The 56,211-nt window shown below is 63.7% G+C and carries 52 protein-coding genes and 1 pseudogene (1 of these 53 only partly in view); 25 read left to right on the top strand and 28 right to left on the bottom strand.

Going from position 1 to position 56,211, the window contains the following annotated elements:
* Positions 1-168, top strand: partial view of an Lrp/AsnC family transcriptional regulator gene (locus MKZ91_RS26745; protein WP_065375464.1) — the 3' portion only. Its footprint begins 312 nt before the window's first position; the window shows 168 of its 480 coding nt (coding positions 313-480); its start codon lies beyond the left edge, outside the window; the stop codon is at positions 166-168.
* Between the two features lie 98 nt (positions 169-266).
* Here the strand turns inward: MKZ91_RS26745 and MKZ91_RS26740 are convergent, their stop codons facing one another.
* On the bottom strand, positions 267-737 hold the full coding sequence (locus tag MKZ91_RS26740; protein ID WP_336174070.1) for a MarR family winged helix-turn-helix transcriptional regulator: 471 nt from the start codon (positions 735-737) through the stop codon (positions 267-269).
* Positions 738-914: 177 nt separating this feature from the next.
* Here MKZ91_RS26740 and hmgA point away from each other — a divergent pair, with 177 nt between their 5' ends.
* From hmgA to purU, 5 genes are all read left to right on the top strand, one after another.
* Positions 915-2,282, top strand: coding sequence for a homogentisate 1,2-dioxygenase (gene hmgA / locus MKZ91_RS26735; protein WP_336174069.1), 1,368 nt, complete (start codon positions 915-917; stop codon positions 2,280-2,282).
* Positions 2,279-3,148: an MBL fold metallo-hydrolase gene (locus MKZ91_RS26730; RefSeq protein ID WP_336174068.1), complete on the top strand. Its 870-nt coding sequence runs from the start codon at positions 2,279-2,281 to the stop codon at positions 3,146-3,148. The genes hmgA and MKZ91_RS26730 overlap by 4 nt, the downstream gene beginning before the upstream one ends.
* 58 nt (positions 3,149-3,206) lie before the next feature.
* A complete protein-coding gene (locus MKZ91_RS26725; protein WP_336174067.1) occupies positions 3,207-4,223 on the top strand; it encodes a fumarylacetoacetate hydrolase family protein in 1,017 nt (338 codons plus the stop codon).
* A 30-nt stretch (positions 4,224-4,253) separates the two neighbouring features.
* Positions 4,254-4,892, top strand: coding sequence for a maleylacetoacetate isomerase (gene maiA / locus MKZ91_RS26720; RefSeq protein WP_336174066.1), 639 nt, complete (start codon positions 4,254-4,256; stop codon positions 4,890-4,892).
* A 213-nt stretch (positions 4,893-5,105) separates the two neighbouring features.
* A complete protein-coding gene (gene purU / locus MKZ91_RS26715; RefSeq protein WP_336174065.1) occupies positions 5,106-5,990 on the top strand; it encodes a formyltetrahydrofolate deformylase in 885 nt (294 codons plus the stop codon).
* Between the two features lie 128 nt (positions 5,991-6,118).
* Here purU and MKZ91_RS26710 read toward each other — a convergent pair whose 3' ends face one another.
* The 6 genes from MKZ91_RS26710 to MKZ91_RS26685 all read right to left on the bottom strand — a co-directional run bounded on the left by MKZ91_RS26710 (position 6,119) and on the right by MKZ91_RS26685 (position 14,102).
* Positions 6,119-7,300: an acetyl-CoA C-acyltransferase gene (locus tag MKZ91_RS26710; RefSeq protein WP_336174064.1), complete on the bottom strand. Its 1,182-nt coding sequence runs from the start codon at positions 7,298-7,300 to the stop codon at positions 6,119-6,121.
* A gap of 124 nt (positions 7,301-7,424) precedes the next feature.
* Positions 7,425-8,819 (bottom strand): dihydrolipoyl dehydrogenase, encoded by a 1,395-nt coding sequence (lpdA, locus tag MKZ91_RS26705; RefSeq protein ID WP_336174063.1) that lies wholly within the window; start codon positions 8,817-8,819, stop codon positions 7,425-7,427.
* Between the two features lie 7 nt (positions 8,820-8,826).
* Positions 8,827-10,110 carry a dihydrolipoamide acetyltransferase family protein gene (locus MKZ91_RS26700; RefSeq protein ID WP_336174062.1) on the bottom strand — a complete coding sequence of 428 codons (1,284 nt, stop codon included), beginning with the start codon at positions 10,108-10,110 and terminating at the stop codon, positions 8,827-8,829.
* A gap of 1 nt (position 10,111) precedes the next feature.
* Positions 10,112-11,125, bottom strand: a complete 1,014-nt coding sequence (locus MKZ91_RS26695; RefSeq protein WP_336174061.1) for an alpha-ketoacid dehydrogenase subunit beta — start codon at positions 11,123-11,125, stop codon at positions 10,112-10,114.
* A 1-nt stretch (position 11,126) separates the two neighbouring features.
* Positions 11,127-12,359 (bottom strand): 3-methyl-2-oxobutanoate dehydrogenase (2-methylpropanoyl-transferring) subunit alpha, encoded by a 1,233-nt coding sequence (locus tag MKZ91_RS26690; protein ID WP_336174060.1) that lies wholly within the window; start codon positions 12,357-12,359, stop codon positions 11,127-11,129.
* A 411-nt stretch (positions 12,360-12,770) separates the two neighbouring features.
* Positions 12,771-14,102, bottom strand: coding sequence for an NAD(P)/FAD-dependent oxidoreductase (locus MKZ91_RS26685; RefSeq protein ID WP_336174059.1), 1,332 nt, complete (start codon positions 14,100-14,102; stop codon positions 12,771-12,773).
* 178 nt (positions 14,103-14,280) lie between these two features.
* Between MKZ91_RS26685 and MKZ91_RS26680 the strand changes: the two genes are divergently transcribed.
* Positions 14,281-14,679: a winged helix-turn-helix domain-containing protein gene (locus MKZ91_RS26680; RefSeq protein WP_336174058.1), complete on the top strand. Its 399-nt coding sequence runs from the start codon at positions 14,281-14,283 to the stop codon at positions 14,677-14,679.
* On the opposite strand, the gene modC is transcribed toward MKZ91_RS26680, so the two are convergent.
* The 3 genes from modC to modA all read right to left on the bottom strand — a co-directional run bounded on the left by modC (position 14,676) and on the right by modA (position 17,406).
* The gene (modC, locus tag MKZ91_RS26675; protein ID WP_336174057.1) at positions 14,676-15,749 is read right to left on the bottom strand and encodes a molybdenum ABC transporter ATP-binding protein; all 1,074 of its coding nucleotides are present in this window, start codon (positions 15,747-15,749) and stop codon (positions 14,676-14,678) included. The two genes, MKZ91_RS26680 and modC, sit on opposite strands and share 4 nt — an antisense overlap.
* Complete coding sequence (gene modB / locus MKZ91_RS26670; RefSeq protein ID WP_336174056.1) at positions 15,746-16,447, bottom strand: molybdate ABC transporter permease subunit; 702 nt, start codon at positions 16,445-16,447, stop codon at positions 15,746-15,748. Before modB ends, modC begins: the two co-directional genes overlap by 4 nt.
* A gap of 167 nt (positions 16,448-16,614) precedes the next feature.
* The gene (gene modA / locus MKZ91_RS26665) at positions 16,615-17,406 is read right to left on the bottom strand and encodes a molybdate ABC transporter substrate-binding protein (protein WP_336174055.1); all 792 of its coding nucleotides are present in this window, start codon (positions 17,404-17,406) and stop codon (positions 16,615-16,617) included.
* Between the two features lie 235 nt (positions 17,407-17,641).
* Between modA and ung the strand changes: the two genes are divergently transcribed.
* The 6 genes from ung to MKZ91_RS26635 all read left to right on the top strand — a co-directional run bounded on the left by ung (position 17,642) and on the right by MKZ91_RS26635 (position 22,829).
* The gene (ung, locus tag MKZ91_RS26660; RefSeq protein WP_336174054.1) at positions 17,642-18,346 is read left to right on the top strand and encodes a uracil-DNA glycosylase; all 705 of its coding nucleotides are present in this window, start codon (positions 17,642-17,644) and stop codon (positions 18,344-18,346) included.
* A gap of 102 nt (positions 18,347-18,448) precedes the next feature.
* Positions 18,449-19,219, top strand: coding sequence for a precorrin-6A synthase (deacetylating) (gene cobF / locus MKZ91_RS26655; protein WP_336174053.1), 771 nt, complete (start codon positions 18,449-18,451; stop codon positions 19,217-19,219).
* A gap of 109 nt (positions 19,220-19,328) precedes the next feature.
* Positions 19,329-20,699, top strand: coding sequence for a precorrin-3B synthase (gene cobG, locus MKZ91_RS26650; protein ID WP_336174099.1), 1,371 nt, complete (start codon positions 19,329-19,331; stop codon positions 20,697-20,699).
* Between the two features lie 2 nt (positions 20,700-20,701).
* Positions 20,702-21,334: a precorrin-8X methylmutase gene (locus MKZ91_RS26645; protein ID WP_336174052.1), complete on the top strand. Its 633-nt coding sequence runs from the start codon at positions 20,702-20,704 to the stop codon at positions 21,332-21,334.
* Positions 21,331-22,068: a precorrin-2 C(20)-methyltransferase gene (locus MKZ91_RS26640; RefSeq protein WP_336174051.1), complete on the top strand. Its 738-nt coding sequence runs from the start codon at positions 21,331-21,333 to the stop codon at positions 22,066-22,068. Before MKZ91_RS26645 ends, MKZ91_RS26640 begins: the two co-directional genes overlap by 4 nt.
* Positions 22,065-22,829, top strand: a complete 765-nt coding sequence (locus MKZ91_RS26635; RefSeq protein WP_336174050.1) for a precorrin-3B C(17)-methyltransferase — start codon at positions 22,065-22,067, stop codon at positions 22,827-22,829. The genes MKZ91_RS26640 and MKZ91_RS26635 overlap by 4 nt, the downstream gene beginning before the upstream one ends.
* Here MKZ91_RS26635 and MKZ91_RS26630 read toward each other — a convergent pair.
* Positions 22,808-23,593: a cobalt-precorrin-6A reductase gene (locus MKZ91_RS26630; RefSeq protein WP_336174049.1), complete on the bottom strand. Its 786-nt coding sequence runs from the start codon at positions 23,591-23,593 to the stop codon at positions 22,808-22,810. The genes MKZ91_RS26635 and MKZ91_RS26630 overlap by 22 nt on opposite strands.
* Here MKZ91_RS26630 and cbiE point away from each other — a divergent pair.
* Complete coding sequence (gene cbiE / locus MKZ91_RS26625; RefSeq protein WP_336174048.1) at positions 23,562-24,803, top strand: precorrin-6y C5,15-methyltransferase (decarboxylating) subunit CbiE; 1,242 nt, start codon at positions 23,562-23,564, stop codon at positions 24,801-24,803. The two genes, MKZ91_RS26630 and cbiE, sit on opposite strands and share 32 nt — an antisense overlap.
* A gap of 67 nt (positions 24,804-24,870) precedes the next feature.
* Positions 24,871-25,632 carry a precorrin-4 C(11)-methyltransferase gene (gene cobM / locus MKZ91_RS26620; RefSeq protein ID WP_336174047.1) on the top strand — a complete coding sequence of 254 codons (762 nt, stop codon included), beginning with the start codon at positions 24,871-24,873 and terminating at the stop codon, positions 25,630-25,632.
* Positions 25,633-25,675: 43 nt separating this feature from the next.
* Here cobM and mnhG read toward each other — a convergent pair whose 3' ends face one another.
* The 11 genes from mnhG to MKZ91_RS26565 all read right to left on the bottom strand — a co-directional run bounded on the left by mnhG (position 25,676) and on the right by MKZ91_RS26565 (position 38,770).
* Positions 25,676-26,047, bottom strand: coding sequence for a monovalent cation/H(+) antiporter subunit G (gene mnhG, locus MKZ91_RS26615; protein ID WP_336174046.1), 372 nt, complete (start codon positions 26,045-26,047; stop codon positions 25,676-25,678).
* The gene (locus MKZ91_RS26610) at positions 26,044-26,325 is read right to left on the bottom strand and encodes a K+/H+ antiporter subunit F (protein WP_336174045.1); all 282 of its coding nucleotides are present in this window, start codon (positions 26,323-26,325) and stop codon (positions 26,044-26,046) included. Before MKZ91_RS26610 ends, mnhG begins: the two co-directional genes overlap by 4 nt.
* Positions 26,322-26,807, bottom strand: a complete 486-nt coding sequence (locus MKZ91_RS26605; protein WP_336174044.1) for a Na+/H+ antiporter subunit E — start codon at positions 26,805-26,807, stop codon at positions 26,322-26,324. The genes MKZ91_RS26610 and MKZ91_RS26605 overlap by 4 nt, the downstream gene beginning before the upstream one ends.
* Positions 26,808-26,813: 6 nt before the next feature.
* Complete coding sequence (locus MKZ91_RS26600; RefSeq protein WP_336174043.1) at positions 26,814-28,418, bottom strand: monovalent cation/H+ antiporter subunit D; 1,605 nt, start codon at positions 28,416-28,418, stop codon at positions 26,814-26,816.
* Complete coding sequence (locus MKZ91_RS26595) at positions 28,411-28,758, bottom strand: Na+/H+ antiporter subunit C (RefSeq protein WP_336174042.1); 348 nt, start codon at positions 28,756-28,758, stop codon at positions 28,411-28,413. The genes MKZ91_RS26600 and MKZ91_RS26595 overlap by 8 nt, the downstream gene beginning before the upstream one ends.
* A complete protein-coding gene (locus MKZ91_RS26590) occupies positions 28,758-31,664 on the bottom strand; it encodes a monovalent cation/H+ antiporter subunit A (RefSeq protein ID WP_442892356.1) in 2,907 nt (968 codons plus the stop codon). The genes MKZ91_RS26595 and MKZ91_RS26590 overlap by 1 nt, the downstream gene beginning before the upstream one ends.
* Positions 31,665-31,993: 329 nt before the next feature.
* Entirely contained in the window at positions 31,994-34,633 is a 2,640-nt protein-coding gene (locus tag MKZ91_RS26585; RefSeq protein ID WP_336174041.1) for a bifunctional diguanylate cyclase/phosphodiesterase, read from the bottom strand.
* 153 nt (positions 34,634-34,786) lie between these two features.
* Positions 34,787-34,972, bottom strand: coding sequence for a DUF3008 family protein (locus tag MKZ91_RS26580; protein ID WP_336174039.1), 186 nt, complete (start codon positions 34,970-34,972; stop codon positions 34,787-34,789).
* Positions 34,973-35,089: 117 nt separating this feature from the next.
* Positions 35,090-36,709, bottom strand: a complete 1,620-nt coding sequence (locus MKZ91_RS26575) for a cisplatin damage response ATP-dependent DNA ligase (RefSeq protein ID WP_336174038.1) — start codon at positions 36,707-36,709, stop codon at positions 35,090-35,092.
* Positions 36,710-36,712: 3 nt separating this feature from the next.
* Positions 36,713-37,723: a ligase-associated DNA damage response exonuclease gene (locus tag MKZ91_RS26570; protein WP_336174037.1), complete on the bottom strand. Its 1,011-nt coding sequence runs from the start codon at positions 37,721-37,723 to the stop codon at positions 36,713-36,715.
* 93 nt (positions 37,724-37,816) lie between these two features.
* Positions 37,817-38,770, bottom strand: coding sequence for a nucleoside hydrolase (locus tag MKZ91_RS26565; RefSeq protein WP_336174035.1), 954 nt, complete (start codon positions 38,768-38,770; stop codon positions 37,817-37,819).
* A gap of 215 nt (positions 38,771-38,985) precedes the next feature.
* Here MKZ91_RS26565 and MKZ91_RS26560 point away from each other — a divergent pair, with 215 nt between their 5' ends.
* Positions 38,986-39,645: a hypothetical protein gene (locus MKZ91_RS26560; RefSeq protein WP_336174034.1), complete on the top strand. Its 660-nt coding sequence runs from the start codon at positions 38,986-38,988 to the stop codon at positions 39,643-39,645.
* Between the two features lie 98 nt (positions 39,646-39,743).
* Here the strand turns inward: MKZ91_RS26560 and lysS are convergent, their stop codons facing one another.
* Both lysS and gltX read right to left on the bottom strand, forming a co-directional pair.
* Positions 39,744-41,240, bottom strand: a complete 1,497-nt coding sequence (gene lysS, locus MKZ91_RS26555; protein WP_336174033.1) for a lysine--tRNA ligase — start codon at positions 41,238-41,240, stop codon at positions 39,744-39,746.
* 10 nt (positions 41,241-41,250) lie between these two features.
* On the bottom strand, positions 41,251-42,708 hold the full coding sequence (gene gltX / locus MKZ91_RS26550; protein WP_336174032.1) for a glutamate--tRNA ligase: 1,458 nt from the start codon (positions 42,706-42,708) through the stop codon (positions 41,251-41,253).
* A 257-nt stretch (positions 42,709-42,965) separates the two neighbouring features.
* Between gltX and MKZ91_RS26545 the strand changes: the two genes are divergently transcribed.
* Positions 42,966-43,313 (top strand): ArsR/SmtB family transcription factor, encoded by a 348-nt coding sequence (locus tag MKZ91_RS26545; protein ID WP_336174031.1) that lies wholly within the window; start codon positions 42,966-42,968, stop codon positions 43,311-43,313.
* A 230-nt stretch (positions 43,314-43,543) separates the two neighbouring features.
* Positions 43,544-43,924 (top strand): VOC family protein, encoded by a 381-nt coding sequence (locus MKZ91_RS26540; protein ID WP_336174030.1) that lies wholly within the window; start codon positions 43,544-43,546, stop codon positions 43,922-43,924.
* A gap of 254 nt (positions 43,925-44,178) precedes the next feature.
* Here MKZ91_RS26540 and MKZ91_RS26535 read toward each other — a convergent pair whose 3' ends face one another.
* The 3 genes from MKZ91_RS26535 to MKZ91_RS26525 all read right to left on the bottom strand — a co-directional run bounded on the left by MKZ91_RS26535 (position 44,179) and on the right by MKZ91_RS26525 (position 46,640).
* Positions 44,179-44,928 carry a TerC family protein gene (locus MKZ91_RS26535; protein WP_336174029.1) on the bottom strand — a complete coding sequence of 250 codons (750 nt, stop codon included), beginning with the start codon at positions 44,926-44,928 and terminating at the stop codon, positions 44,179-44,181.
* 113 nt (positions 44,929-45,041) lie between these two features.
* Positions 45,042-45,881 carry an AraC family transcriptional regulator gene (locus MKZ91_RS26530; RefSeq protein WP_336174028.1) on the bottom strand — a complete coding sequence of 280 codons (840 nt, stop codon included), beginning with the start codon at positions 45,879-45,881 and terminating at the stop codon, positions 45,042-45,044.
* A 102-nt stretch (positions 45,882-45,983) separates the two neighbouring features.
* On the bottom strand, positions 45,984-46,640 hold the full coding sequence (locus tag MKZ91_RS26525; RefSeq protein WP_336174097.1) for a TetR/AcrR family transcriptional regulator: 657 nt from the start codon (positions 46,638-46,640) through the stop codon (positions 45,984-45,986).
* A 210-nt stretch (positions 46,641-46,850) separates the two neighbouring features.
* Between MKZ91_RS26525 and MKZ91_RS26520 the strand changes: the two genes are divergently transcribed.
* From MKZ91_RS26520 to xylB, 5 genes are all read left to right on the top strand, one after another.
* Entirely contained in the window at positions 46,851-48,071 is a 1,221-nt protein-coding gene (locus tag MKZ91_RS26520) for an HlyD family secretion protein (RefSeq protein ID WP_336174027.1), read from the top strand.
* Between the two features lie 57 nt (positions 48,072-48,128).
* Entirely contained in the window at positions 48,129-49,718 is a 1,590-nt protein-coding gene (locus MKZ91_RS26515) for a DHA2 family efflux MFS transporter permease subunit (RefSeq protein WP_336174026.1), read from the top strand.
* An 85-nt stretch (positions 49,719-49,803) separates the two neighbouring features.
* Positions 49,804-50,916: a metallophosphoesterase gene (locus MKZ91_RS26510; RefSeq protein ID WP_442892355.1), complete on the top strand. Its 1,113-nt coding sequence runs from the start codon at positions 49,804-49,806 to the stop codon at positions 50,914-50,916.
* A gap of 167 nt (positions 50,917-51,083) precedes the next feature.
* The gene (locus MKZ91_RS26505) at positions 51,084-52,121 is read left to right on the top strand and encodes a LacI family DNA-binding transcriptional regulator (RefSeq protein ID WP_336174024.1); all 1,038 of its coding nucleotides are present in this window, start codon (positions 51,084-51,086) and stop codon (positions 52,119-52,121) included.
* A 51-nt stretch (positions 52,122-52,172) separates the two neighbouring features.
* Positions 52,173-53,627, top strand: coding sequence for a xylulokinase (gene xylB / locus MKZ91_RS26500; RefSeq protein ID WP_336174023.1), 1,455 nt, complete (start codon positions 52,173-52,175; stop codon positions 53,625-53,627).
* A gap of 32 nt (positions 53,628-53,659) precedes the next feature.
* Here xylB and MKZ91_RS26495 read toward each other — a convergent pair whose 3' ends face one another.
* Positions 53,660-54,022, bottom strand: coding sequence for a nuclear transport factor 2 family protein (locus tag MKZ91_RS26495; protein WP_336174096.1), 363 nt, complete (start codon positions 54,020-54,022; stop codon positions 53,660-53,662).
* Positions 54,023-54,177: 155 nt separating this feature from the next.
* Here MKZ91_RS26495 and xylA point away from each other — a divergent pair, with 155 nt between their 5' ends.
* Both xylA and MKZ91_RS26485 read left to right on the top strand, forming a co-directional pair.
* Positions 54,178-55,488, top strand: coding sequence for a xylose isomerase (gene xylA, locus MKZ91_RS26490; protein ID WP_336174022.1), 1,311 nt, complete (start codon positions 54,178-54,180; stop codon positions 55,486-55,488).
* A gap of 284 nt (positions 55,489-55,772) precedes the next feature.
* Positions 55,773-56,211, top strand: a pseudogene (locus tag MKZ91_RS26485) (sugar phosphate isomerase/epimerase); the annotation flags it as partial.

The following is a 56,211-nucleotide window of genomic DNA, read 5'->3' as shown; positions in this document are numbered from 1 at the left end:
ATGGACTATCACCTCCGGGTGGTGACGCCCGACCTCGCTGGCCTCTCACGTTTCGTCAACGACGTGCTGTTGCCGCATGACAGCGTGCAGCATGTGAAGACGTCGATCGTGCTTGAGACACTGAAGAGCTTTGAAGGCGTGCCGATACCCGAGCGGATGAAGGGCTAATCATTTCCCTGTTTCATAGAAACCGTGAAATGATCGAATTCTTTGAAACAACGCAATTCCGGACGGAAAACCGTTTCACACTTTTCCTGGAATTGTCGTCACATCTCGCGCGCGGCGCGCCTCTCGATCTTGCCGATGGCGCGTTCCACCGCATGCAACCCGACTGCCAGCGCTTGCATGCCGGTCGGGCCGATCAGCGCGTCCAGTTCCGCCTGGTAGCTGGCCGCAAGCGCCGTCAGTTCGCCATAGGCTCCAGCGCCCGCCTTCGTCAGCTGCAGATGTTCGAGACGGCGATCGCCCTCGTCTTCGCTGCGGGTCAGCCAGCGGCGCGCTTCGAGCGCTGCAACCGCGCGGCTCACCTTGGTCTTGTGCATGGCGGAGTGGGCGCCGACTTCGGTCGCTGTCATCGGTCGGTTGGTGCTGCCGAGCGCTGCAAGCGTGCGCCATTCCGGGCGGGTGAGCTGATAACGCGCCTTGTATTGCGCGGCAAAACGCAGGGCGACGAACTCGGCGGCGCGGTTCAGCCGGTAAGGCAGGAAGGCATTGAGCTCGAAGCCGTCGGCGGCCATCGGTGTTTCCTTGATAGTTACAAAATCGATAGTTACGATTGCAACTAATATGCCGAAGGCGAGGCTCGCGTCCACTTGGGATCAAGCCGCCGCCGCGCTATTTGGGATTGCGCCGGACCTTTTTAGAGGTCGCTTCGAGAACCCGAGGTGGGTGCGCCATGAGGAGGAGGATCGACGATGCTGGACAAGGCAGGAAAACAGGCCGACGCACAGTCTAGGGCCAACGAAGCGCTCAACTACATGCCGGGCTTCGGCAATGATTTCGAGACGGAGAGCTTGGCCGGCGCCCTGCCGCAAGGCCAGAACAGCCCGCAGAAATGCGCCTACGGGCTCTATGCCGAGCAGCTCTCGGGTTCGCCCTTTACCGCGCCGCGCGGCACCAACGAGCGCTCCTGGCTCTACCGCATCCGCCCGAGCGTCCGTCACACCGGCCGTTTCAATAAGATCGACTATCCGCACTGGAAGACGGCGCCGCATGTGGCCGAACATTCGCTGGCGCTCGGCCAGTTGCGCTGGAATCCGCTGCCGGCGCCGACGGAGGAACTGAACTTTCTTCAGGGTATCCGCACGATGACGACCGCGGGCGACGCGCCGACGCATTCGGGCATGGCGGCGCATGCCTATGTCTTCAACGCCGACATGGTCGACGACTACTTCTTCAATGCCGACGGCGAGCTTTTGATCGTGCCGGAGATGGGCGCCATCCAGGTGTTCACCGAGCTCGGCAAGATGGACGTGGAGCCCTCGGAGATCTGCATCGTGCCGCGCGGCACCATGTTCAAGGTGACGCGGCTTGGCGACGAGAAGGTCTGGCGCGGCTATATCTGCGAGAATTACGGCGCCAAGTTCACGCTGCCCGACCGCGGCCCGATCGGCGCCAACTGCCTTGCCAATCCGCGCGATTTCAAGACGCCGGTCGCTGCCTTCGAGGAGAAGGAGACGCCGTGCCGCGTGCATGTGAAGTGGTGCGGTGGTTTCCATGTGACCGAGATCGGCCATTCGCCGCTCGACGTGGTCGCCTGGCACGGCAACTACGCGCCCTACAAGTACGACCTCAAGACCTACTCGCCGGTCGGCGCGATCCTGTTCGATCACCCGGATCCGTCGATCTTCACGGTGCTGACGGCGCCTTCGGGCGAGGAGGGCACGGCAAACATCGATTTCGTCATCTTCCCGCCGCGCTGGATGGTGGCGGAACACACCTTCCGGCCGCCGTGGTACCACCGCAACATCATGAGCGAGTTTATGGGGCTGATCTACGGCCGCTATGACGCCAAGGAAGAGGGCTTCGTGCCCGGCGGCATGAGCCTGCACAACATGATGCTCGCGCATGGGCCCGATGCGTCGGGCTATGACAAGGCGACAAACAGTGAGTTGAAACCGGTGAAGCTCGACCATACGATGGCCTTCATGTTCGAGACCCGCTTCCCGCAGCAACTGACCCGCTACGCCGCCGAACTGGAGACGTTGCAGGACAACTACATCGACTGCTGGAGCGATCTCAAGAAGCGGTTCAACGGGACGCCGGAAGGCGATTGGTCTTGAGTTCACGCGTCGTTTTGCTCGGCAGCAAGGGCGGTCCGGCGATCCGGCCGGGCGGCCCGTGGCCGACATCGTCCCTGCTTCAGATTGGCGGCCGTTCGATCGTCGTCGATTGTGGCCTCGGCGTCACCCGCGGGGTGACCGATGCCGGAGTGCCGCTGAAAGCGTTGGACCTCATCGTCATCACCCACCTGCATTCGGACCATGTACTGGAACTCGGGCCGTTGATCCACACGGCCTGGACCGCCGGGCTTGCACACCCCGTTCGTGTCTTCGGCCCCACCGGCACCCGCGCCTATTGGCAGGGTTTTCTTCTGGCGATGGCCTTCGACATCGATATCCGCATCGTCGACGAAGGCCGGCCGGACCTGCGCGCGCTTGTCGAGGTCGTCGAGTTTTCCGAAGGGATGGTTTTCGCGGAGAATGGCCTGACATTGTCGGCGCTGCGGGTCGATCATCCGCCAGTCACCGACTGTTTCGCGCTACGTTTCGACCATGCCGAGGGGGCGGTGGTCTTTTCTGCAGATACCGCCTACTTCCCGCCGCTTGCCGATTTCGCAAAAGGGGCGGACATTCTCGTGCACGAGGCGATGCTCGCCGAAGGGATCGACCGGCTGGTGGCGCGCACGGGCAATGGCGCGCGATTGAAGGAGCATCTGCTGGCGAGCCACAGTTTCGCGGAACAGGCGGGAGCGGTCGCAACGGCGGCCGGCGTCGGGCGACTGGTGCTGCATCACCTCATCCCCGCCGACGACCCGGAGATCTCGGAAGCCGACTGGATTGCGGCGACCCGCAAAAGCTGGGCCGGAGCCTTGACGATCGCTGCCGACGGCCTTGTTGTGAAGATAACGGACGATTCGTCCGCTTGAGGGCGGCTTTCCGTTCGAGACAGCGTGAAACAATGAGAAGATTGAGAGGGAGGACTGCATGAAACTGGCGACACTCAAGGACAGTACGCGTGACGGAAAGCTCGTGGTCGTCTCCCGCGATCTCACCCGCTGCTCCGAGGTCGGGCACATCGCCCGCACGCTTCAAGCAGCGCTCGACGATTGGGCGCATGCGGGCCCGCGGCTTGCACGCGTGGCCGAGGGGATCGAGACCGGCTCGCAGCCGACGATCCGCTTTCATGAACACGACGCCCTGTCGCCGTTGCCGCGCGCTTACCAATGGGCCGACGGTTCGGCCTACGTCAATCACGTCGAACTGGTGCGCAAGGCCCGAAACGCCGACATGCCCGCGAGCTTCTGGACCGATCCGCTGATGTACCAGGGCGGCTCGGACAGCTTCATCGCACCACGTGATCCGATCCCGCTGGCCGACGAAAGTTTCGGCGTCGACATGGAGGGCGAGGTTGCCGTCATCGTCGACGACGTGCCGATGGGCGCGACGATCGAAGAAGCACGCGCTGCGATCCAGTTGGTCATGTTGGTCAACGACGTGTCGCTGCGTGGTTTGATCCCGGCCGAGCTCGCCAAGGGCTTCGGCTTCTTCCAGTCGAAGCCGTCGTCGGCCTTTTCGCCGGTTGCCGTCTCGCCGGATGAACTGGGCGATGCCTGGGACGGCGGCAAGCTGCACCTGCCGCTTCATGTCGATCTCAACGGCAAGCCCTTCGGCCGCGCCAATGCCGGCATCGACATGACCTTCGACTTTGCCCAACTGGTGGCGCATGCGGCCAAGACCCGGCCGCTTTCCGCCGGCACGATCATTGGCTCGGGTACGGTGTCGAACAAGCTCGACGGCGGCCCGGGCAAGCCGGTCGCGGACGGGGGCGCCGGTTACTCCTGTATCGCCGAACTGAGAATGATCGAGACGATCGTCGGCGGTGCGCCGAAGACACATTTCCTCAGGGTCGGCGATGTCGTGCGCATCGAGATGAAAGACAAGACCGGTCATTCGATCTTCGGCGCAATCGAACAGACGGTCGAAGCCTACGACAGGGCCTGAATAAGCCGAAAGACAGATGCAGGTAGAAGCATGAGCGAGACGGTGCTTTACGATTACTGGCGTTCATCGGCGAGCTATCGGGTGCGCATAGCGCTCAATAGCCTCGGCGAAACCTATCGGTCGGTGCCGGTTGACCTGCTCGCCAAGGCGCATAAGGGGCCGGAGCATCTCAACCGCAATCCGCAGGGGCTCGTGCCTGTCCTCGACATTGATGGCGAGCGTTTCACGCAATCGCTCGCCATCATCGAGTATCTCGCCGAGACGAGAGCGGACACCGGTTTCCTGCCTGATGACGCCGTCGGGCGGCAGCGGGTGCGTGCGCTGTCCTATGCCATCGCCATGGACATCCATCCGGTCTGTAATCTCCGCGTGATCTCTCATGTCATGGCCAATGCCGAGGATGGCGAAGCGGCGCGGCGCAACTGGATGCGCAAGTTCATCGGCGAGGGGCTGGCCGCTTTCGAACGGCTGCTCGACCATCCTGCAACCGGCCGCTTCTGCCATGGCGACAGCCCGACCATGGCGGATTTCTGCCTGGTGCCGCAGGTCTACAACGCTCGCCGTTGGGACGTCGATATCGCCGCTTGCCCGCGGCTGGTGGCAATTGACGAGCGTTGCGCCGAGATCGATGCATTCGCCCGTGCCCATCCGGATCGTACGCCGCGCTAGGCTGTTCCCGCGACGGCTTCAACTGTCGCTCGTTTGTTGCGGAGCTGATCTGAACGACCCGCCGCTTTGCGTAACCGATGCCGGGCATGTCTGGCCGGTTCCGTCCATCGGATGTCGCGAATGGATCGACAGCGGCGCCACGGCCGCGCTAGTTTTTGCGTGACTGGCCGTATAAGGGGGGCCGGAAAAACCTCTGGAGCGAGAGACATACCGATGAAAAGCTATGTGCTGAACGTCAGCTGCAAGACCACCCGTGGCATCGTTGCCGCCATCACCGGCTATCTCGCCGAAAAGGGCTGTTACATTTCAGACAGTTCGCAGTTCGACGATCTCGAAACCGGTCTGTTCTTCATGCGGCTCACCTTCATCAGCCAGGAAGGTGCCACGCTCGACGAGCTGAAGGCGGGCTTCGAAGCGGTGGTCAAGCGCTTCGACATGAATGCGGAAATCCGCGACAGCGAAGAGCGCATGAAGGTGCTCTTGATGGTGTCGCGTTTCGGCCATTGCCTCAACGACCTTCTCTACCGCTGGAAGATCGGCGCGCTGCCGATCGATATCGTCGGCGTCGTTTCCAACCACTTCGATTACCAGAAGGTGGTGGTCAATCACGACATCCCCTTCCACTGCATCAAGGTGACGAAGGAAAACAAGCCGAAGGCCGAGGCGCAACTCCTGGAACTCGTCGATCAGACGGGCGCCGAGCTGATCGTTCTTGCCCGCTACATGCAGGTCCTTTCCGATGCGCTCTGCAAGAAGATGTCGGGCCGCATCATCAACATCCACCACTCCTTCCTGCCGTCGTTCAAGGGCGCCAACCCTTACAAGCAGGCCTATGAGCGCGGCGTGAAGCTGATCGGTGCGACGGCGCACTATGTCACCGCCGACCTCGACGAAGGCCCGATCATCGAGCAGGACATCGCCCGCATCACCCACGCCCAGAGCGCGGAAGATTACGTGTCGATCGGCCGCGACGTCGAAAGCCAGGTGCTGGCGCGCGCTGTGCACGCCCATATCCACAACCGCTGCTTCATTAACGGCAACCGCGTCGTGGTCTTCCCGCCGAGCCCGGGTTCCTACGCTTCCGAGCGCATGGGTTGATGAGCCGGGAAGGGGCCATTTGCCTTCTGAATTGAAAAGCGCCGCCGGTTCGTCCGGCGGCGCTTTTTCCTGGTTGGAGCGCGATGCGCGCGGAAAACCGCGCACACATTTCCTCATCCCGATCTGAACTACTGCAACAGCTCCAGCCCGACGGCCGTCGCCTCGCCGCCGCCGATGCAGAGTGAGGCAATGCCGCGCTTGACGTTCTTGGCGCGCATGGCATGCAGGAGCGTCACGATAATGCGGGCGCCGGATGCGCCGATCGGGTGGCCGAGCGCACAGGCGCCGCCGTTGATGTTGACGATATCGTCCGACAGGCCGAGGTCGCGGATCGCCGCCATCGCCACCACGGCGAAGGCCTCGTTGATCTCGTAGAGGCCGACGCTGCTCTTCTCCCAGGCGAGTTTGGCCATCAGCTTGTCGATCGCGCCGATCGGCGCTGTCGTAAACCAGGCCGGTTCCTGCGCATGACCGGCATGGCCGGCGACAATCGCAAGCGGCGTCAGACCGCGCTTTTGCGCCTCACTCGCCCGCATCAAAATCAGTGCTGCAGCCCCGTCCGAAATCGAAGACGAATTGGCCGCCGTCACGCTGCCACCGTCGCGGAAGGCGGCTTTGAGCTTCGGGATCTTTGCCGGATCCGATTTGGTCGGCTGCTCGTCGCGATCGAGATTGGCGGTCTGCCGCTTGCCGGCGCCGCTGACGACCACGATTTCCTCGGCAAAGGACCCATCCGCGGCCGCGCGGTTGGCGCGCTCCAGCGAGCGCAACGCGAAGGCGTCCTGATCGGCGCGCGAGAACTGGTAGTGTTCGGCCGTATCCTCGGCATAGGTGCCCATCAGCCGGCCGGAATAGGCGTCCTCGAGGCCGTCGAGAAACATGTGGTCCTTGACCTCGCCATGCCCCAGGCGGAAGCCGCCGCGCGCCTTCGGCAGCAAATAGGGAGCGTTGGTCATCGACTCCATGCCGCCGACGGCAAGCACCGATGCGCTGCCCGAAAGCAGCGCATCGTGGCCGAGCATCAGCGCCTTCATGCCGGAGCCGCAGACCTTGGAGACCGTTGTCGACGGCGTCTCCTTGCCGAGGCCGGCGCCAAGGGCTGCCTGGCGCGCCGGGTTCTGGCCGACGCCGGCCGGCAGCACATTGCCCATCAGCACCTCGTCCACAGCATCGAGGCCCGCGCGTTCGAGCGCTGCCTTGAGCGCGATGGCGCCGATTTCCGGCGCGGTTAGATCCTTTAGGCTGCCCTGAAAGGCGCCCATCGGGGTGCGGGCCGCCGAAACGATGACGATCGGATCAGTTCTGCGCATGTCTTTCTCCCATTCGGCAAAAGGCAATGTTTGGTGCGGGCGGGCGTCCCACGTTCCCTTCTCCCCGCATGCGGGGAGAAGGTGGCCGGCAGGCCGGATGAGGGGCTACCCCCAAACTTCGACGTCAGATATGCAGCGCGTGCCCCAGCGCCTTCAACGCGGACTCCTGGAAGGCTTCCGATTGCGTCGGGTGCGCATGGATCGTGCCGGCGATGTCTTCCAGCCGCGCGCCCATCTCGATCGCCAGGCTGAAGCTTGCCGAGAGTTCCGAAACGCCGTGGCCGACGGCCTGGATGCCGAGCACCAGGTGGTTGTCGGCGCGGGCGACAATGCGCACGAAACCGTCTTCCGCAAGCGTCGTCATCGCACGGCCATTCGCCTGGAACGGGAACTGGCCGATCTTGATCTCGATGCCGCTGGCGCGGGCCTCGTCGGGCGACAAGCCCGCGGTGACGATTTCCGGGTCGGTGAAACAGACGGCGGGAATGCAGCGCTTGTCCCAGCTACGCTTATGGCCGGCGACGATCTCCGCCACCATCTCGCCTTGCGCCATCGCGCGGTGCGCCAGCATCGGCTCGCCGGTGACGTCGCCGATCGCGTAGATGCCGCGCATCGAGGTGCGGCACTGGTCGTCGATGCGGATGAAGCGGCCGGTGCGGTCGAGGTCGATTTCTTCCAGCCCGAAGCCTTCGGTCACCGGCTTGCGGCCGACGGTCACCAGCACCTTTTCGGCAGCGACGTCGATGGCGCGGCCATTGTGCTCTGCTTGAAGGCTTGCGGTTTCGGCGGAATAGCTCTTGGCGACCGTCTGGGTGAAGACCTCGATGCCGAGCTCACCGAGGCGCTTGGCTATCGGCTTCGTCAGATCGGCGTCATAGAGCGGCAGGATGCGGGGCTGAGCTTCGAGCACGGTGACATGACTGCCGAGCTTGGCGAAGGCGGTGCCGAGTTCGAGGCCGATGTAACCGCCGCCGATCACGGCGAGGCTCTTCGGTATGCTCTTCAATGACAGGGCTTCGGTCGAGGAAATGATCGGCCCACCGAAGGGCAGGTCCGGGAGCTCGACGGGCGTCGAGCCGGTAGCAATGACGATCGCTTCGGCGCGGATGCGCTGCAGCCCGGTTTCGGTCTCGACATCGACGGTCTTGCCGTCGACGAAGCGGGCAGTGCCAATCACCGCCTTGACGCCGGCCTTCTTCAGAAGGCCGGTGACGCCGCCGTTCAGCCGGCCGACGATGCCGTCCTTCCAGGCGATGGTGCGGGCAAGGTCGATGGTCGGGTTGGCGAGCGACAGGCCGAGCGGGCTGCGGCCGGAAGCGGCCGCGCGCAGCTTATGAAACTCTTCGGCCGCATGGATCAGCGCCTTTGAGGGAATGCAGCCGACATTGAGGCAGGTGCCGCCGGCCTTGGCCTTTTCGACGATGACCGTGTCGATGCCGAGCTGGCCGGCGCGGATCGCGCAGATGTAGCCGCCGGGGCCGGCGCCGATGACGAGCAGCTTGCAGGAAATTTCCTTCATGATCGCCTCAGGCCTCCACGAAAATAAGCGCCGGCGTTTCGAGCAGGGTCTTCAGCCGCTGCACGAACACGGCCGCATCCCAGCCGTCGATGACGCGGTGATCGAAGCTCGAGGACAGGTTCATGATCTTGCGCGGCACAAACTGCGTGCCGTCCCAGACCGGGCGGATGGCGAGCTTGTTGACGCCGACGATCGCCACTTCCGGATGGTTGATGACCGGGGTGGAGACGATGCCGCCGAGCGCGCCGAGCGACGAGATGGTGATGGTCGATCCGGTCAGCTCATCGCGGGTGGCGGTGCCCGTGCGGGCGGCTTCCGCAAGGCGGTTGAGCTCGTTGGCGCAATCCCAGATGCCGCGGGCTTCCGCGTGGCGCACCACCGGGACGGTGAGGCCTGCCGGCGTCTGCGTGGCGATGCCGATATGGACGGCATGATGGCGGTGGATGATGCCGGGGCCATCGTCGAAGATCGCGTTGACGGCCGGCTGCTCGGCGATGGTTCGCACCAGCGCCCTCATCAGATAGGGCAGGATCGTCAGCTTCGGCTGGTCCGGCTTGCGATCGCGGTTCATGGTGGCGCGCAGCTCTTCCACGGCGGTCATATCGACCTCCTCCACATAGGTGATGTGGGGAATGCGTGAGGTCGAAAGCGACATCTTCTCGGCGATGCGGCGGCGAAGGCCGGTCACCTTGATCTCGTCGACGGCGGTCTTGCGTTGCAGGCCGGCGGGCGCCAACACGGGTTGAGCGCCGCGGGCGATGAACTGGTCGAGGTCGTCATGGGTGATGCGGCCGGCCGGACCGGTGCCGGTTACCTGGCGCAGGTCGACGCCGCTTTCCTTGGCACGCAGACGCACGGCGGGTGACGCCAGCGCCTTTTCCAGCCGTTCGCCCGGCTGGTGCACGCCGTTGACGGCCGGTGCCTTGACCTCGACCTTGGCCGGTTGCGCGGGCTTGGCGACGGGAGCAGACGCCTCGGCCTTTACGACGGGCTTTTCTTCCGCCTTGGCCGCCGGCTTGTCGTCAGCGGGGGCCGCGGCTTCTCCTTCGCCTGATATCTCGATGCGCACCAGCGGCGCCTTCACCGCAACCGTGTCGCCCACTTCAGCGCCGAGCCAGAGCACGGTGCCGGTCACGGGCGAGGGGATTTCGACGGTCGCCTTGTCGGTCATCACGGCGGCAAGCACCATGTCCTCGCGCACGGGATCGCCGGGCTTCACATGCCATTCGACGAGTTCGGCCTCGGCCACACCTTCGCCGACATCGGGCATCTTGATTACGAATTCGCCCATCTCAGGCCTCCATCACTTCGACGAGCGCGCGTCCGACGCGCGCGGGGCCGGGGAAATAGTCCCATTCCTGGGCGTGCGGGTAGGGCGTGTCCCAGCCGGCGACGCGCACGACGGGTGCCTCGAGATGGTAGAAGCAGTGTTCCTGCACGAGGGCTGCCACTTCGCCGCCGAAGCCCGAAGTAAGGGTGGCTTCGTGCACGACGACGCAGCGGCCGGTCTTTTCGACCGACGTGACGATCGTGTCGAGATCGAGCGGCAAGAGGCTCCGCAGGTCGATCACCTCGGCGTCGATGCCGGTTTCCTCGGCCGCGGCAAGTGCGACATGCACCATGGTGCCATAGGCGACGACCGTGACGGCGGAGCCCTGGCGACGCACTTCCGCCTTGCCGATCGGGACGGTGTAGTGGCCCTCCGGCACCTCGCCGAGATCGTGCTTCGACCAGGGGATGACCGGCCGGTCGTGATGGCCGTCGAAGGGGCCGTTGTAGAGCCGCTTCGGCTCCAGGAACATCACCGGATCCGGATCCTCGATCGAGGCGATCAGCAGGCCCTTGGCGTCATAGGGATTGGAGGGCACCACGACCTTGAGGCCGCAGACATGGGTGAACAGCGCTTCCGGGCTCTGGCTGTGGGTCTGGCCGCCGAAGATGCCGCCGCCGGTTGGCATGCGCAGCACGATCGGGCAGGTGAAGTCGCCGTTGGAGCGGTAGCGGATGCGAGCCGCTTCCTGGGTGATCTGGTCGTAGGCCGGATACATGTAGTCGGCAAACTGGATCTCGACGCAGGGCTTCAGCCCGTAGGCCGCCATGCCGATTGCGGTGCCGACGATGCCGCTTTCGCTGATCGGCGCGTCGAAACAGCGGGTCTTGCCGTATTTCGCCTGGAGGCCTTGCGTGCAGCGGAAGACGCCGCCGAAATAGCCGACGTCCTCGCCGAAGACGACGACATTGTCGTCGCGCTCCATGGAGACATCCATGGCGCTGCGCACGGCTTCGATCATTGTCATTCTGGCCATATCAGTATCCTGCCTTCTGCCGCTGGCGGCGAATGTGCGGCGGCATCTCGGCATAGACGCCCTCGAAGATATCGCGCACCGACGGCTTGCCGCCGGCATGCAGCGTGCCGTGGCCCTCGGCCTGTTTCTGCGCCTGAATGACCTCATCCATGATCTCGGCTTCGGCCTGAGCATGGCGCTCTTCCGACCAGGCACCGCGAAGGATCAGGTGCTTCTTCAGCCGAAGGACCGGGTCGCCGAGCGGCCAGGCCTCCGATTCCGTCTTCGGGCGATAGGCGCTCGGGTCGTCGGAGGTCGAATGAGCACCGACACGGTAGGTGACGTATTCGATCAGCGTCGGCCCGAGATTGCGCCGCGCGCGCTCGGCCGCCCATTTGGCGACGGCGTAGACGGCGAGATAATCGTTGCCGTCGACGCGCAGCGCCGGGATGCCGAAGCCGAGGCCGCGGGCGGCAAAGGTGCCGGAGCCGCCGCGGGCAATGCCCTGGAAGGTCGAGATCGCCCACTGGTTGTTGACGATGTTGAGGATGACCGGCGCCTTGTAGGTGGAGGCAAAGACCAGCGCCGAGTGGAAGTCCGATTCCGCCGTCGAACCGTCGCCGATCCAGGCGGCTGCGATCTTGGTGTCGCGCTTGATGGCGGATGCCATCGCCCAGCCGACCGCCTGCACATATTGGGTGGCGAGGTTGCCGGAGATGGTGAAGAAGCCATGCTCCTTGGAGGAATACATGATCGGTAGCTGCCGACCGCGCAACGGATCGCTCTCGTTCGAGAAGATCTGGTTCATCATCTCGACCATCGGGTAGCCGTCGGCGATCAGAAGGCCGGCCTGGCGGTAGGTCGGGAAGTTCATGTCGCCCTTCACCAGCGCCTTGCGGAAGGCGCAGCTGACGGCCTCTTCACCCAGATGCTGCATGTAGAAGGAGGTCTTGCCCTGGCGCTGTGCCATGACCATGCGCGCATCGAAGGCGCGCAGCGTCATCATGTGCTTGAGACCAGCCAGAAGCTCGTCGTCCGATAGCAGGCCTGCCCAAGGGCCGACGGCCTCGCCGTCGCGGTTAAGCACGCGGATGATCGAATAGGCGAGGTCACGGATCTCCTCCGACGCAACATCGACCTCCGGTCGCGGCACGGAGCCGGCCTTCGGGATCTTGACGGTGGAGAAGTCCGGCTGGCCACCGGGCCGAACCGCGGGTTCGGGGACATGCAAGCTAAGTCGATCGAGATCGCTCATGCGGTTTCCGGCCTCCTCCGGAGTGCGCAGCGCACCAATTCAAGAGCGGTCCAACCGCTCTTCCTTTCTGTTCTCGCGCATTTCCGGACGCAAAACCGCTCAGCACTTTTGCTGGAAATGCTCTACGCGGGAAAACGGTATGCTTGACGTAAGGCGGAACGTGCGGATCGATCTCGTTAGGCTCCTCCGCCCGAGGTCTGCACAGACTCCTCCTCACCCCGTTCTCCCGACGGGAATGCTCACAGACTGCCACGAGTTCCGGGGCTTATGAAGGTGTTTTGGTGCCTCGAAGCTGGCCCAGGCAAAGAAAGATAGAATCCTGCCGTGACTGCGCCCACGCGTTGTGTCGCGCATGGTCCTGCTGGTCGATGCTTGTAATTTTCTTTCGCGTGCGTTCCGCAGCGATAGTGATCAGACGGGTGGCGCGATGGTAATCGGCGTGCCGTCGAGGAAGCGGGAGAGCCGAAAAGGCGTGGGATCGACGATCGGCTTTGAACCGGTGACGAGGTCGGCGACGAGATGGCCGGCGCCCGGTCCGATGCCGAAACCGTGGCCGGAAAATCCTGTTGCGATCACGAGACCCGGAACGTTTTCCGTCGTTGAAATCACCGGCACGGCGTCGGGCGTCACATCGATCAGACCGGCCCAGATCTGCTGAACCTTGGTCTCGCGTAGAAACGGCAAGGCCCTTGCCGCAGCGTCGAGCGCATGAAGAGCGCGGCGGGAATCCGGGTTGGGGTCGAGCACGCGGTGGCGCTCGAAGGCGCCGGGTCGGTCGAGTGGGACGGTGCCGATCTCGAACAGTTCGTTCCAGCTCTGGGCGCTGATCCCCACCTGCACCGCCTCGCCTTCCGCCTTTCGCGCCGGCTGGAAATCGCGGAAGAAGGCGAAGCTGTCGGGCACGATGGCATGAAGGTTGGCGGCGCCGTCGGCGATCGTGTACCCGCCGTCGAGGCGCTTGCGGTAGGCGTAGGTCGCGGTCGCGCCGGCGCCTTCCGGACCTCCGGACACCGGACCGGTTCGCAGGACCGTGTTGCGGACTTTCAGTTGCGGCAGGCGGATGCCGAGGCCCTTGAGGAACAGCCGGGACCAGGCGCCGCCGGCAACGACTACGCTCGACGTTTCAATGCGGCCTCTCTCGGTCACGACGGCAGAAATCTTGCCGGCTGTCCTTTCAACGCCGCGCACGGCGCAGCCAGTCAGGATGCGTGCCCCGGCACGCCGTGCACCAGCCACGAGCGCGGGCACCGCCTTTTGCGGCTCGGCCCGACCGTCGCTCGGGGTGAACAGCGCGCCGCCGTAGCGAAGTGCGGCACCCGGCATCGCTTCTGCCGTTGCGTCAGCGCCAAGCTGCCGGCTGTCGACGCCATAGGGCTTAGCCATGGCGAGCCAGGCGTCGCGGTTGGCGACGTCGCGCTCGTTCTCGGAGATGTAGAGGATGCCGCTGCGGCGAAAGCCGGTTTCGCCACCGATGCGGGCGTCGAGCGTGTCCCAGATCTTCAGTGCTTCGATCGCCAGCGGGATCTCGCGCTCGTCGCGGCCCATGACGCGGACCCAGCCCCAGTTGCGGCTCGATTGCTCGGCACCCGGCGTTCCCTTTTCGCAGAGCACGACATCAATACCGCGCTCGGCAAGGAAAAGGGCGGTGCTGACGCCGATGATGCCGCCACCGACGATGACGACGTCGGCCTTGGCGGGCAGGGTGGTATCGGTTGCAACGGGATCAAGTGTCGGGCCGGGCATGGGGGAGCGTTCTCGGATGGCGGGTGCGCCATCGGTGCACGCTGATGCGGAGAGATCAAGACGCGCAAACTGGTCTTTGTCCGTGATGCACAATTTGCCGGCTGCCGTCCTCCGGGAAAATCTGTTTGCTCGCGCTCAGCGGCTTTCGGTTTCTTGCGCAAGCTTTTATGCTCGCCGCATGAGTGAGCGCCGCCCTGACCTTCGCCCCGTGCTTCGCATCGATTTTCCGCCCGCCGATCGGCTGGGTCGCGGCAAGATCATGCTGCTCGAATTGATCCGGGAGACCGGATCGATTTCGGCTGCCGGCCGGGCGATGGACATGTCGTATCGCCGTGCCTGGTTGCTGGTCGATGCCTTGAACCGCATGTTCATCGAACCCTCGGTCGAGTCGCAGCGCGGCGGCAAGCAAGGGGGAGGAGCGGCGCTGACACCTTTTGGCGAGACGCTGATCCGTCGCTACCGGGAGATGGAGGAAAGGGCGCTGACCGCGATCGCCGAGGATCTCGCCTGGCTTGAAAGTGTCCGCGGCAGCGGCACGGCGTCCGCCACTAATGAGACCGTTTCAAACGACGGTTAGTGATCGATCGCCACCGACTTGATGATGGCATAGACGGTCTTGCCGGGGACAAGCGCAAGAGCGTCGCGTGAAAAGCGAGTGATGCGGGCGGCAATTGTCACGCCGCCGCAATTGATGCGGACATCGACGCTTCCGTCCTCTTCGGTGGTCTGCGCAAGCACATTTCCTTCGAGCACGTTGAGCGCACTGATGCCTTCCGGGCGGCTGGTCGCGAGCATCACATCGCGTGCGGCGATGTGCAGGCGGAGTATTCGGCCCGATGGCGCTGTGACATTGGCAATGCGCAAAGCTTCCCGGCCGACCTGGACGGTCGTCAGATCGTGGGCCCCATCGGTTCCCTGAACGATGCCTTCGAGCACCACGCCTGCCTCGCGCCGACCGGTTGCGGTGGAGGCCGCGGGTGCACTCAGCACTTCCGTTGCCGCGCCCGATGCGGTCACCTGTCCGTGTTCGAGCACGACGACACGTTTTGCCAGGCGCGCCACTTCACTGACCGAGTGACTGACATAAACGATCGGAATGCCGGCATCGTCACGCAGCCGTTCGAGGTAGGGCAGGATCTCGGCCTTTCGCGCCTCGTCGAGCGCTGCGAGCGGCTCATCCATCAGAAGCAGGCGCGGTGCCGCCAGCAGGGCCCGACCGATCGCCACGCGCTGCTTCTCGCCACCGGAAAGGGCCGATGGATTGCGCTCGAGCAGATGACCGATGCCGAGCATGTCGACGACGCGGGCAAAGTCACTGCCGACGCCCTTCTTTCCGGCGAACCAGCGGCCATAGGCGAGGTTGCGCCGCACGCTCAAATGCGGAAAGAGGCGTGCTTCCTGGAAGACATAGCCGAAGCGGCGGCGATGCACCGGGGTGAATATCTTTCGCTCGCTGTCGGCGATCACGTCGCCATCGAGCAGGACGCGGCCGCTTTCCGGTTTGAGGAGGCCGGCAATGATGTTGATCAGCGAGGTCTTGCCGGAGCCGGAGCGGCCGAACAGCGCGGTGACGCCGCCATCGGAGGTGAAGGCGGCGTCGAGCGAGAAACTGCCGAGGTGATGGCGGGCTTCGACGGTGAGGCTCATTGGGCCGCCACCCGGCGTGCGGCGAAGGTCGCCAGCAGTTCGGAGAAGATCAGCGCGGCCATGGAAATGACGACCGATATGATCGTCAGCCGCATGGCGCCGGCATCGCCGCCCGGCACCTGGGTGAAGGTATAAATGGCGGCCGAAAGCGTCTGCGTCTCGCCCGGGATGTTGGAGACGAAGGTGATCGTCGCCCCGAACTCGCCCATCGCCTTGGCGAAGGCGATGATCATGCCGGCGATGATGCCGGGAATGATCAGCGGCAACGTGACGGTGGCAAAGACCCAGAGCGGGCTCGCGCCGAGTGTGGTTGCCGCGTCTTCGAGTTTGCGGTCGACCGCTTCGATCGACAGGCGGATGCTGCGCACCATGAACGGGAAGGCCATGACTGCGCAAGCAAGGGCAGCACCCGTCCAGCGGAAGGAGAAGACCAGACCGAAGTAGTCGGCGAAGAAGGCGCCGAGCGGGCCGCGGCGGCCGAAGAGCAGGAGGAGCAGGAAGCCGGTGACGACGGGCGGCAGGATCAGCGGCAGGTGCACAAGACCATTGAGCAACGTCTTGCCCCAGAAGCGCCCGCGGGCCAGCAACATGGCGACGGCAAGCGCGAAGGGCAGGCTGCAGATCATCGCGACGGTTGCAACGCGCAGGCTCAGAAGGATCGCCGTCCATTCCGCGTCGCTTACTGCAAGCAAGTCCAACAGATATTGCTCCCCGATGCGAGGCCGGTGGATTTGGCTATCCGCCTAACACCGCCGCTGCCTCCGCCAAATGATTGTATCGCCCGCGTTTGGGCGTGGGCGATACCTGACGATAGATGCTTCGCCTGCCTCTGGACAGCCGAGATCCAGCGCCTTTTCGAGACCGATTACTTCAACACTGTGAAGCCCTGCTTTTCAAAGAGTTCTGCCGCCTTCGCCGACTTGACGAAGTCGACATAGGCGGCGGCATCAGGGCTCTTGCTCTCGGCCGTGATCGCGATCGGGTAGATGATCGGCGGATGGCTGTCTTCCGGGAAGGTACCAACGACCTTGACGCCCGGGTCGGCTGCAGCGTCCGTCTGGTAGACGATGCCATAGGGGGCTTCGCCGCGCGAGACGAGCAGGAGGGCGGCGCGCACGCTTTCGGCGCCGGCGACCTTCGGCTCTACAGCCTTCCAGGCGCCGAGCTTCTCAAGCGCTGCCTTGCCGTATTTGCCGGCCGGAACGGAATCGACGGCCCCCATGGCCAAACGGCCGTCACCGAGAACGGCTGCGAGATCGAAGCCCTGCTTGATCTCGACCGGAGCAGCGTCAGCCTTGCCGGAAACGAGCACGATGCGGTTGCCGAGGAGGTTTGCGCGGGTGTCGTCTTTGATCAGCTTCTTGTCAGTGAGATAGTCCATCCAGGCGAGGTCGGCAGAGATGAACACGTCGGCCGGCGCGCCCTGTTCGACCTGCTTGGCGAGCGCCGAGCTTGCCGCGTAGGAAACGGTTGTTTCCTTGCCGCTTTCCTTCTGCCATTCGGCGTTGATCGCATCGAGTGCGTTCTTGAGGCTTGCAGCCGCAAAGACCGTCATCTTCTCTTCGGCCTGCGCGGATGCCGGCAGAACGTTTGCACCGGCCCAGGCGAGGCCGAGCGTCAGCACCAGGCCCTTCAGCCAGTCTCTTCTCTTGATCATCGATTTCCCTCCAACGAAGCGTGATATCTCTTAGGATACAACGATATCGCCTCCTGATTACCGCTGTATCCTTTGAAATACAATGCTCCTCAAAAGGGCTAGCCTATCCCCCGCTTGGTCGCGGCCGATCAGCAAAACCGGTGCAGCGTCTTCATGATGGGGTTGGCAGGGGTTGCGGTGATAGCCTGGCGGCCTAAATTGCGGCCTCGATCTGAAGAGATGGAGCGGATGTGCAATGGAAACGGCGGTAAAGCTCGAAGAGAGCTGGAAGGCAGCGCTGGCGCCGGAATTTGCGAGCGCCTACATGGCCGATCTCAAGCAGTTCCTGCTCGCCCAGAAGAACGAGGGCCGGCAGATCTTCCCGCGTGGACCTGAATACTTTCGCGCCCTCGACCTGACGCCGCTCGACAAGGTGCGCGTCGTCATTCTCGGCCAGGACCCCTACCACGGCGACGGCCAGGCGCACGGGCTCTGCTTCAGCGTGCGCCCGGGTGTCAGGACACCGCCGTCGCTCGTCAATATCTACAAGGAACTGAACAGCGATCTCGGTATCCCGCCGGCGCGACACGGGTTTCTCGAAAGCTGGGCACAGCGGGGCGTACTGCTCCTCAACAGCGTCCTGACGGTGGAGCGTGGAAATGCAGCCTCGCATCAGGGGCGCGGTTGGGAGAAGTTCACCGACGCCATCATCCGCGCGGTCAACGAGGCGGACCATCCCGTCGTCTTCATGCTCTGGGGCTCCTACGCGCAGAAGAAGGCGGCCTTCGTCGATCGGTCGCGCCATCTGGTTCTGCGCGCGCCGCATCCTTCGCCGCTGTCGGCGCATTCCGGCTTCCTCGGCTGCCGGCATTTTTCGCAGGCAAATGCCTTCCTCGAAAACAAGGGCTTCGATGCGATCGACTGGCGGCTGCCGGAAGATCCCGCTGCCGAAGTGAACTGACGTCGGGTTGACGCAGCTGATGGTCTTGCTGTCGCGCGAAGAGCTTGCGCCCTCGATGGCGATGCGCCTAAGACGCAGACCAAATACGGCGGAGGCGAGGGCATGCGCAAAATTCTGATCATCGGCATCGGTTCGGGCAACCCTGAACATATGACCGTGCAGGCGATCAACGCGCTCAACCGCGCTGACGTGCTCTTCATCCCGACCAAGGGTGCAAAGAAGACCGAGCTTGCCGAAGTGCGGCGCGACATCTGCGCCCGCTATGTCACCCGCAGCGACAGCCGCACCGTCGAATTCGCGGTGCCGGTGCGTCGCACCGAGGGCGTCAGCTATGACGGCAGCGTCGACGACTGGCATGCCCGGATCGCCACAATCTACGAGGATCTGTTGTCGAAGGAGCTAGGCGAGGCGGGCATCGGCGCTTTTCTCGTCTGGGGCGATCCGATGCTCTATGACAGCAGCATCCGCATCATCGAGCGTGTGAAGGCGCGCGGGAAGGTCGCCTTCGACTATGACGTGCTGCCGGGCATCACCAGCCTGCAGGCCCTTTGCGCCAGCCACCGCATTCCGTTGAACCTCGTCGGCAAGCCGGTGGAGATCACCACCGGGCGCCGGCTGCACGAGAGTTTTCCCGATAAGAGCCAGACATCTGTCGTCATGCTCGACGGCGAGCAGGCGTTCCAGCGCATCGAGGATCCGGACGCCGAGATCTATTGGGGCGCCTATCTTGGCACCCCGGATGAAATCGTCATTTCCGGTCGCCTCGCCGACGTGAAGAACCGGATCCTCGAAACACGCGCGGCGGCGCGTGAAAAGATGGGCTGGATCATGGACATCTACCTGCTGCGCAAGGGTGCCGATTTCGAGGAGTGAGGACGGCGAAAAGACAGCGTCGTGTTTGATCTCACTCAAGGATTGCGGCTGTGTTATAGCCTTTGCTGAGGCGTCTTCTTTGAGGAGAGCCGAAGCGATGACGGAAATGATGAGCACCTGCGCCCTTCCATCGACCGCGGAAACCGGTGCCAGCGCCTCGATGCGGCGCGGCGCCTGTCCGTCGCTGGCCGCCCCGATGCAGACTGGCGACGGGCTGCTGGTCCGGCTACGGCCAGACGGCGACAGCCTGACCATTCCGAAGGTCATCGCGATTGCCGCTGCCGCCGAGGCCTTCGGCAACGGTATCATCGAGATCACCGCGCGCGGGAACCTGCAGCTTCGCGGTTTGCGTGAAGCAACAGTGCCGGCATTGGCGCAGGCGATCGGCGATGCGGATATCACCATCGCCGAGGGCCTCGCGATCGAGGCCCCGCCGCTTGCCGGGATCGATCCGGACGAAATCGCCGATCCGCGACCGATCGCGACGGCCCTTCGTGGCGCATGGCAGGCGCATCGTCCACCCTTAAAGCTTGCGCCAAAGCTCTCCGTGGTCGTCGATGGCGGCGGGCGCTTTGGGCTTGATGCGGTCGTTGCCGACATCCGCCTTCGAGCGGTTTCGACCGATAAGGGTGCCGTCTGGTCGCTGTCGCTTGGCGGGACGGCCGCGCGGGCGATGCCCGTCGGAACGCTCGACGGTGATGCGCCGGTGCCGGCGGTGATCTCCATTCTGGAGAAACTCGCGACCCTCGGCCCAACCGCGCGTGGGCGTGATCTGGATCCGGTCGCGATCCGCGACTTTTGTCGCTGCGAACCAGCCGTCGAGCGCCCGGCGACACTTGCCGCAGTGCATCCGATCCCGGGCATTCATCCTTTGGATGACGCTGGCGTCGTCCTCGGCCTCGGTCTCGCCTTTGCGCAGGTCGAGGCGTCCTTGCTCACCGCCTTTCTCAGTCAGGCTCAGGCGCTTGGCGCCACCGCCATCCGGCTTGCGCCCGGGCATGCCTTCTTCGTGCTCGGCCTCAGCCACGAGACGGCCGCCGTCGCCCAGAGCCTGGCGGCAGCTCAGGGTTTTCGCATCACGGAAGACGACCCGCGCAACGCGATCGCCACCTGCGCTGGCAGCAAGGGGTGTGCCTCGGCTTGGATGGAAACCAAGGGCGTAGCGCAGCGCCTTGTCGAGACGGCACCCGCACTGCTCGACGGTTCGCTGACGGTGCATCTGTCCGGCTGCGCCAAGGGCTGTGCCCGGCCGAAGCCGTCGGAGCTAACGCTGGTCGGTGCGCCTTCAGGATACGGCCTTGTCGTAAATGGGGCTGCCAACGGCTTGCCAAGCGCCTACACCGATGAGAATGGAATGAAATCCGCGCTTTCCCGGCTCGACCGGTTGGTGCGGCAAAACAAAGACGCTGGCGAATCGGCGCAGTCCTGTCTTACACGGCTCGGAGCTGCGCGCGTCTCAGCAGCGTTCGAACAGGGATAGACATGCCTGAGTATGATTACATTCGCGATGGCAACGCCATCTACGAGCGTTCTTTCGCTATCATCCGCGCCGAAGCCGATCTCTCGGGTTTCTCCGATGAGGAAGCAGACTTGGCCGTGCGCATGGTGCATGCCTGCGGCTCGGTCGAGGCGGCCAGGCAGTTCGTCTTTTCTCCCGATTTCGTGACCTCCGCCCGTCAGGCGCTGAAGACCGGTGCGCCGATCCTCTGTGATGCCGAGATGGTCGTGCACGGGGTTACCCGCGCCCGTCTGCCCGCCGGCAACGAGGTGATCTGCACATTGCGCGACCCGCGCACGCCCGAAATTGCCGCCGAGATCGGCAATACCCGTTCGGCCGCAGCCCTCAAGCTCTGGAGCGAGCGTCTGGCCGGCTCGGTGGTCGCTATCGGCAACGCGCCGACGGCGCTGTTCTTCCTGCTTGAAATGCTGCGCGACGGCGCGCCGAAGCCGGCAGCGATCCTCGGCATGCCCGTCGGTTTTGTCGGTGCAGCAGAATCGAAGGATGCGCTCGCAGAAAATTCCTATGGCGTTCCCTTCGCGATCGTGCGCGGCCGCCTCGGCGGTAGCGCCATGACCGCGGCAGCACTCAACTCGCTCGCGAGGCCGGGCCTGTGAGCGGCGGCGGCGTCGGACGCCTGATCGGCGTTGGAACCGGCCCTGGCGACCCGGAGCTCCTGACCGTCAAGGCGGTGAAGGCCCTTGGGCAAGCCGATGTGCTTGCCTACTTCGCCAAGGCCGGGCGCAGCGGCAATGGCCGCGCCGTAGTCGAAGGGCTGCTGAAGCCCGGTCTTGAAGAATTGCCGCTCTACTATCCGGTGACAACCGAAATCGACAAGGACGACGGCGCCTACAAGAGCCAGATCACCGACTTCTACAACGCGTCGGCCGAAGCCGTGGCGGCGCATCTTCTCGCCGGGCGTACGGTGGCGGTGCTTAGCGAAGGCGATCCGCTGTTTTATGGCTCTTACATGCACCTGCATGTGCGGCTCGCCAACCGCTTCCCGGTCGAGGTGATCCCCGGCATCACCGCGATGTCCGGCTGCTGGTCGCTCGCCGGCCTGCCGTTGGTGCAGGGCGATGACGTGCTGTCCGTGCTTCCGGGCACCATGGCCGAGGCCGAGCTTGGCCGCCGGCTTCAGGATACCGAAGCCGCTGTCATCATGAAGGTCGGGCGCAACCTGCCAAAGATCCGTCGGGCGCTTGCGGCTTCCGGCCGTCTCGGCCAAGCAGTCTATGTCGAACGCGGCACGATGAAGAATGCGGCAATGACCGCGCTGGCCGACAAGGCCGACGATGACGCGCCCTATTTCTCGCTGGTGCTCGTGCCCGGCTGGAAGGACAGGCCATGACCGGCACGCTCTATGTGGTCGGCACGGGTCCCGGAAGCCCGAAGCAGATGACGCCGGAAACGGCAGAGGCCGTTGCGGCCGCTCAGGAGTTCTACGGCTACTTCCCCTATCTCGACCGGCTGAACCTGCGCCCCGACCAGGTGCGCGTCGCCTCCGACAACCGCGAGGAGCTCGACCGGGCGCAAGTGGCGCTGGCACGGGCTGCGGCCGGCGCCAAGGTCTGCATGGTCTCCGGCGGCGATCCAGGGGTGTTTGCCATGGCCGCTGCCGTCTGCGAGGCGATCGACAAGGGGCCCGAGGAATGGAAGTCTGTCGAACTGGTGATCACGCCCGGCGTGACGGCGATGCTCGCCGTTGCCGCCCGCATCGGTGCACCGCTCGGCCATGATTTCTGCGCGATGTCGCTCTCCGACAATCTGAAGCCCTGGGAGGTCATCACCAGGCGGCTCAGGCTGGCGGCGGAAGCGGGGCTGGTGATTGCGCTCTACAATCCGATCAGCAAGGCACGGCCCTGGCAGCTCGGAGAAGCCTTCGAGATCCTGCGCGGCGTGCTGCCGGCCACCGTGCCCGTCATCTTCGGCCGCGCGGCCGGGCGACCGGATGAGCGCATGACGGTGATGCCGCTCGGCGAGGCCGATGCCAACCGTGCCGACATGGCGACCTGCGTCATCATCGGTTCGCCGGAAACCCGCATCGTCGAGCGCGACGGGCAGCCCGATCTGGTTTACACGCCACGCTTCTACGCCGGAGCGAGCCAGTGAGCGATCAGGTCGAGCGCCTCGTCGCAAGTGCCGACGGCAGGGACGTCCGCCGGCTTGCGCCGCTCGACCATGACTACTTCGATGCCGAGCCGGCGGGCCGCCGCGATCTTGCCGTAGGTGGCGCTGCCGCCGCTGTTCTTGGCGACGATCACGTCGATCTTCCGGTTTTCAAGCAGCGCGGCCTCGTCCGCTTCCGCAAAGGGACCGGTGGCGAGAATTGCTTCCTGGTCGGGAAGTCTGAGCGGCGGCGTCACCGGGTCGACGCTACGGATGACGTAGCTGTGCTCAGGCGCGGTCTCGAAGTGGAATGCTTCCTGGCGGCCGATGGCGAGGAAGACGCGACGCGGGATCGGACCAAGCGCGTGAACCGCTTCGGCCACACTTTCAACCGGGGTCCAGCGGTCTCCGGGCTCAAGCTGCCATTGCGGGCGCCGGAGGGCGAGCACTTTGGTGCTCGTTCGTTGCGCCGCCTCAGTGGCATTGTGCGAAATGCGCGCGGCAAAGGGATGGGTGGCGTCGATCAGCAGCGCGATGTTCTCGTCGCGCAGGAAATGCGCAAGGCCGTCGGCACCGCCGAAGCCGCCGATGCGGGCCTTGACCGGCTGCGGCTTGGGGTCGGCGGTGCGGCCGGCGAGCGAGATTGCGGTGTCGTAACGGACGTCGTCGGCCAATCGGCTCGCGAGCTCGCGCGCCTCGGTGGTGCCGCCCAAGATCAGAATGCGAGGTTTTTCCATGGCTGACGTGTCGAATAGCGTAGCCGCCATCGTTTCCCCCTGGCTGACCGTCATCGGTATCGGTGAGGATGGTGTAGCGGGTCTCGGCGATGAGGCCAAGCGGCTGATTGCCGAGGCGCCCGTTGTCTATGGCGGTCATCGCCATCTGGAGCTTGCATCATCGCTGATCACGGGCGAAGCGCACAATTGGCAGAGCCCGCTCGAGCGCTCGGTGGTGGAAATCGTCGGTCGCCGTGGCAGTCCCGTGGTGGTGCTTGCCTCGGGCGACCCGTTCTTCTTCGGTGTCGGCGTGACTCTGGCACGCCGCATTGCGTCGGCCGAAATCCGCACGCTTCCGGCACCGTCGTCGATCAGCCTTGCGGCTTCACGCCTCGGCTGGGCGCTGCAGGATGCGACGCTGGTTTCGGTGCACGGCCGCCCGCTCGACCTGGTGCGACCGCACCTGCATCCAGGTGCACGCGTGCTGGCGCTGACCTCCGACGGGGCAGGCCCGCGGGACCTCGCCGAATTGCTGGTTTCAAGCGGCTTCGGTCAGTCACGGCTGACGGTGCTCGAAGCACTTGGCGGTGCCGGCGAACGGGTGACGACGCAGATCGCCTCGCGCTTCATGCTCGGCCTCGTGCATCCCTTGAACGTCTGCGCCATCGAGGTGACGGCCGACGAGGGTGCGCGCATCCTGCCGCTAGCGGCCGGTCGTGATGATGCGCTGTTCGAACATGACGGGCAGATCACCAAGCGTGAAGTGCGAGCGCTGACGCTTTCGGCACTCGCGCCCCGCAAGGGCGAACTGCTCTGGGACATCGGCGGCGGCTCGGGCTCGATCGGCATCGAATGGATGCTGGCCGATCCGACGATGCAGGCCATCACCATCGAGGTTGACCCCGAGCGGGTGGCGCGCATCGGCCGCAACGCGACGATGTTCGGCGTGCCGGGATTGACGGTGGTGGAAGGCGAGGCTCCGGCAGCCCTTGCCGGCCTGCCGCAACCGGATGCGATCTTCATCGGCGGCGGCGGCAGCGAGGGCGGCGTGATGGAGGCCGCGATCGCGGCGCTTCGACCCGGTGGACGTCTGGTTGCCAATGCGGTGACGACGGACATGGAAGCGGTGCTGCTTGATCACCATGCGCGGCTCGGCGGCTCGCTGATCCGGATCGATATCGCACGGGCCGGTCCCGTCGGCGCGATGACCGGCTGGCGGCCGGCCATGCCGGTGACCCAGTGGTCGTGGACGAAGAGCTAGAGCAGTTCCAGCAAAAGTGTGAAGCGATTTTGCGTCCGGAACTGCGCAAAGAAAGAGAGAGAGACGCATGACGGTACATTTCATCGGCGCGGGCCCAGGGGCTGCGGATCTGATTACGGTGCGTGGCCGCGACCTGATCGGGCGTTGCCCGGTCTGCCTCTATGCCGGCTCGATCGTTTCGCCGGAGCTTCTGCAGTATTGCCCGCCGGGTGCCCGCATCGTCGACACCGCGCCGATGTCGCTCGACGAGATTGAGGCGGAGTATGTGAAGGCGGCAGCCGAAGGCCTCGATGTGGCGCGGCTTCACTCCGGCGATCTCTCGGTCTGGAGTGCGGTTGCCGAGCAGATCCGCCGGCTGGAGAAACTCGGCATCGCCTATACGATGACGCCGGGTGTACCGTCCTTTGCCGCTGCCGCATCGGCCCTTGGCCGTGAATTGACCATTCCGGCCGTGGCCCAGAGCCTGGTGCTGACCCGTGTCTCGGGCCGCGCCTCGCCGATGCCGAACAGTGAAACGCTCTCCGCCTTCGGTGCGACCGGCGCGACGCTGGCGATCCACCTTGCCATCCATGCACTCCAGCAGGTGGTCGAGGAACTTACCCCGCTCTACGGTGCCGATTGCCCGGTCGCAATCGTCGTCAAGGCATCCTGGCCGGACGAGCGGGTGGTGCGCGGCACGCTTTCCGACATAGCCGCCAAGGTGGCGGAAGAGCCGATCGAGCGCACGGCGCTGATCTTCGTCGGCCCCGGGCTCGAAGCGTCCGATTTCCGCGAAAGTTCGCTCTATGACCCCGACTATCAGCGGCGGTTCCGGGGGCGTGGCGAATAGGCCAGGTCGCTTCAGCGAACGATCAGTGGCGGCGGCCTGAATTTCACTCCGACGGCTCTTCGCGCGGCGGGCGCTGCTTGAGCGGGACGCCGCGCTGCTCTTCGACGCGGTCACGGTAGAGTGCGGCCTGCCCAAGCAGCATCAGCGTCACCGGTGTGGTGACGACGACGAAGACGATGATCAGGATCTCGTGGAACACCCAGCGGTTTTGCAGCACGGCAAAGCAGATGATCGAGGCCAAGCTGATCAGGAGCACGCCGCCGCTGGTCGCAAGCGTTGGCGCATGCAGGCGTTCGTAGAAGTTGGAAAGCCTGAGCAGGCCCGCCGAGCCGATAAGCGCGATGGCCGCACCGAGAAGCGTCAATCCGCAGACGACGACGGCGGCCCAGACCGGAAGGTCGGTCAAGTGGCTCATTCGATGATCTCCCCGCGCATCAGGAACTTGCCGAAGGCGATCGACGAAACGAAGCCGATCAGCGCTACGATCAGCGCCGACTCGAAGTAAAGCGAGTTGGCAGTGCGTATGCCGAAGGTCAGAAGCATCAGCATGGCGTTGATGTAGAGCGTGTCGAGACCGAGGATGCGGTCCTGGGCGCGTGGCCCCCTGACCATTCGGTAGAAGGCGAAGGCCATTGCCAGGCCGATCATGAACTGTGCGACCAGCAGCGACCAGATGATCGAGAGTTCCATCATCCGAAGATCTCCTTCAGGGCAGCTTCGTAGCGTTTGATCGTCTCGATCCAGACATGCTCGTTTTCCATATCGAGCACGTGGAAGAGCAGCGACTTGCGGCGACGATCATATTCGAGCCAGGCCGTTCCCGGCGTCGCCGTCATGACGCAGGCAAGCAGTGCCAGGGCGTTCTCATCATCCAGGTCGAGATCGACCGTCAAAAAGCCGGAGCTCGGCGGCCGGCGTCGGGCGCGCAGGATGACGGCGGCAACCGCGAGGTTGGAGCGGATGACGTCAAGCGCCACCGTGAAGCCGAAACGCAGGGCATAGAGGACACGGCGCGGGTGCGAGCGCAGGGGGCTGAGCTTCAACGTCACCCAGCCAAGGCCGGTCGAAAGCAGCGTGCCCATGACGATCGTGCCAGGGGCGACAGACTGGTTGAGCAAGAGCCAGATGACAAGCAATCCGGCCGACAGCAGTGGATAGGGGAGCCAGGTACGCATCGTCGACTAGCCTCCTGCCCGAGGTGCTGACAGCACATGTTCGGCGTAGCCTGCCGGGTTCATCAAAGAATCCGCTGTCGCCTGCATGTAGCCCATGATCGGACCGGCCTGCAGGCTCAGGAAGATGCAGGCGGCGAGCAGCACCGCTACGGGGGTAATTTCGATGACGACGACGCGCGGCACGGTGTTTTCGATCGACGTCCAGAAGGTGCGGATGCCGACGCGGTTCATGGCGATCATCGCGGCAAGGCCCGAGACGATGAGCAGCGTGACATAGGTCCAGTCGGCGGCAGATATTGCCGGCGCGGCTTCCGCGCCTGAGAGGCCGAAGAGACCGCCGAGGATCGCGAACTTGGCGACGAAGCCGGAAAGTGGCGGCAGGCCGGCAAGCAGCAGTGCACAGAGGCAGAAGCAGAGGCCAAGGATCGCCATGGTGCCGGGTATGGCGGCGCCGGCCTCCTCTTCCTCCTCGTCCTCGTCGGCGTCGCCGTAGGCTTCCATCGTCACCGCCAGAACGTCGGCGCCGGCATCGCGGCCGCGCTCGACCAGTTCGATCAGAAGGAAGAAGGCGGCGATCGTCAGGGTCGAGCTGACCAGATAGAACAGTGCTCCGGCGATCATGCTCGGGTGGCCAAGGCCGATCGCTGCCAGCAGGGTGCCGGAGGAAACGAGCACCGAATAGGCGGCAAGCCGTCCCATCGCCTGGGAGGCGAGCACGCCGATAGCGCCGAAGGCGATGGTGAGCAGCCCGCCCGCAAGCAGGACCGGCTGCCCGAAGCCCGCCGATGCGCCGGCGTTTGCCCCAAACACCAGCAGCGACAGCCGCAGGATGACATAGATGCCAACCTTGGTCAGCACCGCAAAGACGGCAGCGACCGGCGGCGTTGCGGCCGAGTAGGCTGTCGGCAGCCAGAAACTCAAGGGCCACATGCCGGCTTTCACCAGGAAGGCGACGCCGAGTACGCCGGCCCCGACCTCGACCATCTGGCGATCTTGCGGCGAGAGTGCCGCAAGCTTCGTCGAGAGATCGGCCATGTTCAGCGTGCCGGTCGCGCCATATATCAGGCTGACGCCGATCAGGAACAGCGACGAGGCGGCAAGGTTGATCGCCACGTAGTGCAGGCCCGCCTTGACGCGCAGCGGCCCGGAACCGTGTAAGAGCAGGCCGTAGGACGCCGCCAGCATCATCTCGAAGAAGACGAAGAGATTGAAGAGGTCTCCGGTCAGGAACGAGCCGTTGAGGCCGGCGATCAGGAGTTGGAACAGCGAATGGAAATGATGGCCGGCCGTGTGCCAGCGGGCGATGGAATAGGACTGGGCGGCAAGCGCCAGGCCGCTCGTCAGGCACAGCATCAGTGCGGAGAGACGGTCGAGTACCAACACGATGCCGAAAGGTGCCGGCCAGTTGCCGAGCTGGTAGACGCTGGATGCCTCGCTCGACGAGGCTATGCGCATCAGCACCACCGAGAGGATGAAGAGCGCGAGCGTCGAAGCAAAGCCGAGCATGGCCTTCAGCGAGCGATTGCGCTCATCGATCGGGATCATGGCGGCACCGACCGCAAGCGGAAGCAGGATCGGCAGGATCAGCAGGTGATGCATCCAGTTAGTCATGGCGCTGCTCCCGGCCATCGACGTGGTCGGTGCCGGTGAAGCCGCGCGAGGCGAGCAGCACGACGAGGAAGAGCGCCGTCATGGCAAAGCCGATGACGATCGCGGTCAGGACAAGTGCCTGCGGCACCGGATCGGTGTAGCGGCTAAGGTCGCCGCCGCCGCCGGGTTCGAGCACCGGAGGCGCGTTCACCCGAAGGCGCCCCATGCCGAAGATGAAGAGGTTGACGGCATAGGACAAAAGCGAAAGACCAATGATCACCTGGTAGGTGCGCGGACGCAAAAGCAGGTAGACGCCGGAGGCGGTCAGCACGCCGATTGCAACCGAGAGAATGAGCTCCATCAGCGCGCCTCCTTTGCGGCCCGTGTGGCGCGGGCATGGGCCCGCGGTGCGCGGATCGACTGGTGGGCGAGCGCAATCAGGATCAGCACGGTCGCGCCGAGCACCAGCGAGAAGACGCCGAGATCGAAGAACAGGGCACTCGCGAGCGGGAATTTCCCGATGACCGGCAGCGTGATGTATTGGGAATGCGAGGTCAGGAACGGATAGCCGAACAGCCAGGAGCCGATCCCGGTTGCCGTGGCGACCAGAAGGCCGATGCTCATCCAGCGCAACGGATGGATACGCAATCGTTCCTCGACCCAGCGCGTGCCACCGGACATGTATTGCAGGATGAAGCCGATCGACATGGCGATGCCGGCGGCAAATCCACCGCCCGGCAGGTCGTGGCCGCGCAGGAACAGGTAGGCGGCGAGCATGCCGATGACCGGGAACATCCAGCGCATGATCACCGAGGGCACGAACAGATATTCGGCGACGCTGTCACCCTTGCTGCGATCGGGGTGGTCGTCGTCAAAGGCGTTCTGGAGGCGCTGCTGTTCGGGCGCTTCCAGGCTGTCGGCCTGCGGACGGAAACGCAGGAGCAGGGCGAAGACCGTGAGCGCGACGATCGCCAGAACCGCGATTTCGCCAAGCGTGTCGAAGCCGCGGAAGTCGACAAGGATGACGTTGACGACATTGGTGCCGCCGCCTTCCTTGTAGGCGCGCTCGAGGAAGTAGCTGGCGATGGTCTCGGGCATGGGGCGGGTCATGATCGTATAGGCGATCAGCGCCACGCCGCCACCGGCGGTGACCGCCAGAAGGAAGTCACGCAGGCGCCGGAAGCGGACCCTGAGCGACAGCATTTCGGTCTCCTGCGTGTCTTCGATGCGTTTCGGCAGCCAGCGCAGGCCGAGCAGGATGAGCACCGTCGTGACGATCTCGACAAGGAGCTGGGTGACGGCAAGATCCGGCGCCGAAAGCCAGACGAAGGTGAGGCAGGTGGTGAGGCCGGCGCCGCCAAGCAGTACGAGGGCTGCCAGACGGTGGAACTTTGCAAGGATAGCCGCGCCGATGGCGCAGGCAGTGCCAATCGCCCAGAGCAACGAAAAGGCTGGGTCGATGCTGCGCACCAGAAGCGGCGGCAGCTCGAAATGGGTAAGAAGCAGCGGCAGAGCGCCGGCAGCCACCGCGATGAAGACGAGGAAGCGCATCTGCGGCTGCAGCCGGCGGGTACCGAGCCGCTGTTCCAGTGAGCGCGCCCATTTCCACGAGAGCGTCACCAGCACGCGTTCGAAGATGCGCTGGCCGTGCAGCAGCCGGAAGATCGGCGGTCCTTCGACGCTGGTGGCAAGGTAGTTGCGCATCAGGAAATAAAGGCCGACACCGCCGGCAAGCGCCGCGAAGCTCATGATCAGCGGCAGGTTCCAGCCATGCCAGACGGAGAGGCTGTAGGTGGGCGTGCTGGCACCGAGGATTGATACGATGGCGGTATGCAGGAACGGGCCGATGGTGATCGCGGGGATGATGCCGACGACGAGGCAGGCGAGCACCAGGAATTCGATCGGCACGCGCATCCAGCGCGGCGGCTCGTGCGGCACTTTCGGCAGATCCTCGGGTGTCTTGCCGAAGAAGACGCTATGGATGAAGCGCAGCGAATAGGTCACTGCGAACATGCCGGCGAGCGTCGCGACATAGGGCGTCATCGTGTCGAGGATGTTGGCCTGGTGGGTCTCGATCGCCTCGGCGAAGAACATCTCTTTCGAGATGAAGCCGTTTAGAAGCGGCACGCCCGCCATGGCGGCGCTCGCGACCATGGCGAGGACTGCTGTTCCGGGCATAAAGCGGATCAGCCCGCCGAGCTTGCGCATGTCGCGCGTTCCGGTCTCGTGGTCGATGATGCCGGCGGCCATGAACAGCGACGCCTTGAAGGTGGCGTGGTTGACGATGTGGAAGACGGCAGCAACGGCGGCAAGCGGGCTGCCGAGGCTCAAGAGCACGGTGATCAGTCCGAGATGGCTGATAGTGGAATAGGCGAGCAGACCTTTGAGGTCCTGCTGGAAGATGGCGAAATAGGCGCCGAGCAGCAGGGTCGACAGACCGGCAAGCCCGACGATCCAGAACCAGGCTTCGGTGCCGGCCAGCACCGGCCAGAGGCGCACGAGCAGGAAGACGCCGGCCTTCACCATGGTTGCCGAGTGCAGATAGGCCGAGACCGGCGTCGGCGCGGCCATGGCGTGCGGCAGCCAGAAATGGAACGGGAACTGGGCACTTTTGGTCAAGGCGCCGAGCAGAACCAGGATCAGGACCGGTACGTAGAGCGACGAATTGCGGATCGTGTCGCCCGAGGCAAGTACTGCATCGAGATCATAGCTGCCGACGATGCGACCGATCAGCAGAAAGCCGACGAGCATGCAGAGGCCGCCGGTACCAGTGATGGTCAGCGCCATGCGGGCACCGTCGCGGGCGTGCGCATTGTGGTGCCAGTAGCCGATCAGCAGGAAGGAGACGATGCTCGTCAGCTCCCAGAACACGGCAAGCAGGATGAGGTTACCAGAGAGCACGACGCCGAGCATTGAGCCCATGAAGGCGAGAAACAGCGCCAGGAAGCGCGGGACGGGATCTTCGGCCGCCATGTAGTAGCGGGCGTAGAGCACGACGAGCACGCCGATCGCAGTGACAAGCACCGTAAACAACCAGGCAAAGCCGTCCATCCTGAGCGTGAAATTGAGGCCAAGCTCAGGCAACCAGGCGATGTCGTAGCGCAGCACGCCGCCCGAGGTGACTAAGGGATAGAGGCCGGCGGCGACGAGGAAACAGAGTAGGGCGATCGCACCGGCGAACCAGGCGGTTGCGCCACGCTGATCGGGCGGGAAGAAGATTGCAAGAAGGCTTCCCGCAAATGGGGCGAGAATGAAGACAGAAAGCAATTTTCCCGCGTATTCGATCGTACCGTTCCCTTCGCTCGGGTGTCATGGAGATCGGGCGCTAGAGCGCCGTGCGTTCAAGAGAGCACACAAAGGACGCCCTAGGATTTTGTTTCCAGAACATATTCCCGCTTTTCGTGATTCCACTTGAAACGGGATGCTCCGGAGGGCCCTAGAGGACGGTCGCGTCAGCGACTGCCGCAGATGATGCCGCCAAGTCCGCGCAGCGGGGGCAGGCAATTGTTTTTATGACGATTCGTGGCGGGGCTGCCAAGCCTCGTTGCTGCGAAAAATGAACGCACCGCGCATTTCCCGCGCTCCTGAATGTGCTCTCAGGCCGCTCGCCAGCGGCGCTCGAAGGCGAAGGTCGCAAGATCGTTGGCGCTCATCGGCCGGGCAAAGGCATAGCCCTGCAGCCCGTGGCAGCCGAGCTCCTTGAGGATATGGGCATGTTCGAGCGTTTCGATGCCCTCGGCGATGACCTCGATGCCGAGCGAGGTGCCGATGTCGATGATCGATTCGACCAGGCGTTTTTCTGCGGGTGAATCGAGGATCGGCAGGATAAGCTGGCGATCGATCTTCAGCCGGCGCGGTGTCAGCTTCAACAGGCTGAGGATCGAGGCGTAACCGGTACCGAAGTCGTCGATCTCGATATCGATACCAAGCTCCTTGATCCGGCGAATGTTCGACAGCACCTTCACGTCGCTTTCATCGAAGGAAATCGATTCCAGCAACTCGAAGGAGAGGCGGCCCTTCGGGATCTGCAACTGCTCGAGGCGTTCGATCAGGTTCTCGTCATGAAGTCGGGCGTAAGAAAGATTGACCGAGACCTTGGGGATATGGATGCCACCTGCCTCCCAGCGGTAGACCTGGAACAATGCCTGCTCGAGGATCGCCTGGTCGATCGAGGCGACCACGTTGATATCTTCGGCCGTCTTCAGGAAGGTGTGCGGGCCGAGCAGGCCCTTGGTCGGATGATCCCAGCGCGCCAGCGCCTCCACGCCGATGATGTCAAGGGTTCGTGGACAGAACTGCGGCTGGAAATGGGCGATGAATTCGTTGTGCTCGAGCCCGCGCAGGATCTCGTCGGCAGTCTGCTTCGTCTTGAAGACGGCCGTCTTCAGCTCGCCGGTGAAGGTTTCGTGGCGGTTGCGGCCGCGGCGCTTGGCCTCGTAAAGCGCGATGTCGGCATTGACGAGCACGTGCGAAAGGTCGTCGGAGGGGCGCGACTGGGCGGCAATGCCGATGCTGACGCCGATGCGGCATTCCTGATCCTTGTAGCGGACGGGCACGCTCATGGCATCGATGATGCGGGAGGCGAGCCGCGCGTCCGGTTCCGTCCCGCCGTCCTGGCGGACGATGACGAATTCATCGCCGCCGATGCGGGCGACGAAGTCCTTCTCATCTGCGTTGACGCGCAGAAGCTCGCCGGCGTGGCGCAAGATCTCGTCACCGGCGGCATGGCCGAGCGTATCGTTGATCTGCTTGAAGCGATCGAGATCCATGTGGAAGATGCTGAGCTTCGCCTCGGGCGCAAAATGCTGATTGCGCTCGGCGAGCACCTGATCGAGGAAACGGCGATTGGGCAGGCCCGTCAGCGGGTCATGCAGGGCATTGAACTCCATGCGATGGCGCGCCGCCTCGAGTTCGACGCTGTGTGCTTCTGCCGTGCGCTTGGCTTCAAAGAGCGTTTCACGGGTCTCGAAGTCAGCAGTCACGTCCCAGTTGACGCCAACGATCTTCCTGCGACCGTCGGCGCCGATATAGGCGGAGCCGATCGCGCGAATGTGCCGCAAGCTGCCGTCGGCCAGGCTGATGCGAAAGTCCGAGTTGTAGGCGTCTCCCGTTTCCAGCGCTTCGACAAACTCGGCCTCGGCGCGCTGAAGATCCTCGCAATAGAGCGCACTGCTCCAGTCCTCATAGGTCTCGCGCTTTGATCCCACACGACCATAGAGTTCCCGCATTCGATCGTCCCAAAGCAACTTGCCACTCTCGATGTCGAGCTCCCAGATGCCGATCTGCGATGAATCCAGCGCGATCTTCAGGCGATGGGAGAGTTCCTGCAGTTGCGCCTTGCTGTGACGGAGGGCGCGAATGTTGCTCTGCCGCTCGCTCATCAGGCGCCCGGTCAAAACCATCGGCAGGATGATCATCAGGCCGCCGATGACGATCAGGCCGCGGATCAGCCAGGCATTGCCGGCCGTTGTCGGCCAACCGCCCTTGGGGGTGGCCGCAATCTGCCAGGAGCCCCCGGGCAATAGCACGGTCATCTCGACCGGCGACCGTTGGAAGACCCCGGGGTCGCCGAAGACCATCGGGCCTTTCGCACCACTTCCGTCGCGTCCGGCAATCGCTATGTCCAGGCCCAGTTCTTTGGAAAGGAGGCCGCTATCGCGATAGAGCCGATCGATGTCGATGATTGCCGAGACAATGCCCCAGAAACGGTTGCTGCCGCCACCCGCATCGATCGAGACCGGGAAGCGGCCAATCAGGCCACGTCCGCCCTGGACGAGGTCCACCGGGCCGGCAAGCACCATCTGGCCCGTGTCCCGCACACGCATGACGGCGGCGCGCTGCGCCTCATTCTTGCGGTAATCGAGCCCCAGCGCCTTCTCGTTTCCTTTGAGCGGGTAAACCAGCGAGACGATCAGATCGGGTGCAGCGGCAATGCTGCGCAATTGTGAGCGTTCCGTAAAAATGCTGCGCGAAAGCGTGGCAAAGCGGGTCTGGTCCATTCCCGGCTCGGTGACGAGCGTGCCGATCAGGCCGCGCACGAGTTGGATGTTGCCGTTGACATTGGCTTCGAGCTTCGAGCGGATCGGGTTGAGCTCTTCGGCGACCCGCGCACGCATGCGCGCCTCGGCAACGACCTGGTTCTGGTTGTCGGCGAGGATACCGGCCACGCAGACGACGAAGGCGGCAATGAGCGCCGGAAGATAGCTCGGCGTCAAAACCCTGGAGAGCCTCTTCATTCCGAGGTCGAAAGCATGTCTGGCAGGCACAAAACACCCCGGCGGCACGCGAATGGCTATGTCTTGAGCCGGATAATCCCAAAAGGGTCTTAACAATTCTTGTTTTAGGTTTCGCTTTTATTAGAGGCGCCGCTTTTGTTGGAGACAAAAGGATCAGGTGCCTTTGCGCTCGGGCAGGTTCTTGTGCTTGGTTTCCGCCAGGTCTTCGAGCTCGCCCTCAGTCATGGTTTTTTCCATGTCACGCGAGGCGCCCTTGAGGCTGGATTTCTTCACTTCGCCGCGCTTGGCGGCAAGAGCTGCGCCGGCTGCCCGTTGCTGGGCCCTGGATTTGGCTGGCATGGGACACCGCCTTTCGGTTGCTTGCCCTGTTCCAACGCATAGAGGTCGCGAGTGTTCCCGGCTCCCTCCCATGTCGCGGCGCGCGATGCATCACCGCTGCAAGCACGACGAACCGACCTAGGCGCCTTGTCGCGCTTCGATCATCGCCTGCAGCGTCTCCAGCCGATCGGCGTCGCGCGGCAGCTTGTCCGGCCGAAGACGAGCAATGCGTGGAAAGCGCATGGCGACCCCCGACTTGTGCCGCGTTGAGCGGTTGATGCCCTCGAAGGCGACTTCGACGACGAAGCCGAAATCGGGCTCGGCGCGTACGGCGCGAACCGGCCCGAAGCGCTCCGTCGTGTTGTTCCGGACGAAGCGGTCGAGGATCTCCAGTTCTGCATCGGTGAAGCCGAAATAGGCCTTGCCGACCGGCACGAGCGTTTCCTTGCCGTCGACGGTTGTCCAGACACCGAAGGTAAAGTCGGAGTAGTAGCTCGATCGTTTGCCGTGACCGCGCTGTGCGTAGATCAGCACCGCATCGACGTTGAACGGCGCGCGTTTCCATTTGAACCACGGCCCCTTGACGCGGCCGGGCGTGTAGGGGGAATCGAGCCGTTTCAGCATGATGCCCTCGATCACCGGGTCCGGCGGGTCGGCACGCAGCCGGTCGAGTTCCTCCCAGGACGAAAACGGAACCAGCGGCGACAGGTCGAAATGTTGCGGAGATGCGCTGTCGACCAGATCCGCGAGCGTCGTCCGTCGTTCGACGAAGCTTTTCGGGCGAACGTCGATGTCGCCGGAAAACAGAATGTCATAGGCGCGGATGAAGGCGGGATAGGCGTCGATGAGCTTGTGGCTGACGGTCTTGCGGTTCAGCCGCTGCTGCAGGTCGGCGAAGCTCCTGGTGGCGCGGTTGGTGCGGGTCGTGCCACCGACCAGCAGCTCACCATCGATGACGCCGGTAAAATCGGCTGCTTCGAGCACATCGGGAAACGCGCCTGAAATCTCGTCGCCGCTGCGGGAATAGAGCCGCCTTGTGCTACCGATATTGGCAAGTTGCACGCGGATCCCGTCCCACTTCCACTCGGCGACGAAGTCCTTCGGGTCGAGCCCGTCGAGATCGCCTTCGCCGACGGGATTGGCAAGCATCACCGAATGGAAGACCGCCGGCGTCGACAGAACGGGTTTCTCGCCCTGTCCCGAAAGCCAGCGGAAGAGCGGCAGATAGGGTGGCGACAGGCCGTGCCACAGCGTCTCGATTTCGGTGACGTCCTTGTCGCCCATCTCTGCAAGCGCCTGCTTGGCGAGCTTGGCCGAGACGCCGATGCGCAAGCCCCCGGTCACCAGTTTGAGGAAGGCGAAGCGCGCCGAAGTGTCGAGGCGGTCGAGCATGTCACGCACGACGCTGCGGACATCGGCGCGCCCCGTCATCTGCAGACGCTCGATGGCCGCGCCGAGCGGAATGTCCGATTGAACGGTGCCTACCGGCGGCTCCCAGACGAGCGAGACCGTTTCGGCGAGATCACCGACATAATCGTAGGAATACTGGAAGAGCACCGCGTCCATGCGCTCGAGCAAGAGGTCGCGGATCATTGCGGGCTTGACCGTGCTCAGCGACAGCGTGCCGGCGATCGCGGCCAGTGCATAGCCCCGGTCAGGATCGGGCGTGGTGTGAAAATAGTCGACGAGCAGGCGGATCTTGGCGTTGCGCTGCGGGCTCAGGACGAGGCGGTCGAGCAATTCAGCAAACGCGTGCATCGATCACTCTCCCTCGTCATCGTAGCCGACGAGATGCAACGGGCGCGCGGCGATGCCCTGAAGCTCGCACCAGCGCACCAGGGCTTCCTCCCGGCCATGGGTGACCCAGACTTCGCCAGGCGCGATCTCCTTGATCGTTTGCGTGAGCTCGGCCCAGTCGCAATGATCGGAGATGACAAGCGGAAGCTCGACGCCACGCTGTTTCGCCCTTTGCCTAATCAGCATCCAGCCGGAGGCAAAGATGGCGATCGGATCGGCGAAGCGCCGCGACCAGCGATCGGCAAAGGCGGCCGGCGGGCCGATCACGATCGTGCCTCTGAAATCCTGCTTCTCGTCGGCGGCAAGCGTTGCCGGGCGAAGCTCGCCGAGGTCGATGCCCTGGCTCTCATAGTAGTCGCAGAGACGCTGCAGGGAGCCGTGGATGAAGATCGGCAGGTGGTAGCCCGCTTCCCGCAGAAGAACGATCACACGCTGCGCCTTGCCGAGCGCATAGGCACCGACGACGTGGGTCCGCTCCGGAAATTGTGTCAGCGACGTCAGCAGCTTGCGTGTCTCTGCACGATCATCAGGGTGATGGAAGACCGGCAACCCGAAGGTTGCTTCGGTGATAAAGACATCGCAGGCGACCGGCTCGAAGCCGGCGCAGGTCGGATCGCGCCTGCGCTTGTAATCTCCGGAGACGACGATGCGGGTGCCGTTCGCACGAACCGAGATCTGCGCCGAGCCGAGCACATGGCCGGCGGGATGAAAGCCCACTTCGACGCCGTTGACATCAAGCGTTTCGCCAAGGGCGATCGCCTGGCTTGTGCCGCAAAAGTCGTCGCCATAGCGGATGCGCATGATGTCGAGGGTTTCACGGGTGGCGAGCACGTGGCCGTGGCCTGAACGGGCGTGATCGGAATGGCCGTGGGTGACCAGCGCCCTTTCGACCGGTTGCACCGGGTCGATGTAGAAGTCGCCGATCGGGCAGTAGAGGCCTTTGGGGGCGGGATAGAGGAGGGCGTCCGGTTTCATGGACTGAAAGATAGCCGGCGAACGCGCGTCCGCCAGCCATCCCTGTCAAGTTTTTCGAGGCGCAGCGCAAGCATCCGTTGCGCCTCGATCGGCTCAGCCGCCGAGAATGAGCGTGTCGCTGATCAGCTTCAGCGCGCGCGGGGCGTCGATATCGATGCAGGCCTTCTGGCTCGGCAGATCGTCCCACGGGCTCGGCGGGAAGAGCCGGTTATCCGGCTTCTGGATCGTCTGGCCGTCGGAGATGCCACCGCAGACGACGCGGATCGAGCCGCTTCTGACGGTGAAGAGTTCAGGGGCAACGACATAGGCGCAGGCGCAGCTGTCGTGCACGACCATGCCGTCCGGCACGTGCTGTTCGTAGAAGGTGACGTAGAACTTCGAGATATCGGCGAGCAGCTTGCCGGCTTCGCCGCCGCGCTCGGCGATATCGGCGATCATCGCCTTGGTCATCACGGTCTGGGTGGTGACATCGAGACCAACGACGGTGACCGGCCAGGGCGCCGTCATCACCGCGTCGGCGGCTTCCGGATCACCGTGGATGTTGGCTTCGGCAGCTGGCGTGATGTTGCCGTTGACGTCGAAGGCGCCACCCATGATGACGACTTCGCGCACGAGTGCGGCAAAATCCGGATCCTCGCGCAGCGCCAGCGCCAGGTTGGTCATGCGACCGACGGCAATCAGCGTCACTTCGCCCGGATGGGCGCGGACCGTGTCGATGATGAAGCGGTGCGCCGAGCGCGGGTCGACGGGCAGGTCAACCGTCTCGGGCACGTCGATGTTGCCGAGGCCATCGTCGCCGTGGATGAAGGTCGGCCAGCCGACATGCGGACGGTCGGGATTGAAGGTCTTGTCGAGGCCCTTGGCAACCGGCGCATCGATGCCCCAGTTCTGCTTCAGGAAGAGCGCGTTGCGCGTCGTGGTTTCGACCGAGGCGTTACCGAAGACGGTGGTGATGCCGATCAGGTCGATGGCCGGATGGCGGTGCAGGAAGAGCAGCGCCATCGCATCGTCGATGCCCGGGTCCGTATCAAATATGACTTTGTGCATTTTCGTTCTTCTTTTCTTGTTCTTGTGTTTGACGGCCGCAATGGAGGCAAGATGGCCACGAAAGTCAATCGCCCCCGGACACATGCAGCGATGTTGGCCAATCCGGCGCCGCTTTCACGTCCCGGCTTAAACTTTCCGAAAGGTCACTCGCCTACTCTTGGGGCGCGCCTTCGGGCCTTTCTGCAATTTCTGGATATGACGGCGGAGTCACCCTCGTGAAGGCTATCCTCGGCAAGATCAGGCCATCGAAGAGGCTGCTTGTCATCCTCGTGGCCGCTTTCGGCGTTTCGGCTGCATCGGGTGGAGCCGCGGTTTATGTCAGCCGTGACCGGCTGATGGGCGAGCTTAACAAGCCCAACCTGTCGGGCCTGGAATGCACGACGCTGCGTACTCTCAAACTTAGCCACAACGGCCAGCGCTGGATCCGCATGCACGTCAAGACCGATCGTGCCGACGGCGAAGCGCGCATGCGCACCGCGCTGCGCGTGGTCGGTGCCCTGGCAAAGGCCGAGAAGGCCGATCTCTACCAGGTCGTCGTGCTCGATGCTGCCGGCCCGGAAGAGCGGGCGCAGGTGCGGGGTACCGCGATCGGGGCGGAGGTGCTCTTTGCACCGGGCCCGCAAAGCGTTCCCGGCATGAGCGAAACCTTCCGTGCCTCCTACAATGCCGGTGCTGCAAATTCCGCCGGTGTGTTCCACGGCAAGACCGTCGATCTTTCGATGGACGATATCCGCACGATGATGGCGGCCATGGACGACCACTCCGCGTGCATCGACCCGTCGGCCGAGCCGGTTGCGGGGGAAGCGGCCGAGGCGCGCGGTGGCGAACACGAAGCCGAGCCGGCGAAGACGGCCGAGGCGCCCGCGGGACACTGAGACCACGCCCGCGTTCGGGCTCGGGACATTCACCTGAATAGCAAAAAGCCCGACGTTGACGCGCCGGGCTTTGTTGTTTGTGGCAATGTCGCCCCTGATCAGTCAGCCTTCTGGCGGCGGGCCGGGAAGAGGATGACGTCGCGGATCGACGGCGCGTTGGTCAGAAGCATGATCAGGCGGTCGACGCCAATGCCGAGGCCGCCGGCCGGCGGCATGCCCTGGTCGATGGCGTCGAGGAACTCGTCGTCGAGCTGCTTGGCCTTTTCGCCGCGCGCATGCGCCTGTTCCAGCTGCTCGACCATGCGGGCGCGCTGCTCTTCCGGATCGTTGAGCTCGGAGAAGGCGTTGCCCAGTTCCCAGGCGTTGCAATAGGTCTCGAAACGCTCGACGAGGCGCGGCTCGCCCGGCACTTCCTTGGCAAAGGGCGAGATGTCCTTCGGGAAATGCGTGACGTGGGCCGGCTGGATCAACGTCGGCTCGACCTTCTCCTCGAAGAGGAAGGCGAGGCACTCGCCCCAGGTCCAGTCCTTCTCGACCTCGAAGCCGGCGGCCTTGGCGGCAGTGCGGGCTTCTTCGTCGGTCTTCATCGCCAGGAAGTCGATCCCGGTTGCTTCCTTGACTGCGTCGGGCATCGGCACGCGGCGGAACGGACCCTTGAAGGAGATTTCCTTGTCGCCATAGGCAAACTCGGTCGAGCCGTGGATCGCCATTGCCAGCTCACCGAACATGCGTTCGACGAGGTCCATGATGTCCTCGTAGTCCGCATAGGCCCAGTAGCACTCCATCATGGTGAATTCCGGATTGTGCCGGGTGGAGACGCCTTCGTTGCGGAAGTTGCGGTTGATCTCGAAGACCTTGTCGGTGAGGCCCGAAACCAGCGTGCGCTTCAGGTACAGTTCCGGCGCGATGCGCAGGTACATGTCGAGCTTCAGCGTGTTGTGATGCGTCTTGAACGGCTCGGCGGTGGCGCCGCCATAGACCGAGTGCAGCATCGGCGTCTCGACTTCCATGAAGCCGTCGTTTTCCATGAAGCGGCGGATGCCGGAAACGATGCGGCTGCGTTGCTGGAAGCGCAGCTTCGATTCCTCGTTGGTCATGATGTCGAGGTGACGCTTGCGGTAGCGAATTTCGATGTCGGAGAGGCCGTGCCATTTCTCGGGCATCGGCAGCAGCGACTTCGTCAGCATGATGATCGATAGCGCATTGATCGTCAGCTCGCCGCGCTTGGTGCGACGTACGACGCCGGTAACGCCGATGATGTCGCCGATGTCGATCATCGGCAGCAGGCCGCGGGCCTCTTCGCTCGTCACGTCCTTGTGGCTGAAGATCTGGATCTTGCCCGATGCGTCATGGAGATCCATGAACATGCCGGAGTTGCGCGAGGAGTAGACGCGGCCGGCAACGGTCACGACATCCTGCGTCTCGGTGTCCGCTTCCAGGCCTTCGTACTTCGCGGCGAGGTCAGCATTGCTCATCGTCCGGTGGAAATGCGCCGGATAGACGTCGCCGATCTGCTCGCGCAGCAACTTCAGCTTTTGCGCGCGCACTTCGGTTGCGTCGGAGGAGAGGCCAGTTGTTTCGGTCTTGTCGTTCATCGTGCTCTCCTTACTTTCCGCTGCCGACCATTGAGGCGACCACCTGGGACGCGACCTTCAGGCGCTGGCGGACCACGGCGCGGCCGAGGATTTCCATGCTGTCGAACAGCGGCAACGAGCGCTGCGACCCGGACATCGCGACGAACAACGGTGCGACGATCACCTTCAGCTTCTTGCCCATGCGGTCGGCAACGGCGCGCAGTTCGGCTTCGATCGATTCCTTGTTCCATTCGAGGATCTTTTCGAGATCCGGCTGAACGGTGTTGAGGACTTCGAGCAGTTCTTCCGGTGTCGACTTGACGCCGGCAAAGGCTGACGGCTGCAGGCCGAGGTCGGACTTGAACAGGAAGCTTGCGAGATCGGGCAGTTCGCCGAGCTTCGAAATGCGCGACTGGCTGAGCTTCAGGCCCTGCTTCAGGCGGTCGTTTTCCATCGCCCAGGCAAGCACGCGGGCGGCGAATTCTTCTTCGGTGAGCTTTTCGCGGATCCAGCGGGCGTTCAGCCAGTCGAGCTTCTGGATGTCGAAGATCGCGCCGGCCTTGGACAGGTTCTCCGGGTCGAACTTGGCAGCGAGTTCCTCGATCGTCAGCAGTTCCTCGCCTTCGGCGATCTGGATGAAGAACAGGCCAAGGAAGTTCATCAGCGCTTCCGGCAGGTAGCCGAGGGCGGTGTAGTAGGAGATCGACGTCGGGTTCTTGCGCTTCGACAGCTTCGACTTGTCTGCATTGCGCATCAGCGACAGGTGCATGAACTGCGGCGGCTCGAGACCGAGATACTGGTAGATCAGGATGTGCTTCGGCACCGAAGCCAGCCACTCCTCGCCGCGGGCGACGTGGGTGATCTTCATCAGATGGTCGTCGACGACGTTCGCCATGTGGTAGGTCGGCATGCCGTCGGCCTTGAGCAGGACCTGCATGTCGACCGCATCCCACGGAATTTCCACGTCGCCATAGACGCCGTCGTGGAACTTGCACGAGCCCTCGGTCGGGATCTTCATGCGCACGACATGCGGCTCGCCGGCAGCGACGCGCGACGTCACTTCCTCGGCAGACAGGTGAAGGCAAAGGCCGTCATACTTCGAGGGCTTGCCGGCGGCGCGCTGGCTCTCGCGCATCTGCTCGAGCCGCTCGGGCGTGCAGAAGCAGCGGAAACCATGGCCGTTCTCGACGATCTTCTCGACGTAAGGGCGGTACATGTCCTTGCGGTCGCTCTGGCGGTAGGGGCCGTAGGGGCCGCCGATATCAGGACCTTCCGACCATTCGAGCCCGCACCATTTCAGCGCGTCCAGCACCTTCTGTTCGAATTCCGGCGTCGAGCGGGTCGCATCGGTGTCTTCGATGCGCAGGATGAACTCGCCGCCGTGCTTCTTCGCGAAGAGGTAGTTGAACAGAGCGATATAGGCGGTGCCGACATGCGGCTCGCCGGTGGGGGAGGGTGCGATGCGTACCCGGACTGCTGAATTTGCCATGGTCTTTGCCCGTCTGACGTGCTTTTCGCCCCTTGCCGGAAAAGAAATCCGACCGCCGGGGCGCGCATTTTATGGGAAGGAAAGGCCCGCAAGGGTGCCGCAACAGCGGTATCGGCAGGCTATTCCAGTCGGCTCGGGTGAGACCATAGAACGCCGATCATGTCAACGGAAAGTGGATTGCGCGGCTTTTTGTTGACACTGCTTGCCGCGGGCGATAATGAACCGAAAGGTTATTTAACTGAAAGGTTTTTTAGAAAATGCCGGAGGATCGCTTGTCGACAACGCTCTCTGCCCTGGCCGACCCGACGCGAAGGGCGATCCTCGCCCGTCTCACGCTTGGAGAGGCGTCGGTCGGCGAACTCGCCGAGCCCTTCGAAATGAGCCTGCCGGCAATCTCCAAGCATCTGAAGGTTCTCGAGCGCGCCGGACTGATCAGCCGCGGCCGTGAGGCACAGTGGCGCCCCTGTCGGCTTGAAGCAGCCCCTCTCCAGGACGTCAACAACTGGCTCGACAGCTACCGCCGCTTCTGGGAGCAGAAGTTCGATCGTCTGGATGCCTATCTGCAGCAACTGCAGAAGGTGGATCCGGACACAGGCAAGAACTGATCGCCCGGGTCTTCCGCCATCGGCCGTTCTCCTGTATTGAGGTCCGGTCGAAAAAGGCAGGACCGGATAAGGTAAGCCCGGTCCCTTCGTCGCTATCTTGAAGCCTCGAAGCTCTGCTCGAACATCCCGTTCGAACCCACGACGTGGTTCCGATGCCCTTGCATCGGTCCGCGGCGGGGTATGCAGCATCGACGCAGTCCGCCGCGTTACTCGAACACGGAGACTGTGACATGCGACTGAATCATATCGACCTTCATAGCCCCGTCGTTGCCGAGACGGCATCATTCTTCCTCGATCACTTCGGCCTGACCCTTGTCGAAAAGCGCGGCAAGGATGCCTTCTATCGCCTGACCGACGGTTCGGGCCTGGTGCTCGTCGTCAGCGCGCCGATCACGTCGCTTGGTGGCGGCGATCAGGTGAGCCTTGGTGCCCAGACCTATCACATCGGCTTCCTGCTGCCGACGCGCGACGAGGTCGATGCGGCCTGCCAGCGGCTACGCGCCTCAGGCGTTCAGGTGAATGCGCCAAAGGATCGCCACGGCGCCTATGTCTTTTACGTGGTCATTCCCGGCAACATCCTCGTCGAAGTCGGGCATCGTCCAGGCGTCTGAGCCCGGACGGCGGCGCGAGGGGAACGTTTCTTTTGGCGAAGCGTTGTCCAACCAGAAGACGCAGGGCATGCCACCGGCAGGCTCGGCGGGAAGAGAAACGGTCCATATTCTCTTCCCGTTTATGGCTCGCGGTTGACGGCCGGTCGGGCCGGCCCCGCGTCTTCGTCAACTCCCGCAAGCAAAAAGGCCCCGCATCGCTGATGCGGGGCTTTTTCGATGACGCGATGATGCGATGGCGTGCGCCGCTGAGATCGTCAGTCGAGCTTGCCTGCTTTTCTCAGGCGGGCATTACGCGCCACCATGTTGAGGATTTCGACGATGGCCGAGAAGGCCATGGCCGCATAGATGTAGCCCTTCGGCACATGCAGGCCCATGCCTTCGGCGATCAGCGTCGTGCCGATCATCAAGAGGAAGGCGAGCGCCAACATGACGATCGTCGGGTTCTTCTCGATGAAGTTGGCGAGCGGGTTGGCGGCGACGAGCATCACCGTGACGGCGGCGATGACGGCGATGACCATGATCGGCAGGTGCGGCGTCATGCCGACGGCGGTGATGATGCTGTCGACCGAGAAGACGAGGTCGAGCAGCAGGATCTGGCCGATCGCGGCGCCGAAGCTGTTGATCGCCGATGTGGCGATGAAATCCTCGCCGTGATCGGCCGGGTCGACGTTGTGGTGGATTTCCTTGGTCGCTTTCCAGACGAGGAACAGACCGCCGGCGATCAGGATCATGTCCTTCCAGGAGAAGCCGTGGCCGAAGGCTTCGAAAACCGGTGTCGTCAGCTTGACGATCCAGGCGACGGTGCCGAGCAGGGCAAGGCGCATGACGAGCGCCAGGCCGATGCCGATGCGGCGGGCCCTTTCGCGATGCTGTACCGGCAGCTTGTTGGTGAGGATCGAGATGAAGATCAGGTTGTCGATGCCGAGAACCACCTCCATGACGACGAGCGTAACGAGTGCGACCCAGGCGGCAGGGTCTTGGGCAAGCAACAGGATATCCTGCATCGGCGATCTTCCTTTTTGGGTGGCGCGTCGTCGCGCAAGAATCGCCGAAAGTATTTAAGCAACACCGAAGAGGTGGCAAGCGCCGCCGCCCATTTGCAGCGGCGCTTTACCGTTTACGATTTGACGGGAATCCACAATTCAACGACGCCCATGCCCGAATGCGGATCGAAGCGCTCGTCGTAACGTTCAATGAGATCGGGTGTTTCGCCGTGCTCGAGACCCGACTCCGGCAGCCAGGTGCCGAAGATGTAATCGGCGGTCTTGGCGATCGAAGAGATATGGCTGCGATGCAGGAAGACGGCGTAACGCTGCCTCGGCAGCTTCAGCGTCGAAAAACCCTCCGGCAGGTCGCCGGCGTCGCCGACTTCGACGGCTGCCATGTAGCGGAAGGTGCCGGCCTCGCCGTCGCTGTCATTGCAGACGCCGTAGGCGATGTTGCCCTTCTGGGTGGGAATGTTGCCGAAGTGGCGGTTGAACCGCTGCCAGAGCGAGGGGATGCCCTCGGTGCGGCTATAGGCATAGGTTTCCGCCATCCCCGCCAAGAGCAACGGCGGGCTGTCTTCAAAGCGGGGCGGATCGATCTTGAGAAGGCGCGTGTCGTCCATCCTTAAAGGCTCCATCAGTTCGATGTTTCGGACATGCCTCTGCTTGCGCACCGTTTCCGGCGTCACGCCGAACTGGTCGCGAAAGGCACGGGTGAAAGCCTCGTGCGAGCCGTAGCCCGCATCGAGCGCCACCGAAAGAATGCTGATGGAGCCATCGGCCAGCGCGCGGGCGGCGTCGCTCAGCCGCCGGCCGCGAATGTAGGCGCTGATCGAGCGGCCGGTGACCAACCCGAAAACGCGTGAAAGGTGGAAGCGCGAGAGGCCCGCGGCCCCAGCGATTTCATCCAGCGATATGTCTGTCGCGAAATGGCTCTCGATGAACCAGACCGCCCGTCCGATGGCACTCATCCTCACTCCCTTGGCAGCGCCCTGTTGATAGGGTCTTGCCGGAAGGCGCGCTTGATCGCAATTGCTGGATTGTAACGCCGGACGGTTGCCGCGGGTTCGGGGTCAGTCCGCCTTTTTCTTCGGACCGTAAGCCGACATGAAAACGCGGACAGCGGCGGTCACCGTCGCCTCGATCTGTTCCTTGGGCGGCGCCGAACACATACCGCCGAACAGGCGGTGCTTGAAGAGCCCGGCCTGCGCCATTTCGATGAACTGGCGGGCGGCCATCTCGGTGTTGTCGATGTCGAGCGTGGCGGCCGTGACCTGGCGGTCGAGATAGGCCTTGAGCACGGTATAGCCGTTCTCCGGTGCCTCGCTGAAGAAGCGTTCTGCCAGGTGCGGCATGCGGTCGATGACGCCGATCACCATGCGCATGGAGCGGATGGTTTCTTCGGCCGTCATGCTCGTCGTCAGCGTCACGCCGAAATCGTAGAGCGATTCCTCGACGTCGTCATGATCGTTGAGCGCGTGCTTGGCGGTCTGGACCACCCGGGTCTTGCCCTTGATGATCAGCGCCTTGAACAGGTCTTCCTTGTTCTCGAAATAGACGTAGAGCGTGCCCTTGGAGACGCCGGCCTCGCGGGTGATGTCGTTCATGCTGGCGGCGTCGAAACCCTGGCTCAGAAAGGCGCGCCTGGCGCCCTCGAGAATCTGCTCGCGCTTGGCCGGGTCCTCGCCGGCGGCGTGGCGGCCGCCACCTGAAGAGAGATCGTCGTCCATGCCGACATCCGGCTGGATCAGGTCCTGTGTTCCGGTCTTTGCCGCGCTCATGATGGTCGCTTGTTTCCGTCCTGCTTGCATTAAATCTCAGGCATCGAACCGCGTGGTTCGATTTCCTCTTGATATGCGTCCAGAAAGGGCTTATGTCAAGTTCCAATCGAACCGAACGGTTCAGTTCGCTTCAGTAAACCTTAACCAGGCCGGTGCCCAATGTCTGCATCCAAAACGTCCAGTGCTGCCCGCGTCCGCCCCGTCGACGAGACCTTCGAAGCGCAGCCGGTTCAGGAAACCGCGCTCGAGGCAAAGGCGCCCGTAGCCGAGCAGGCAGCCGCCGCTCCGGCTGAAGCCAAGGAAGCGGCCCAGCCGCAGAAGAAGGCACGCAAGCCCATTTTGCCGGTGCTCGGTCTTGCGCTCCTGGCTGCCGGCGCCTGGTACGGTTACGACTGGTGGACCAACGGCCGCTTCATGGTCTCGACCGATGACGCCTATATCGAAGGCGACATCGCGACGATCTCGCCGAAGGTCTCCGGCTATGTCGCCAAGGTCGACGCCGTTGCCAACCAGAAGGTGAAGGCCGGTGACCCGCTGGTCACGCTCGACGATGGCGACTACCGCATTGCCGCCGAGCAGGCCGAGGCGAAGATTGCCACCCAGAAGCTGGCACTCAGCCGTTTCGACGCGCAGATCGCCGGCGCCAAGGCAAGCCTTGCCCAGAGTGAAGCACAGAAGAAGGCTCTCGAAGCAACGGTGCGTGGCGCCGAACTCGCGCAGAAGCGCGCAAGTGACCTCCAGTCCAAGGCTGTCGGTACCGTTGCTTCGCTTGACAACGCCGATGTGGCGCTCGACCAGGCGCGGGCAAACCTTGCCGGTGCAGATGCTAACATCTCCGCTGCCAATGCGAGCATCACCGTGCTCGAAGCGCAGCGCACCGAAGCCGAAAGCGAGATCCGTTCGCTCGAGCTTGTCCGCGACAAGGCCAACCGTGACCTCGGCTTCACCGTGCTGAAGGCGCCCTATGACGGCATCGTCGGCAATGTTTCGGTCCAGGTCGGCGACCTCGTTTCCGCCGGCCAGCGGCTTGCGGCGCTTGTTCCGGTCGATCAGCTCTACATCGACGCCAACTTCAAGGAGACCCAGATCGCCCATCTGGTGCCGGGTTCCAAGGTGAAGGTGCATGTGGACGCCTACGAGGATCACCCGATCGAAGCCACCGTCGCTTCGATCTCGCCGGCCTCCGGCTCGGTGTTCTCGCTGCTGCCGGCTGAAAACGCGACCGGCAACTTCACCAAGGTGATCCAGCGCGTTCCGGTTCGCATCACGATCCCGGCCGACATCCTGGCCGAAGGGCACCTGCGTGCTGGCTTGAGCGTCGTCGTCGATGTCGACACGCGCACGGCGCCGGACCAGACCAAGGTCGCCGCCACCAAGTAACCGGGCCCAGACGCCGGCGCGCCTGAACGGCGCGCCATCTCGCAAGGAGTGGCTGAGATGGCCGCAACGGCAACAGCAGGTTCGGTCGCGGTCGCCGCACCGAAGGTCGAGGAACATATGGATCCGAAGAGGCTGATCGCCTTCTTCGCCATGGTCGTCGGCATGTTCATGGCCATCCTCGACATCCAGATTGTCTCGGCCTCGCTCGCCGAAATCCAGGCGGGCCTGTCGGCCGGCTCGGACGAAATCGGCTGGGTACAGACCTCCTACCTGATTGCCGAAGTCATCATGATCCCGCTGTCGGGAACGCTGGCGCGCATCGTCTCGACGCGTGTGCTGTTCTCGGTTTCGGCGGCCGGCTTCACGGCAGCCAGCGCGCTTGCGGCGACGGCGACGAACATCGACCAGATGATCGTCTACCGCGCCATCCAGGGCTTCATCGGCGGCGGCATGATCCCGTCGGTGTTTGCGGCCGCCTTCACCATTTTCCCGCCGTCGAAGCGCAACATCGTCTCGCCGATCATCGGTCTCATCGCGACCTTGGCGCCGACGATCGGCCCGACGGTCGGCGGCTATCTCAGCCACGCCTTCTCGTGGCACTGGCTGTTCCTCGTCAACGTCATCCCCGGCATCATCGTTGCGACGCTGACCTGGACCTTCATCGACTTCGACAAGCCGGAACTGAGCCTCTTCAAGAAGTTCGACTGGTGGGGCCTGGCATCGATGGCGATCTTTCTCGGCGCGCTCGAATACGTGCTGGAAGAGGGCAACGCCAACGACTGGTTCAACGACGAACACATCGTCATCGGCGCGGTCGCGTCGGCGCTTGCGGCCATCGTGTTCTTCTACCGGGCCTTCAAGGTCGAATTCCCGGTCGTCGACCTCAGGGCCTTCGCAAACCGCAACTTCGCCTTCGGTTCGATGTTCTCCTTCGTGATGGGCATCGGCCTTTACGGCCTGACTTATCTCTATCCGCTCTATCTCGGGCGCATCCGCGGCTACGATTCGCTGATGATCGGCGAGACGATGTTCGTCTCGGGTCTTGCGATGTTCGTCACGGCGCCGGTTGCCGGCATTCTCTCGGGCAAGCTCGATCCGCGCGTGCTGATGACGATCGGCTTTACCAGCTTTGCCGCCGGCACCTGGATCATGGGGCACCTGACGGCCGACTGGGACTTCTACGAGCTGTTCATCCCGCAGATCCTGCGCGGTGTCGGCCTGATGCTCTGCATGGTGCCGATCAACAACATCGCGCTCGGCACCATGCCGCCGGCACGCATGCGCGGCGCCTCCGGCCTGTTCAACCTCACCCGCAACCTCGGCGGCGCGGTCGGGCTCGCGGTGATCAATACCATCCTGACCCAGCGCCAGGACTTCCACTATGCGCGGCTTGCCGAGCACGTGCAGTGGGGCAATCCGGAGGCGATGGAGCGGTTCAACAACATGGCCGCGAACTTCAACGCCCACGGTCTCGACGGTACGACGATCGCGATCAAGCAATTGGCTGCCATGGCGCAGAAGCAGGCGATCATCCTGTCGTTCGGCGACATCTTCATGCTGCTGACGGTGTTGTTCCTGTCGCTGATCCTCGGCGTGATGATGATCAAGAAGCCGCAGGGTGTCGGTCCAAGCGGCGGCGGACACTAGTCCCCCCAGGACAGGGCGCGGCTCTCGGTTTACGTGAGCTGCGCCTTGTTGCACACTCCCGTCCGCACAAGTTGAGGGCGGTGGCATGCGGCAACGGGTTTCGGCGGGCCTATCGAGACGGTCTTTCATGGCCGGCCTTGCCGGTGGGGCAGCGCTTGCTGCCCGCCACGCCCGCGCCGCCATTCCGGCGATCGACGCGACGTTCCTGTTTTCCAACGACATCCATGCTTGCCTCGTCTCGATCGAAGGGCTTGCGCCGAATTGCGCCGCGGAGGGCAAGACCGACGCCAATCTGCTGCGGCACGTGGCCTCGCTGAACGCGGTGCACGCGATGCGGTGGCCGGAAACGATTGCCGGAAAGCCGAGTGGGCTCGCCAGCGCCGGGCGCGAGATCGGCAAGCCGCTCGGCCTGGTGCTCGGCGGCGACATTACCGACGATGGCGGCGGCCAGGTGCGCCAACCGCGCGAAGGGCGACAGTTGCAGCAGTTCACCAGCCGCTACCAGGAAGGGGCGGGCCGCGACCGCGTCCACATGCCGGTCTTCGTTGGCCTCGGCAATCACGACCTCGATCAGGACGGACCGCCGCCGCATCTCGACTGGTATCGCCGGGAGCTGCGCGACTATGTCGAACTCAACCATCGCCAGACGGTGTTCTACAAGCCGCCGGTGCCGGTGACCAACTACGATCCACTTTCCGATTGCTATTCCTGGGACTGGGGCGGGCTGCACCTGGTGCAACTTCAGCGCTTCGGCGGTGACGAGACCAAGGGTGCGGTGAACGCTCTGCCCTGGCTGAAGCAGGATCTTGCGTCTTACGCCGGCGACGGTCGACCGGTGGTGCTGTTCCAGCACTACGGCTGGGACGCGTTTTCGACAGAGGTCTGGGACACCAAGGCGAAGACCTTCGATGACACCGGTGACGGTGCGCCCCATTGGTGGAGTGTCGATCAGCGCCAGGCGCTGCTCGACGTCCTCAAGGGCTATAACGTCATCGGCCTGTTCCACGGGCACCAGCACGAAACCGCGATGATCTACCGCCAGGGCGGGCTCGACCTGATCAAGCCGAAGGCCGCCTATATGGGCGGCTTTGCTGTTGTGCGCGTCACCGACGGCTTCATGGACGTGGTGATGGCCGAGGCAGGCGCGATGCATGGCGAGGTCGTGTTCACCGCTGCCTTCAGCAAGCGGCTTGGCTAGCGCTGGTTCCAGTCTCTGCGCTTTAGTTAAATCAATAAAAATCAATGCTTTAAATAATGGATCGTGCCTGGCGTCTGCGACCCAAGAGACGGCTGTTTTCATTGCCTTGACGATTTTTGATTTACGTACATCAAAAATTCCTCTAAAGGCTGTGCCCGGAGGAAAACATGCGCCCAACAGTTCACGACATCGCTGCGAGAGCGGGGGTCAGTCTTGCGACCGTCGACCGGGTTTTGAACAACCGACCGGGGGTGCGAAAGGTCACGCGCGACAAGGTCGAGCGCGCCATCGAGACGTTGGGCTACGTCCGCGATGTTGCCGCCGCCAATCTTGCCAAGAGCCGTAGCTACCCGTTCGTGTTCATCCTGCCCGAGGGCGACAACACATTCATGCGTGGCCTTGCGGCCGAGGTGGAGGCGGCACGGGCGCGGTCGGCTATCGAGCGCACCGCGATCACCGTTGTCTTTGTGCCCGCCTTCGATCCGGCAGCGCTTGCCGCAGCGCTCGGCCAGGCGCGCGATCTGGCTCCGGCAGGGGTCGCAGTGGTGGCGATCGATGCGCCCGAAGTGGTCGCTGCGGTCGATGCCTTGCGCGCAGACGGTATCGCCGTGGTGACGCTCGTTTCCGATCTGCCGGGATCGGCGCGCGATCACTTTGCCGGCGTCGACAACGTTGCGGCAGGCCGCACCGCCGGCACGCTCATGGGGCGGTTTCTCGGTGGACGAGAAGGCCCGGTCGCAATCGTCGCCGGCTCGATGCTGGTGCGCGACCATCGCGACCGTCTGGAAGGCTTCAGCGCGGCGATGGCCGAAAGCGCGCCCAGACACCGCCTCCTGCCGGTCGTCGAAGGGCATGACGAACCGGCCGAAGTCGAGCGCCTCGTTTCCACGCTGCTCGCCGCCCACCCGGATCTTGCCGGCATCTACAATCTCGGGGCCGGCAATCGCGGCCTGATCGAAGCGCTGGAGACGTCGGGCCGTCAGAAGGAAGTCTGCGCCATCGCGCACGAACTGACACCGCACAGCCGCGCGGCACTGATCTCCGGCACGCTTGACGCGCTGCTCAATCAGGACGCCGGCCATGAAGTGCGAAGCGCCATCCGTGTGCTGAGGGCCCGTGCCGATGGTCTTGCGGTGATCGGCGCGCAGGAGCGCATCCGCATCGAAATTTTCCTTCGGGATAACCTGCCGGTCGATCCGGCGTAGCGCTTTGAAATTACGCAATTCCTTTCCCGGAATTGCTCAAGGGAGGCAAGCATGTATCTCGGACTGGATCTCGGCACCTCGGGCGTCAAGGCAATGCTGATCGATGGTGACCAGCGCATCATCGGCTCGGCCTCCGGCGCGCTCGACGTCTCGCGGCCGCATCCCGGCTGGTCGGAGCAGGATCCGGCAGACTGGGTGCGCGCCAGCGAAGAAGCAATCGCCGGGTTGAAAGCGGCACATCCGGCCGAACTTTCCGCGGTCACCGGCATCGGTCTTTCCGGCCAGATGCATGGCGCGACGTTGCTGGACAGCGAGGACCGTGTGCTTCGTCCCTGCATTCTCTGGAACGACACCCGCAGTTTTCGCGAGGCGGCCGCACTCGACGCCGATCCGCAGTTCCGGGCGATTACCGGCAACATCGTCTTTCCCGGCTTCACCGCGCCAAAACTCGCCTGGGTGCGCGCCAACGAGCCCGAAATCTTTGCCAAGGTGCACTGGGTGCTGCTGCCCAAGGACTATCTGCGCCTGTGGCTGACCGGCGAGCATATGTCGGAAATGTCGGATTCGGCCGGAACCGCCTGGCTCGATACCGGCAAGCGGCGCTGGTCAGAGAGCCTGCTTGCCGCCACCGGCATGGACGAGAACCAGATGCCCCGCCTCGTCGAGGGGACCGACCCGGCCGGAACGCTGCGCCCGGAACTTGCCGCCCGTTGGGGCATTGCCGACGAGGTCGTGGTTGCCGGCGGTGCCGGTGACAACGCGGCATCCGCCTGCGGCATGGGCACGGTCGGCAAGGGGCATGCCTTCGTCTCGCTCGGCACGTCCGGCGTGCTCTTTGCCGCCAATGCCAGCTACCTGCCCAATCCGGCAAGCGCGGTGCACGCCTTCTGCCATGCGCTGCCCAACACCTGGCACCAGATGGGCGTCATCCTGTCGGCGACCGATGCGCTCAACTGGTATTCGGGCATTGCCGGCCGCAGTGCTTCTGACTTGAGCGCCGAACTCGGCAACGATCTGAAGGCGCCGACCGGCGTCACCTTCCTGCCCTATCTCTCAGGCGAGCGCACACCGCACAACGATGCGGCGATCCGCGGCGCTTTTGTCGGGCTCGGCCATGAAAGCAGCCGCGTGGTGCTGACCCAGGCGGTGATGGAGGGCGTGTCTTTCGCCATACGCGACAGCCTGGAAGCCCTTCGCGCCGCTGGCACGACGCTGTCGCGTGTCACGGCGATCGGTGGCGGTTCGCGCTCGCGCTACTGGCTGAAATCGATCGCAACGGCGCTGGACCTGCCGGTAGACCTGCCCGCCGACGGCGATTTCGGTGCCGCCTTCGGGGCGGCCCGCCTTGGCCTCATCGCGGCAACCGGTGCGGATCCGGTCACTACCTGCTACGCGCCGCGCACCGCCGAGACCATCGCACCCGACGCGTCGCTGGTTGCGGCCTACGAGGAGAGTTACCAGCGCTACCGTAGGCTCTATCCGGCGATCAAAGGTGCCGCGTCATGACGACGCTGCACCTCAAGCTGCGTGCCGCACGCTCAGCGGGCCGGAACCTTGTCGAGGAAGCCGGTGACCGACTTCAGGCGGCCGTTCTCGATCTCGCAGACATCCGTGCCCTCGATGACAGAGGGAACGCCTTCAGGACCCAGCGCCCAGGAAAAGCGGATCGTATCGGCAAAACCGTCGGCGTCACCCTTCAGCGAGAAGCGGAAACCGGGGAACTGCCCCTGGACGCCTGCGATCAGCGCATCGATCCCGGCGTGGCCGTCGCCCTGCATGATCGGGTCGCGATAGCTGACATTGGCGGTAAAGGCCTTTTCGATCAGGGCCGCGCGGCTTGCAACATCGGTGGCGTTCCAGGCGGCAATGTAGGCTCTAGCGATCGCGTTGAAGTCGTGCATCGAAGTGTTCCTTTCGTTTGGTCTTTCGATGCCCGAGATATCGCCGGTCGAGGGAATGAAACCAATTACCTTCCACGTAATGGCCGCACGTACCGCAGGGGCGACGTCGGCCGAATTCCATCCCATTCGCATCATCCTTGAGAGGAGCAAAACCCATGAGCACAGGATTTTTCGGCGATATCGCCAAGATCAAATATGAAGGCCCTGACAGCGCCAACCCGCTCGCCTTCCGCCACTACAACAAGGACGAGGTCGTTCTCGGCAAGCGCATGGAAGATCACCTGCGCTTTGCCGTCGCCTACTGGCACACTTTCGTCTGGCCGGGCGGCGATCCCTTCGGCGGCCAGACCTTCGAGCGCCCGTGGTTCAAGGACACGATGGACGCAGCGAAGCTGAAGGCCGACGTCGCCTTCGAATTCTTCGACCTGCTCGGCGTGCCGTTCTACTGCTTCCATGACGCGGATGTGCGCCCGGAAGGCAAGAGCTTCGCGGAGAACACGAAAAACCTCAACGCGATCGTCGATCATTTCGAGAAGAAGCAGGCCGAGACCGGCGTCAACCTGCTCTGGGGCACCGCCAACCTCTTCTCCAACCGGCGCTACATGTCGGGTGCCGCGACCAATCCGGACCCGGACGTCTTCGCCTTCGCCGCGGCGACAGTGAAGACCTGCCTCGACGCGACCAAGCGCCTCGGCGGCCAGAACTACGTACTCTGGGGCGGGCGCGAAGGCTACGAGACCCTGCTCAACACCGACATGAAGCGCGAGCTCGACCAGCTCGGCCGCTTCGTCAATCTCGTCGTCGAGTACAAGCACAAGATCGGCTTCAAGGGCGCGATCCTGATCGAGCCGAAACCGCAGGAGCCGACCAAGCACCAGTATGACTATGACGTCGCGACCGTCTACGGCTTCCTGAAGAACTACGGTCTGGAAAACGAGGTCAAGGTCAACATCGAGCAGGGCCATGCGATCCTTGCCGGCCACTCCTTCGAGCACGAGCTGGCGCTCGCCAATGCGCTCGGCATCTTCGGTTCGATCGACATGAACCGCAACGACTATCAGTCCGGCTGGGACACCGACCAGTTCCCGAACAACGTGCCGGAAATGGCGCTCGCCTATTACCAGGTTCTCGCAGGCGGTGGCTTCAAGACCGGCGGCACCAATTTCGATGCCAAGCTGCGCCGCCAGTCGATCGATCCGGAAGACCTGTTGATCGGTCATATCGGCGGCATGGACTGCTGCGCCCGTGGCCTGAAGGCGGCGGCAAAGATGATCGAGGACAAGGCGCTGTCGGCGCCGCTTGATCAGCGTTATGCCGGCTGGCAGGTGCCGGAAGCCAAGAAGATGCTCGACGGTGGTTTCTCGCTGGAAGAAATCGAAGCCTGGGTGCTGAAGTCGGATCTCAACCCGCAGCCGAAGTCCGGCAAGCAGGAGTTGCTGGAAAACGTCGTCAACCGCTACGTCTGAGTGGATCCTGGATGCGGCGGCCCAGAGGTTCTCGGGCCGCCGTTTGTTTGCAAGCGCCTGCCACCCTGGTTTGCATTTTTTCGTATATGGCTTCGCAAGATGAAAACGATTACAAATCTTCCGAGAATCTCCGACCTTGGCTGTTGCCCCCTTCAGAAAATCTGCTAGCTTCGGCGCCTGCAACGTTTCAGGTCCATCGGCTTCGGCGAAAACAGGGCGTCCTGGCACCCCGATCGCTGACTTGCGGATGGGCCGACAACCGTTCCATCGGGAGGAAAATCGGGATGAAGACGATCAAGGGGCCAGGGCTCTTTCTTGCGCAGTTTGCCGGCGATGCGGCGCCGTTCAATTCCTGGGACGCGATCACCAAATGGGCAGCCGACTGCGGCTACAAGGGTGTGCAGGTTCCAAGCTGGGACGCGCGGCTGATCGACCTCAAAAAGGCGGCGACCTCCAAGACCTATTGCGATGAGTTTGCGGGTGTTGCGCGCGACAACGGCGTCAAGGTGACCGAGCTTTCGACCCATCTTCAGGGCCAGCTTGTCGCCGTGCATCCGGCCTATGACGAAGCCTTCGATGGTTTCGCGGCACCCGAGGTGCGCGGCAATCCCAAGGCGCGGCAGGCCTGGGCGGTGGAGCAGGTGAAGCTGGCACTGACCGCCTCGAAGAACCTCGGGCTGAATGCGATGGCGAGCTTCTCCGGCGCGCTTGCCTGGCCCTTCG

Origin of the sequence: Ensifer sp. MJa1 (genome assembly GCF_037026475.1) — a bacterium.
Lineage (GTDB): Bacteria > Pseudomonadota > Alphaproteobacteria > Rhizobiales > Rhizobiaceae > Ensifer.
The sequence above is the reverse complement of the archived record's forward strand: the minus strand, read 5'-3'. Positions and strand labels throughout refer to the sequence as shown.

Bases quoted from the DNA above. Each gene is read 5' to 3' on its own strand.
- MKZ91_RS26575 (WP_336174038.1), bottom strand. From the start codon at position 36,709: ATGCACGCGTTTGCTGAATTGCTCGACCGCCTCGTCCTGAGCCCGCAG.
- MKZ91_RS26685 (WP_336174059.1), bottom strand. From the start codon at position 14,102: ATGCCCGGCCCGACACTTGATCCCGTTGCAACCGATACCACCCTGCCC.
- lpdA (WP_336174063.1), bottom strand. From the start codon at position 8,819: ATGAAGGAAATTTCCTGCAAGCTGCTCGTCATCGGCGCCGGCCCCGGC.
- MKZ91_RS26595 (WP_336174042.1), bottom strand. From the start codon at position 28,758: ATGGAGCTCATTCTCTCGGTTGCAATCGGCGTGCTGACCGCCTCCGGC.
- cobM (WP_336174047.1), top strand. From the start codon at position 24,871: ATGACGGTACATTTCATCGGCGCGGGCCCAGGGGCTGCGGATCTGATT.
- purU (WP_336174065.1), top strand. From the start codon at position 5,106: ATGAAAAGCTATGTGCTGAACGTCAGCTGCAAGACCACCCGTGGCATC.
- MKZ91_RS26690 (WP_336174060.1), bottom strand. From the start codon at position 12,359: ATGAGCGATCTCGATCGACTTAGCTTGCATGTCCCCGAACCCGCGGTT.
- MKZ91_RS26740 (WP_336174070.1), bottom strand. From the start codon at position 737: ATGGCCGCCGACGGCTTCGAGCTCAATGCCTTCCTGCCTTACCGGCTG.
- MKZ91_RS26505 (WP_336174024.1), top strand. From the start codon at position 51,084: ATGCGCCCAACAGTTCACGACATCGCTGCGAGAGCGGGGGTCAGTCTT.
- MKZ91_RS26535 (WP_336174029.1), bottom strand. From the start codon at position 44,928: ATGCAGGATATCCTGTTGCTTGCCCAAGACCCTGCCGCCTGGGTCGCA.
- MKZ91_RS26605 (WP_336174044.1), bottom strand. From the start codon at position 26,807: ATGCGTACCTGGCTCCCCTATCCACTGCTGTCGGCCGGATTGCTTGTC.
- ung (WP_336174054.1), top strand. From the start codon at position 17,642: ATGGAAACGGCGGTAAAGCTCGAAGAGAGCTGGAAGGCAGCGCTGGCG.
- MKZ91_RS26580 (WP_336174039.1), bottom strand. From the start codon at position 34,972: ATGCCAGCCAAATCCAGGGCCCAGCAACGGGCAGCCGGCGCAGCTCTT.
- modC (WP_336174057.1), bottom strand. From the start codon at position 15,749: ATGAGCCTCACCGTCGAAGCCCGCCATCACCTCGGCAGTTTCTCGCTC.
- MKZ91_RS26495 (WP_336174096.1), bottom strand. From the start codon at position 54,022: ATGCACGACTTCAACGCGATCGCTAGAGCCTACATTGCCGCCTGGAAC.
- gltX (WP_336174032.1), bottom strand. From the start codon at position 42,708: ATGGCAAATTCAGCAGTCCGGGTACGCATCGCACCCTCCCCCACCGGC.
- MKZ91_RS26570 (WP_336174037.1), bottom strand. From the start codon at position 37,723: ATGAAACCGGACGCCCTCCTCTATCCCGCCCCCAAAGGCCTCTACTGC.
- MKZ91_RS26600 (WP_336174043.1), bottom strand. From the start codon at position 28,418: ATGACTAACTGGATGCATCACCTGCTGATCCTGCCGATCCTGCTTCCG.
- maiA (WP_336174066.1), top strand. From the start codon at position 4,254: ATGAGCGAGACGGTGCTTTACGATTACTGGCGTTCATCGGCGAGCTAT.
- MKZ91_RS26645 (WP_336174052.1), top strand. From the start codon at position 20,702: ATGCCTGAGTATGATTACATTCGCGATGGCAACGCCATCTACGAGCGT.
- MKZ91_RS26610 (WP_336174045.1), bottom strand. From the start codon at position 26,325: ATGATGGAACTCTCGATCATCTGGTCGCTGCTGGTCGCACAGTTCATG.
- MKZ91_RS26545 (WP_336174031.1), top strand. From the start codon at position 42,966: ATGCCGGAGGATCGCTTGTCGACAACGCTCTCTGCCCTGGCCGACCCG.
- MKZ91_RS26565 (WP_336174035.1), bottom strand. From the start codon at position 38,770: ATGCACAAAGTCATATTTGATACGGACCCGGGCATCGACGATGCGATG.
- cobG (WP_336174099.1), top strand. From the start codon at position 19,329: ATGAGCACCTGCGCCCTTCCATCGACCGCGGAAACCGGTGCCAGCGCC.
- cobF (WP_336174053.1), top strand. From the start codon at position 18,449: ATGCGCAAAATTCTGATCATCGGCATCGGTTCGGGCAACCCTGAACAT.
- MKZ91_RS26540 (WP_336174030.1), top strand. From the start codon at position 43,544: ATGCGACTGAATCATATCGACCTTCATAGCCCCGTCGTTGCCGAGACG.
- hmgA (WP_336174069.1), top strand. From the start codon at position 915: ATGCTGGACAAGGCAGGAAAACAGGCCGACGCACAGTCTAGGGCCAAC.
- MKZ91_RS26635 (WP_336174050.1), top strand. From the start codon at position 22,065: ATGACCGGCACGCTCTATGTGGTCGGCACGGGTCCCGGAAGCCCGAAG.
- MKZ91_RS26585 (WP_336174041.1), bottom strand. From the start codon at position 34,633: ATGAAGAGGCTCTCCAGGGTTTTGACGCCGAGCTATCTTCCGGCGCTC.
- MKZ91_RS26530 (WP_336174028.1), bottom strand. From the start codon at position 45,881: ATGAGTGCCATCGGACGGGCGGTCTGGTTCATCGAGAGCCATTTCGCG.
- MKZ91_RS26680 (WP_336174058.1), top strand. From the start codon at position 14,281: ATGAGTGAGCGCCGCCCTGACCTTCGCCCCGTGCTTCGCATCGATTTT.
- MKZ91_RS26525 (WP_336174097.1), bottom strand. From the start codon at position 46,640: ATGGACGACGATCTCTCTTCAGGTGGCGGCCGCCACGCCGCCGGCGAG.
- MKZ91_RS26710 (WP_336174064.1), bottom strand. From the start codon at position 7,300: ATGCGCAGAACTGATCCGATCGTCATCGTTTCGGCGGCCCGCACCCCG.
- MKZ91_RS26510 (WP_442892355.1), top strand. From the start codon at position 49,804: ATGCGGCAACGGGTTTCGGCGGGCCTATCGAGACGGTCTTTCATGGCC.
- lysS (WP_336174033.1), bottom strand. From the start codon at position 41,240: ATGAACGACAAGACCGAAACAACTGGCCTCTCCTCCGACGCAACCGAA.
- mnhG (WP_336174046.1), bottom strand. From the start codon at position 26,047: ATGAGCCACTTGACCGACCTTCCGGTCTGGGCCGCCGTCGTCGTCTGC.
- MKZ91_RS26725 (WP_336174067.1), top strand. From the start codon at position 3,207: ATGAAACTGGCGACACTCAAGGACAGTACGCGTGACGGAAAGCTCGTG.
- MKZ91_RS26630 (WP_336174049.1), bottom strand. From the start codon at position 23,593: ATGGCGGCTACGCTATTCGACACGTCAGCCATGGAAAAACCTCGCATT.
- modA (WP_336174055.1), bottom strand. From the start codon at position 17,406: ATGATCAAGAGAAGAGACTGGCTGAAGGGCCTGGTGCTGACGCTCGGC.
- MKZ91_RS26695 (WP_336174061.1), bottom strand. From the start codon at position 11,125: ATGGCCAGAATGACAATGATCGAAGCCGTGCGCAGCGCCATGGATGTC.
- MKZ91_RS26515 (WP_336174026.1), top strand. From the start codon at position 48,129: ATGGCCGCAACGGCAACAGCAGGTTCGGTCGCGGTCGCCGCACCGAAG.
- xylA (WP_336174022.1), top strand. From the start codon at position 54,178: ATGAGCACAGGATTTTTCGGCGATATCGCCAAGATCAAATATGAAGGC.
- MKZ91_RS26520 (WP_336174027.1), top strand. From the start codon at position 46,851: ATGTCTGCATCCAAAACGTCCAGTGCTGCCCGCGTCCGCCCCGTCGAC.
- cbiE (WP_336174048.1), top strand. From the start codon at position 23,562: ATGGCTGACGTGTCGAATAGCGTAGCCGCCATCGTTTCCCCCTGGCTG.
- MKZ91_RS26700 (WP_336174062.1), bottom strand. From the start codon at position 10,110: ATGGGCGAATTCGTAATCAAGATGCCCGATGTCGGCGAAGGTGTGGCC.
- xylB (WP_336174023.1), top strand. From the start codon at position 52,173: ATGTATCTCGGACTGGATCTCGGCACCTCGGGCGTCAAGGCAATGCTG.